Source organism: Prevotella sp. DNF00663, assembly GCF_001553265.1.
Lineage (GTDB): Bacteria > Bacteroidota > Bacteroidia > Bacteroidales > Bacteroidaceae > Prevotella.
Genome location: NZ_KQ960645.1, coordinates 27,866 through 85,536, shown reverse-complemented (window position 1 = coordinate 85,536; position 57,671 = coordinate 27,866). Strand labels below are relative to the sequence as shown.

Annotated in this window: 40 protein-coding genes and 1 riboswitch (1 of these 41 cut by a window edge); of the genes, 16 read left to right on the top strand and 24 right to left on the bottom strand. The window is 44.5% G+C overall.

Annotated elements, in window-relative coordinates:
- Together HMPREF3034_RS08925 and HMPREF3034_RS08920 are read left to right on the top strand one after the other, a co-directional pair.
- On the top strand, positions 1–773 hold the end of the coding sequence (locus tag HMPREF3034_RS08925) for a fumarate hydratase (RefSeq protein WP_036899299.1). It extends 883 nt beyond the left edge of the window; the window shows 773 of its 1,656 coding nt (coding positions 884–1,656); the start codon falls outside the window, past its left edge; its stop codon occupies positions 771–773.
- Positions 774–922: 149 nt separating this feature from the next.
- Positions 923–2,092, top strand: a complete 1,170-nt coding sequence (locus HMPREF3034_RS08920) for an acyltransferase family protein (protein WP_062434952.1) — start codon at positions 923–925, stop codon at positions 2,090–2,092.
- Positions 2,093–2,218: 126 nt separating this feature from the next.
- Here HMPREF3034_RS08920 and HMPREF3034_RS08915 read toward each other — a convergent pair whose 3' ends face one another.
- The 8 genes from HMPREF3034_RS08915 to HMPREF3034_RS08880 form a co-directional block, all read right to left on the bottom strand.
- On the bottom strand, positions 2,219–3,187 hold the full coding sequence (locus tag HMPREF3034_RS08915; protein ID WP_062434949.1) for a FecR family protein: 969 nt from the start codon (positions 3,185–3,187) through the stop codon (positions 2,219–2,221).
- A 67-nt stretch (positions 3,188–3,254) separates the two neighbouring features.
- Positions 3,255–3,833, bottom strand: a complete 579-nt coding sequence (locus HMPREF3034_RS08910; RefSeq protein ID WP_231725655.1) for a sigma-70 family RNA polymerase sigma factor — start codon at positions 3,831–3,833, stop codon at positions 3,255–3,257.
- A 235-nt stretch (positions 3,834–4,068) separates the two neighbouring features.
- Positions 4,069–6,210 (bottom strand): alpha-N-acetylglucosaminidase, encoded by a 2,142-nt coding sequence (locus HMPREF3034_RS08905; protein WP_062434943.1) that lies wholly within the window; start codon positions 6,208–6,210, stop codon positions 4,069–4,071.
- Positions 6,211–6,241: 31 nt separating this feature from the next.
- Entirely contained in the window at positions 6,242–7,576 is a 1,335-nt protein-coding gene (locus HMPREF3034_RS08900) for an endo-1,4-beta-xylanase (protein WP_082721748.1), read from the bottom strand.
- A gap of 12 nt (positions 7,577–7,588) precedes the next feature.
- Positions 7,589–8,524 (bottom strand): Tat pathway signal protein, encoded by a 936-nt coding sequence (locus HMPREF3034_RS08895; protein ID WP_036899310.1) that lies wholly within the window; start codon positions 8,522–8,524, stop codon positions 7,589–7,591.
- The gene (locus tag HMPREF3034_RS08890) at positions 8,521–9,555 is read right to left on the bottom strand and encodes a hypothetical protein (RefSeq protein ID WP_036899312.1); all 1,035 of its coding nucleotides are present in this window, start codon (positions 9,553–9,555) and stop codon (positions 8,521–8,523) included. Before HMPREF3034_RS08890 ends, HMPREF3034_RS08895 begins: the two co-directional genes overlap by 4 nt.
- 105 nt (positions 9,556–9,660) lie before the next feature.
- On the bottom strand, positions 9,661–11,232 hold the full coding sequence (locus tag HMPREF3034_RS08885; protein WP_062434936.1) for a RagB/SusD family nutrient uptake outer membrane protein: 1,572 nt from the start codon (positions 11,230–11,232) through the stop codon (positions 9,661–9,663).
- Positions 11,233–11,252: 20 nt separating this feature from the next.
- Positions 11,253–14,672, bottom strand: a complete 3,420-nt coding sequence (locus HMPREF3034_RS08880) for a TonB-dependent receptor (protein ID WP_231725654.1) — start codon at positions 14,670–14,672, stop codon at positions 11,253–11,255.
- Between the two features lie 802 nt (positions 14,673–15,474).
- Between HMPREF3034_RS08880 and HMPREF3034_RS08875 the strand changes: the two genes are divergently transcribed.
- The 4 genes from HMPREF3034_RS08875 to HMPREF3034_RS08860 all read left to right on the top strand — a co-directional run bounded on the left by HMPREF3034_RS08875 (position 15,475) and on the right by HMPREF3034_RS08860 (position 19,487).
- A complete protein-coding gene (locus HMPREF3034_RS08875; protein WP_369796373.1) occupies positions 15,475–15,717 on the top strand; it encodes a transcriptional regulator in 243 nt (80 codons plus the stop codon).
- A 70-nt stretch (positions 15,718–15,787) separates the two neighbouring features.
- A riboswitch (TPP riboswitch) is annotated at positions 15,788–15,884 on the top strand.
- Between the two features lie 33 nt (positions 15,885–15,917).
- A complete protein-coding gene (locus HMPREF3034_RS08870; protein ID WP_062434930.1) occupies positions 15,918–18,239 on the top strand; it encodes a TonB-dependent receptor in 2,322 nt (773 codons plus the stop codon).
- Between the two features lie 11 nt (positions 18,240–18,250).
- Positions 18,251–18,871, top strand: coding sequence for a nicotinamide riboside transporter PnuC (pnuC, locus tag HMPREF3034_RS08865; RefSeq protein ID WP_062434927.1), 621 nt, complete (start codon positions 18,251–18,253; stop codon positions 18,869–18,871).
- Entirely contained in the window at positions 18,846–19,487 is a 642-nt protein-coding gene (locus HMPREF3034_RS08860) for a thiamine diphosphokinase (RefSeq protein WP_036899127.1), read from the top strand. Before pnuC ends, HMPREF3034_RS08860 begins: the two co-directional genes overlap by 26 nt.
- A 348-nt stretch (positions 19,488–19,835) precedes the next feature.
- On the opposite strand, the gene dnaA is transcribed toward HMPREF3034_RS08860, so the two are convergent.
- From dnaA to HMPREF3034_RS08825, 7 genes are all read right to left on the bottom strand, one after another.
- Positions 19,836–21,242 (bottom strand): chromosomal replication initiator protein DnaA, encoded by a 1,407-nt coding sequence (gene dnaA / locus HMPREF3034_RS08855; protein ID WP_036899130.1) that lies wholly within the window; start codon positions 21,240–21,242, stop codon positions 19,836–19,838.
- A gap of 386 nt (positions 21,243–21,628) precedes the next feature.
- Positions 21,629–22,534: an MlaD family protein gene (locus tag HMPREF3034_RS08850; protein WP_062434924.1), complete on the bottom strand. Its 906-nt coding sequence runs from the start codon at positions 22,532–22,534 to the stop codon at positions 21,629–21,631.
- A gap of 12 nt (positions 22,535–22,546) precedes the next feature.
- Positions 22,547–23,731 carry an N-acetylmuramoyl-L-alanine amidase family protein gene (locus HMPREF3034_RS08845; protein WP_062434922.1) on the bottom strand — a complete coding sequence of 395 codons (1,185 nt, stop codon included), beginning with the start codon at positions 23,729–23,731 and terminating at the stop codon, positions 22,547–22,549.
- Between the two features lie 54 nt (positions 23,732–23,785).
- Positions 23,786–24,163 (bottom strand): dihydroneopterin aldolase, encoded by a 378-nt coding sequence (gene folB / locus HMPREF3034_RS08840; RefSeq protein ID WP_036899175.1) that lies wholly within the window; start codon positions 24,161–24,163, stop codon positions 23,786–23,788.
- Positions 24,164–24,243: 80 nt separating this feature from the next.
- Entirely contained in the window at positions 24,244–26,823 is a 2,580-nt protein-coding gene (locus HMPREF3034_RS08835; protein WP_062434919.1) for an adenosylcobalamin-dependent ribonucleoside-diphosphate reductase, read from the bottom strand.
- Positions 26,824–27,257: 434 nt separating this feature from the next.
- A complete protein-coding gene (locus HMPREF3034_RS08830; RefSeq protein ID WP_062434916.1) occupies positions 27,258–28,082 on the bottom strand; it encodes a nucleotidyl transferase AbiEii/AbiGii toxin family protein in 825 nt (274 codons plus the stop codon).
- Positions 28,079–28,711, bottom strand: a complete 633-nt coding sequence (locus HMPREF3034_RS08825) for a type IV toxin-antitoxin system AbiEi family antitoxin domain-containing protein (protein WP_062434912.1) — start codon at positions 28,709–28,711, stop codon at positions 28,079–28,081. The genes HMPREF3034_RS08830 and HMPREF3034_RS08825 overlap by 4 nt, the downstream gene beginning before the upstream one ends.
- Before the next feature lie 171 nt (positions 28,712–28,882).
- Here HMPREF3034_RS08825 and HMPREF3034_RS08820 point away from each other — a divergent pair, with 171 nt between their 5' ends.
- Positions 28,883–29,620: a nitroreductase family protein gene (locus tag HMPREF3034_RS08820; protein WP_062434908.1), complete on the top strand. Its 738-nt coding sequence runs from the start codon at positions 28,883–28,885 to the stop codon at positions 29,618–29,620.
- Between the two features lie 186 nt (positions 29,621–29,806).
- Here the strand turns inward: HMPREF3034_RS08820 and HMPREF3034_RS08815 are convergent, their stop codons facing one another.
- Positions 29,807–30,775 carry a FecR family protein gene (locus HMPREF3034_RS08815; RefSeq protein WP_036899145.1) on the bottom strand — a complete coding sequence of 323 codons (969 nt, stop codon included), beginning with the start codon at positions 30,773–30,775 and terminating at the stop codon, positions 29,807–29,809.
- 97 nt (positions 30,776–30,872) lie between these two features.
- Positions 30,873–31,403 carry an RNA polymerase sigma-70 factor gene (locus tag HMPREF3034_RS08810; RefSeq protein ID WP_036899148.1) on the bottom strand — a complete coding sequence of 177 codons (531 nt, stop codon included), beginning with the start codon at positions 31,401–31,403 and terminating at the stop codon, positions 30,873–30,875.
- Positions 31,404–31,681: 278 nt separating this feature from the next.
- On the opposite strand from HMPREF3034_RS08810, the gene HMPREF3034_RS08805 reads away from it, so the two are divergent.
- The 5 genes from HMPREF3034_RS08805 to HMPREF3034_RS08785 are packed head-to-tail and all read left to right on the top strand — an operon-like array spanning position 31,682 to position 40,180.
- Entirely contained in the window at positions 31,682–34,987 is a 3,306-nt protein-coding gene (locus HMPREF3034_RS08805; RefSeq protein ID WP_062434905.1) for a SusC/RagA family TonB-linked outer membrane protein, read from the top strand.
- 31 nt (positions 34,988–35,018) lie between these two features.
- A complete protein-coding gene (locus tag HMPREF3034_RS08800) occupies positions 35,019–36,596 on the top strand; it encodes a SusD/RagB family nutrient-binding outer membrane lipoprotein (protein ID WP_062434902.1) in 1,578 nt (525 codons plus the stop codon).
- A 40-nt stretch (positions 36,597–36,636) separates the two neighbouring features.
- Complete coding sequence (locus HMPREF3034_RS08795) at positions 36,637–37,872, top strand: glycoside hydrolase family 18 (RefSeq protein WP_062434899.1); 1,236 nt, start codon at positions 36,637–36,639, stop codon at positions 37,870–37,872.
- Between the two features lie 26 nt (positions 37,873–37,898).
- Complete coding sequence (locus tag HMPREF3034_RS08790; RefSeq protein ID WP_082721747.1) at positions 37,899–39,101, top strand: DUF1735 and LamG domain-containing protein; 1,203 nt, start codon at positions 37,899–37,901, stop codon at positions 39,099–39,101.
- 26 nt (positions 39,102–39,127) lie between these two features.
- Positions 39,128–40,180 carry a DUF1735 domain-containing protein gene (locus HMPREF3034_RS08785; RefSeq protein WP_036899162.1) on the top strand — a complete coding sequence of 351 codons (1,053 nt, stop codon included), beginning with the start codon at positions 39,128–39,130 and terminating at the stop codon, positions 40,178–40,180.
- Between the two features lie 128 nt (positions 40,181–40,308).
- On the opposite strand, the gene HMPREF3034_RS08780 is transcribed toward HMPREF3034_RS08785, so the two are convergent.
- The 4 genes from HMPREF3034_RS08780 to HMPREF3034_RS08765 form a co-directional block, all read right to left on the bottom strand.
- Positions 40,309–41,757: an MFS transporter gene (locus HMPREF3034_RS08780; RefSeq protein WP_036899165.1), complete on the bottom strand. Its 1,449-nt coding sequence runs from the start codon at positions 41,755–41,757 to the stop codon at positions 40,309–40,311.
- Between the two features lie 62 nt (positions 41,758–41,819).
- The gene (locus HMPREF3034_RS08775; protein ID WP_036899169.1) at positions 41,820–44,297 is read right to left on the bottom strand and encodes a bifunctional UDP-N-acetylmuramoyl-tripeptide:D-alanyl-D-alanine ligase/alanine racemase; all 2,478 of its coding nucleotides are present in this window, start codon (positions 44,295–44,297) and stop codon (positions 41,820–41,822) included.
- Between the two features lie 413 nt (positions 44,298–44,710).
- Positions 44,711–46,192, bottom strand: coding sequence for a M56 family metallopeptidase (locus HMPREF3034_RS08770; protein ID WP_082721746.1), 1,482 nt, complete (start codon positions 46,190–46,192; stop codon positions 44,711–44,713).
- Positions 46,173–46,574, bottom strand: a complete 402-nt coding sequence (locus HMPREF3034_RS08765; RefSeq protein WP_036899189.1) for a BlaI/MecI/CopY family transcriptional regulator — start codon at positions 46,572–46,574, stop codon at positions 46,173–46,175. The genes HMPREF3034_RS08770 and HMPREF3034_RS08765 overlap by 20 nt, the downstream gene beginning before the upstream one ends.
- Positions 46,575–47,154: 580 nt before the next feature.
- Here HMPREF3034_RS08765 and HMPREF3034_RS08760 point away from each other — a divergent pair.
- Both HMPREF3034_RS08760 and nrdG read left to right on the top strand, forming a co-directional pair.
- Positions 47,155–49,377: an anaerobic ribonucleoside triphosphate reductase gene (locus tag HMPREF3034_RS08760; protein ID WP_062434887.1), complete on the top strand. Its 2,223-nt coding sequence runs from the start codon at positions 47,155–47,157 to the stop codon at positions 49,375–49,377.
- On the top strand, positions 49,374–49,883 hold the full coding sequence (gene nrdG, locus HMPREF3034_RS08755; protein ID WP_062434884.1) for an anaerobic ribonucleoside-triphosphate reductase activating protein: 510 nt from the start codon (positions 49,374–49,376) through the stop codon (positions 49,881–49,883). The genes HMPREF3034_RS08760 and nrdG overlap by 4 nt, the downstream gene beginning before the upstream one ends.
- A gap of 302 nt (positions 49,884–50,185) precedes the next feature.
- Here nrdG and HMPREF3034_RS08750 read toward each other — a convergent pair whose 3' ends face one another.
- The 3 genes from HMPREF3034_RS08750 to HMPREF3034_RS08740 form a co-directional block, all read right to left on the bottom strand.
- On the bottom strand, positions 50,186–50,983 hold the full coding sequence (locus tag HMPREF3034_RS08750; protein WP_062434881.1) for a GSCFA domain-containing protein: 798 nt from the start codon (positions 50,981–50,983) through the stop codon (positions 50,186–50,188).
- A gap of 5 nt (positions 50,984–50,988) precedes the next feature.
- A complete protein-coding gene (locus tag HMPREF3034_RS08745) occupies positions 50,989–53,736 on the bottom strand; it encodes a bifunctional fucokinase/fucose-1-phosphate guanylyltransferase (protein ID WP_062434878.1) in 2,748 nt (915 codons plus the stop codon).
- A gap of 98 nt (positions 53,737–53,834) precedes the next feature.
- Complete coding sequence (locus HMPREF3034_RS08740; protein ID WP_062434875.1) at positions 53,835–55,019, bottom strand: AGE family epimerase/isomerase; 1,185 nt, start codon at positions 55,017–55,019, stop codon at positions 53,835–53,837.
- A 314-nt stretch (positions 55,020–55,333) separates the two neighbouring features.
- Between HMPREF3034_RS08740 and HMPREF3034_RS08735 the strand changes: the two genes are divergently transcribed.
- Positions 55,334–56,434 carry an SGNH/GDSL hydrolase family protein gene (locus HMPREF3034_RS08735; RefSeq protein WP_062434973.1) on the top strand — a complete coding sequence of 367 codons (1,101 nt, stop codon included), beginning with the start codon at positions 55,334–55,336 and terminating at the stop codon, positions 56,432–56,434.
- Complete coding sequence (locus HMPREF3034_RS08730; RefSeq protein WP_036899205.1) at positions 56,431–57,627, top strand: ROK family transcriptional regulator; 1,197 nt, start codon at positions 56,431–56,433, stop codon at positions 57,625–57,627. Before HMPREF3034_RS08735 ends, HMPREF3034_RS08730 begins: the two co-directional genes overlap by 4 nt.
- Positions 57,628–57,671 lie beyond the last annotated feature (44 nt).

The window sequence follows — 57,671 nt, the reverse complement described above, 5'->3', positions numbered from 1 at the left end:
CTTTGGCTCATGACATCCGCATTATCCGCCTTCCACGCCACGGAGCAAGCTGTCCTATCGGTATGGGTGTAAGTTGTTCAGCCGACCGAAATATCAAAGCTAAAATCAACGCCGATGGTATCTGGTTGGAAAAAATGGACGACAACCCCTCAGAACTGATTCCTGAAGAGTATCGTAAACCCGGAGAGGGCGCACAGGGTATTACCATCGACCTTGATAAGGGTATCGATGCTGTACGTGCAGAACTCACTAAATACCCTGTATCTACTCGTGTGAACCTCAAAGGTACCATCATCGTGGCTCGCGACATAGCCCATGCTAAGCTCAAAGCTCGCTTGGATGCTGGCGAAGATATGCCACAATACTTCAAAGACTATCCTATCCTCTATGCTGGACCGGCCAAGACTCCGGAGGGATATGCCTGTGGTTCGATGGGGCCAACCACTGCCAACCGCATGGATCCATACGTAGATGAATTCCAAGACCATGGTGCCAGTCTCGTGATGATAGCCAAAGGCAATCGTACACAAGCTGTTACCGATGCATGCCAAAAGCATGGTGGCTTCTATTTGGGGACCATCGGAGGCGTAGCCGCAGTCCTCTCACAGAGTTCAATCAAGAGCATCGAGTGTGTGGAATATCCCGAACTCGGCATGGAAGCCATTTGGAAGATTGATGTAGAAGACTTCCCTGCTTTCATCTTGGTAGACGATAAGGGCAATGATTTCTTCAAACAACTGAAGCCTTGGAGCCCCAGCTGTCCTATGAAGTAAACACTTCGAGTTTCAATATAAAAATCCCTGCACCATTAAGGTTGCAGGGATTTTTTGTTTAACATTCTCATGTTAGGGGGCAGAAGATACCAAAAGAAATCGCTACCTTTGCCCCCATCACTACTAATACAAATTTTTCAAAACATCAAATGGATAAGAATAACATCTATCTAGCCTCTAAACCGCGCTACGAAATACTCGACGGACTGCGTGGATTGGCGGCATTAATCGTCGTGGCTTTCCATCTTTTTGAAACCTACTCAGCCGGTCCTAAGTTCCAAATCCTCAACCATGGCTATCTAGCTGTGGACTTCTTTTTCGTCTTATCGGGCTTCGTGATAGGCTACGCATACGATGATCGTTGGGACAAGATGTCTACTTGGAATTTTATCAAGCGTCGTTTAGTACGCCTTCACCCCATGGTTATCTTCGGTTCTTTCTTCGGTATGTGCATGTTTTACTTTGGTGCCAGCGAGGTATTCCCGATGATTTCAAACACTCCTTGGTGGATGGTTATCGTCGTATTCCTCTTCACCTGCACCATGATACCGTTGCCCAAGTCGATGGATATACGCGGATGGACAGAGACCAATCCACTCAACGGACCAGCATGGTCGTTACAATGGGAGTATTTGGCCAACTTGCTTTATGCTCTTATCATTCGCCGTTTCTCCAAGAAAATGCTCATGGTGTGTGTCGCTCTCTTTGCTTTGCTCACTGTCAACCTATGTTTAAACATTGACCTCGGCGGCATTTTGAAGCCTCGCGAATATGCCATTTATACCGTGATAGGTGGTTGGAGCCTTACTCCCGACCAACTCTTAATAGGCAGCACACGCCTGCTCTACCCCTTCTTCATGGGATTGCTCATCTCTCGTATGGGACGACTGATAACCATTCGTGCTGGATTCTGGTGGTGTTCACTGCTTGTTGCCGTCTTACTCGTGATGCCTTATGCCGGCGCCGAAGGCTCTCCTTGGCTCAATGGCGTTTACGAACTCATTGTCATCTTGGCTTGTTTCCCACTCATTGTTGCTATAGGCGCAGGCAGTAAAGTCACCGACAAGCACTCGGCAGCTGTATGTAAATTCTTCGGAGAGATTTCCTACCCGCTCTATATCACCCATTATCCACTGGTATATGCACAGATGGCATGGAAAGAAACACATCCCGACGCTCCCCTATATGCCCACATCATGTTGTCGGTAGGCCTCTTCTTCATCGCTATCATGCTAGCCTACGCTTCTTACAAACTCTACGATATGCCAGTAAGAGAGTGGCTCAAAGGCAAACTATTTGCTAAGAAAGCAGTTGCATAATAGCCTTTTGAATTTCTTTCAAAAGGTAATAAGATACAAAAAGGGCTATCTTCCGAATAAGGAGACAGCCCTTTTATCTTATATATTAATCACTATATTTCTGTCATTCAGAGAATTTGGTTCTGCTTAGCGACTCAATATTACTGACTTGTCAGTACGACTCACCTTGCAACGATAGAGATCTGATATAACAACCATGCACTTACCAAAATCCGACGAAGGCAGTGTGCCGGTGAAATAATCGTCGGTATTGACATTCTTCAGTTCTATTTCAACACCATAGACAACACTCAACTTCTGCACCCCCTGCCGTAACGGCACACTATGGAACACCAATTCATGGCGTTGCCAAGCTGTATAATAAGCCTCATCTTCATCAAATGGCTCCACCGAAAAGTGTCCGGTGTGACGGTTAAGCACACATCGTTCGTGAGGTTTCACTGTAATTTGCTCCTGTGTTTTCATAGAACGGAGAGACACAGAACCCTCGAAAAGGCACAACGTCACCGTAGCCGACTGTGGATAATTAGTGAGATTAAATTTCGTTCCAGTCACTGTGACACTCATATCGGGCGTGTGAATGATGAACGGATGACGACTATCACGATGCACTTCAAAGTAACCTTCGCCTTGAAAATCTATCTCTCGTTTGTTAGGTGTGAAGACCTGAGGCCGATACGATACTGTAGATTGCTCGTTTACCTGCACATGTGTACTATCGGGAAAAGTAATACTTGTCTGCTCACCATGGCGCGTAGAGATGGTTAGAAGATTATCGGTGGATCGCAAACGTTCGTAGCTTAAATAGCCTAACCCTATCAAACAGATAGGCAATAGCACCACAGCCACTCGCTCTAAGATGTGCCACAGCCGACGATGCAATGTCTGTGAACCACTGATTTGCTCATCCAAACGCTCTTGAATGGCATCTATCTCAGCCTCATTGACGTGTGATGTATCAATATCCTCCTGCCAATGAGCTTCCATGGCAGCGCCCTGTTCAGCATCAGTCGACTGGTTTACAAATTCACGGAACTGCAATAATTCCTCCTTTGTCAACCTTCCGGTCCTATATTTTTCCTCTATATTGGTCATAACCTTATCTTTATTATTATTGGAATAGACATGAAATCATGTAAGATATACCGATTTTTATGCTTTATTAACAAATCATCAGCCATAACGTAAACGCTCCATAGCCCGCTCGATTGATGAAAGCCATCAGCTGCTTAAGCCCTAATGACAATTGGTTCCTCACCGTTTGTTCTTTCAGATTCATGAGTTCGGCAATCTCTTTGATACTTTTCTGCTCGAATCGCGACAACTCTATGACTCGCCGCTGTGTGGGTGGAATCTGCTCAAGTCCATTCCTGATGATGCGTACAAAGTCGTCATAATCCATCTGTGCGCCGTTGCTCTCTGTACCAAGACTGTCTACATAGTCCACGTAGTCTTCAAAACGAGGACTGTTAAGAGTAGCCCTGTAAGCATTGATAAGCAGATGGCGTGCTTTGATAAAGAGCAGTTTGAACAGTGTTTTCTCCTGTTTTATCTCGTGACGATGAGTCCATATCCAGATAAAGGTATCTTCCACTATCTCACCCGCAGTCTCGTTATGATGACAATATTCCATGGCAAAGGCCATAAGTCTATGTGCATACATGCGATAAAGATTGTCAAAAGCCCATTGAGAGTCGTGTTTGAGCAGCCAAATCAGCATATCTTCTTTTGTTGATGTCATGTTCATGTGATGCCACTTATTTTATTAGGTTCTTTCAAAAGGTCATATCGTTAAAAGACTAACTGTTTTTCAGAACTCAAAAGTAGGCAAAACCAAACAGAAAACCAAACTTTATGCCTAGAAACATACTCTTATCTATCACTTCAACTCTTATCTATCGTATTTGCCAACCGCCGTTCGGAAGATTCAATCAACTCGTCCGAAGGAGGTTGGCAATTGACACTTATTTCACCATTTAGCGAAGGATGTCGGCCACAAGAGCCTCCATCTGTACCTCATTGAGCTTCACCGGCGTGTAGTTCACCGGCTTTTTGCTCCATGCAATTTGGTATCCATAGTAGTCGGGCTCTATCATCTCGATACCCCGAACACGCTGACGCCATACGTCGACAAACATTTTCCACTCTTCATAATAGAGAGTTTTGAGCATACCACTCCACTCTTTAGCTGCATAGTCGTGCACGGTAGTATTGGGATTCCAGTCAGGTCCCCAGAAGGTTAACTGCATTTTAGCATTCTTCAGAGCCAAAGCGCGGTCGCCCTCCGTCTTCCCGAAACACGCTGCTTTACCCAACCACCGGTCTAAGGTGAATCCCTTGCTTTGGGCAAGGAGGGTATCCTGACGCAACAAAAGGTGGAGGAAACGGTCGGAAGTACGCTCAAATCGAGCCACATCCTTAGCCTCAATAGCTGCTATCATGTCATCATAAGCGCGGTTTCCCTTATCCGATTGCACCTGACGCAGCAAATCAAACATATCGTAGGAGTAAGTTTCTGAATTGGAAAAGGCCGCACGTGCTTTCATAAAGCGTTTCACACCTTCCTTAAAGAAGTCCATATCATAGTATCGGGCACGTACTCCCCACGATGAGGTATTGACTACTTTAGTACCCGGACGAGCGCAGAACACGCTCTCAGGAAGACCATATTTCTCAGGCACACTGGCATAGATGGTCTGCAAGAAAATGAGCCAAGCAGCATAAATATCCTCATTGAAAGCTCCATAACGATAGGTAATGTAAGACCGAAGCCATTCTTCTACATTGATTTTGCCGTCGGTCATGGGGGCATGGAGCACCAAATCGTAGACCACCGGATTGTTGTTGATGCCCTCAGGCATGATACCTACACCTTTCAAACAGTTTTTATAAGGGCTATGGCGTACCTTATCTATCTGCAGGGCAATGCGCTGTAACTTACCATACATGCCACATTGTTCGCCAAAATTAGACACAACACACCATATAAAAGGAGTACCGCCATAGGCCTGTGTCTGCTCCCACACTTCAGAATTCTCACCGAAAAGATCGACCACCAACACTTTTTCGCGATTAAGTTTAGCTAATAATGCCGGCTTAGGATTGCCACTCCACCCCTGTAATACCCATGTACTTCCGGGGAAATGACGCTCCATGGCGCTTTGCACTGCCAAACCGCAGTCTGAAACATTCAGCGTTCCAGTGAGTCCACCTTCGTGGAAGAGGTCGCCTCCAAAGTATTTCAGGTTAGTACCATAGAGCTTTTTCATCTCATGATAATACACGTCGGCCATATCTCCAAAGAGTTTACCGGTAGGCTTGAGGATGTCTGGGCGCTCGAAGAATCCCCACATACCTTGTGGAATCACGGCATCGGCATGTCGATCGCGAATACTTCTAGATACCATACCATAGAAACCTTGCATCACCGGTCGTATGCCCAATGCCTCCATGCGCCCCAACAATCGACGAGCCATCTGTGCCTGACCGTCTATAAAAGTCTGTGACACAGGACCACCCCAACCTTCCAAATTGCCCATAAGCCACCAAGCGGTATAACCGGGACCGGGAATAAAATTGCGAATTTGCAGTTCGGTGACGCCAAACTTGCGGAGTGTGTTCTGCCAAACCTTTTCCATACCGATGGGCATGAGCATCAAATTGACACCATGAAGAGCCATCCAATCTAATTCATGCTCCCAGTCTTCCCATTGGTAGAACGACATGGTATAGTTGAAAGTGCAATAATTAAGGGCATAACGCAATGGCATGTCAACTCGACGAGTTACAGGTGAGGTTATTTCGGGCAAACGATTGACCGGTCCAAGGTTATCTCCCATGTGCGACATGGAACGGTGACAGTAGTCTTCCAAATAATGGTTGAGCCCCATACAAGCCACATTCTCGCCTGTAGCTTTGATAATGAGTTTACCATCATGCGTAGCCAAGGTGAAAGTTTCAACCTTATCGGTCTGTGGCAGCAACTCAAACATCACCTTATCTTTAAGCCATGGTACGCGACGGTCTACCAATGACTGTACACCGGCGAAGCGATTATCGGCCATGCCCATGACGGTAGTCAACCAAAATGATAACAACAACAGTATATGCTTCTTCATTCTGAATATCTTCTAAAAGATGATTATATCACTATTTCACTTCTATTTCTTTTTTACATTCCTTGCCTCGGCGGTCTTTCCACGTCAGTAGATACTTCCCACGGAAGCCACGGAAACGCAAGGTACGGTCTTTTGCCAAACGAGTTTCAAACTTTGTCTTCCACTCTTGATTGATAAGATTATCTAAAACGGTATAGGCAGGCTTCTCAACCATGTGCTTATCGTAAATACCTGAGTAGGAAGGCTCGCCCGAAGCACCACCACCATCAACCACATTCCACCACGTAATGGCTTCTACCGTGGGATAACTGAACCACAACCGATACAAATTGCGAGCTATCACAGCCTGAATCAGCTTGCCATGCTCAGTGGTATCGGGTGCGCAAACTGTTACTTCACTGATGTGAATTGGCAAATCTGTAGCCTTCAGACAATCGAGTTTTGCTTGCAAAAGTGCTGGTGAGATGTAGGGGTCTTTGCCTTTTGCGATGTCGGCAGCTTCCAAAGGATCGAAAATGTGCATTTCTATACCGATGTGATCTATCTTCGAACCACGACACAAAAGATTGCGGGTCAGCTCGGCATAGCGACGATGCAAATCCACCGGGCCATGAAGGTCTACGTCGTTGATATTCAGTTGTACCGAAGATGGAAAATACCGGCGTGCCCATTGAAAGCATTTGAAGGTGTAATCATCGGGCATAAGTCCTCTGTTAGCTTGATCAATGGGTTCATTGACCACATCCCACAACTTCACCCGGTCGCCATATCGCTGTGCCAACCGATGAATATGGGCCTGAAAAAGACTGTCCATCACATGGCGGTCTTCGGGCATCCACGTGGGATGACCATGCAGCCGCAAGCCATAAATGATGGCATGTCCCTTGGTCAATATACCTTTCTGATTGCAAAAATCAACCATCGGATCGGTTGGAGGTCTACGATAAACATACGAACTACCGCCCTCGAAGCGTGGTTTCCCTTGCTCCAGTTCAAGCATTTTCCAATAAAATGGAATGGTTGCGGCATTGAACAGCGAACCGAAAGTGTTTTCGTATTTCCGATTCATAGCCTCAGTAGCCAACTGTCCGTAAACAAAAAGGTTACCACCGAAGATAAACGAATGAGTCAGTTGTTCCACACGGATTGTCGTACCCGGCTTTACCTCCGGCAATTCGATGGTAGCCGTACCCTTCCTATACAGCTCAATATCATGGTCGATGGCAGCTTGTAGAGAATCGTTCCACATCTTCCAGTAGTCTGGCGCCATCACATGACATACGTCTTCGGCCGCTCGATGAGGCACTTGAGCGGAAGAAAAGGAACAGATAAAGCTGAAAAGAAAAATAAAGAATAGGTATTTCATAAATATATCGTTTTAAGTATGTCGTTCTTCATAAGCTTTACGAGCTTCGCCCAATAGTGTAATGCCTTTTAGAATGCGCTCTCTGTTTTCCTCTATCGTAGGCTTCCACCACGTCTGCAAGAAACCTTTAAGGTGTTGCCGACTGATATATTTCTCTGCGAAAGCCACGGTGTTGGCTATACTTTTAGGATTTTCAAAATGATAACTACCAGTCGGAATTTGGTCGTAACCATGTTTTTCTAAATCAATATACTGCCTCACCATGTCCCATTCGGGATTAAACTCTTCATCATAATACCAATTACTCTGCATCACGCTCTTAGGCATCTTACTGAAAAACTGGTCGGGATGGTGCCACAACATGTAGTCGGGCCAGAGCCAAGCCTGCGCATGCCGGCGCTCACATTCCTTCACCAGAAACATGAAATCGTGCCACCAAGCATCATTTTTGCGCACCACCACATGCTTGTAGGTACTCTGCATATTGTAGCCTTCTTCATCCATTCCGATGTGGAACAGGCGAGGCTGGCCGAAAATACTACACACTTCGGCTATCATATCCGAACAGAAACGATAGTATTCATCGGTAGAAACCATCTTGGAGTATTCTTTCATCCAGGTATCATGCCCTGCGGAGAAGTTTAATTTAGGTATCGGCTCTATACCCAACGACCGCATACGTCGCAACTCCTGCTTCAAACGGGCAACCGTCCAGGCTCCATTGACGGCTATTTCGGGATGCCGCTGGTATCTTATGGCATCACCCAGATCAATAACAACCATGTTTACACCGCTCTTGCCCATCAGTTCGATGGCGTCATTCCATAGCGGTTCGCTCAGTTCCAAGTCGGGTCGATAGCCTCGGAAGGGGCGTCCCGGCCATATATACTCCTCCCACATGTTGAAACTAAGATGGATTAAACATCCCCATATCAATCTGTCTTTCATACCTTCGCTCTCCTTTTATTTTCATATTCCGAACGTGCGGCTCCTATCAAGTCAATCCCTTGTAGGATAGGCGCACGATAAGTTTCTATCGTCGGCTTCCAGAATGTCTGCATAAAGCCCAACAGATGATTGCCGTCAATATGCTCGCTACAGAACTTCACCGTATTTCCAATGCTCTTGGGGTTCTCTTGATCAAAACTACCGGTGGCCATTACGTCATAGCCTTCACGGGCCAAATCAAGATAAGAACGGATAGCCACATCGTTGATAGAGAACTTCTCGGTGTACCACCAATTACATTGTACCACCGACTTGGGCATCATCTTGAAGAAATCATCCGGATGGTGCCACACGTAATCAGCCCATACGCAAGGGCGAACGCCCCGTTTCATAGCTTCGCCGATGTAGAAATACAAGTCGGCCCACCATGTTTCCTGCTGCCGTATCACTATATAATCGGACAGTTGGTAGTCGATTCGTTCTTCGTCCATGCCGAAATGAATAAAGCGAGGCGTATCGAAGAGCGCGATGGCTTCGGCTATCAAGTCGGCGCAAACTTCATAATACTTGGCCGATGACACCATTTTTGAATACTTACCCAGCCACGCATCATGTGTCGTAGAAAAGTTAAACATCGGAATAGGCTCTATTCCTGCCTTCCTAATCTTGATCAACTGTGCCCGCAACTGTTCGTGTGTCCACGAATGAGCCAAGGAAATCTCGGGATGACTGTGCCAAGCCAACGAATCATCCAGATTGATAAAAAGCATGTTTACATGGTTTTTAGCCATGCGTTCGATGGCCGCGTTCCACACAGCCATATCGGGTTCAAATTCTGTTCGTAGTCCTCCATACAGTTTTATTTGGCCTGCAAAATTAAAGGAAAGATGCATCAGACAAGCCCAAAACTTCTCTCCTGAAGACTGGGACTCCGCAACTTGCTCTACCAGAGAAGTACCCAACAGCACCTTGGGCAAGGTTGCAGCCATGCCAAATGCTGTCGCACGCTTCAAAAAACTACGTCGATCCATAAATATTTATTCTATAATATTGCCGTTGTTCGGTAAAATTAAAGTCGATATACCTTATCTTTTGATGGATTACCAGCGTGTGGTAATCCATCGTTTGTGTATTTTTTAATCGTAACCTGCGTTCTGAATGACCACGCCTTTACCATCTAGGATAACGCTCTTGGGTAAAGGATAAACTTCCTTCGCCTTTTCGGCATAAGGAGAACCGTTGATGGTCTTGGCATATTCTATGAATTTATCCAGTCGAATAAGGTCGGCACGATACTGTCCGTTCTCGCACCAGAACTCATGACAACGCTCCTTGAGCAACACTTCGACAAACTTTTCATCCGTGTCAATGGCCGAATAATCTATACTTGCTATACCCGCCCGCTCACGAATAACGTTGATATACTTCAAAGCCTCCTGCTTATCGACAGCCGAAGCTCCAGGCTTGCGATACAAAGCCTCTGCCAAGGACAGATAAACATCGGCATAACGATAGAGAATGGGGTCTATCTTGCTACGTCCGCTGTTACCAAACAGGTCGGTATCGTAGCCATATTTCATGGGGATGGGGCCGAGGTCAAGATTAGGATAATCGCCTCGCTTTACGAGTTTTCCGGTCTTGTTGCTCGTGTATTCGGCCAAAAGATAGGTGCGGCGCACGTCGTTTGCTTCAAAACCGTCGTAGAAATGCCAAGTACTCGTCAAACTATGGTAGCCGCCTTTCATGCCATTGCTTCCAAAATCAGACGGCAATACAAACATGTGCCAGTCATTCCAGCTTACCATTTCGGTATTAACGGGCAAGGCAAAGATGATTTCCTTATTAGTTTTTCCCTGTCCGCCAACCTCAAACATCCGTGTATAAGTCGGCTGCAACTGATAACCAAAGGAAGGTTGCATCAGTTCACGGGCTAACGTTTCCACCTTTGCATAATAACTCTTGTCGTCCTTTGTCTCATGCAAATACAGACGAATAAGCAGCATCTTGGCCAGTCCGGTGCTGAACCTACCATATTCAACCGCATTGGGAGACGGCAGGTTTTCAGCCGCATAAAGCAAGTCCGCCTCTATGAATTTCACCATTTCTTCACGAGACATGCGTGGCAAAGGCTCATTTTCACGTGGAGTTTCCAATAGTTTCTGTGGCGCAATGATCAAGGGGCCAAACATATCATAAAGCGTATAAGAGATAAAAGCACGGGCACACCGCACTTCGGCTGTCATCTTTTTCTTTTGTGCCTCATTCAAAGAAGTAGCATTTTCGATATAAGCTAAATCCGACGTGCAACGACTAATATCATTGGCAAAGCCATCACGAAAGCCACCACCCGATGGATCCTTCTCCGTATAATAGAATCCGACCAAGTAATCGTCGGTAGAATTCCAGTCCAGATCGTGTTGTTTCTTAAAAATATGACTACGGGCAGTCAGTATTTCGGTAGTCGCGTCATTAAGGGCGACACATCCTCGGTCGTCTGTGGCGAACAAGCCATCGAACCAACTGGAGCGAATAGAGCGATAGCATTCGTTCACAAGTGTGGTATAATCGCTCTCAACCTTGGGAAATAGTTCGCTATTCATCTCGGAATAATCCACCGGATTCAGGTCGGCACATCCTGTAAACATGGTGGTAGCCAAACTTAAAGCCACCATACAGGATACATATTTGAATTGTTTGAAAGGTTTCATAATATAATGCTGTTGAAATATTAAAATGTGATGTTCACGCCAAAGCTATAGGTCTTGGCGTTGGGATAGGCAGCCTCATAGGCATCAGTCTCTGGATCAAGCCCATCATAAGGCGTAATCACAAAAAGGTTATTGGCCGAAAGATGCACGCGTAGACTATTGATAAATCCAACCTTACTCAACAATTTCTTAGGCAAATTGTAGCTCAACGACACGTTTTGCAGACGGATGAACCATGCGTTCTGATAGAAAAAGTCACCACTCGTATAGTATTTGCCACGTCCCATGTTGTAGAATGCGCTTGGATATCGGGAAGAAGGATTGGTCGGTGTCCAGCGTTCAAGATTGGTTTTCAAACCATTTATTCCTGAGCCTGCCACACCATAGCTGTTAATACCGTAAAAGGCCATCGTGGGATCTTCTATCTTTCGATCGAACATACCATTGAACATGAACGAAAATTCAAAGTCTTTGTAGCGGAATACATTGTTGAGACCAGCCAACCATCCAGGGTCTCTTGAACCAATAAGTTTGGTATCGGCATCATCTATCTTGCCATCGGGAGCTCCGGTAAGTATAAAGTGCCCGTTTTCATCGGTCATTGGATTGCCCGAAGCATCGCGCTTATAACCGTCAAGGTCTTTGATGACAACCTGACCCGGCAGCAAATCGGGCTGAGCAGCAGGAGCTTTTTCGCCTATTTGTAAGATATGGTCGGCTCTACGTGCGTAGATGGGACGAATAGGATCATTGGCCCGCTCATAGACAGCAGGCTTCCAATCGGGTGTACGCTCCTTCCATTTATCGCGATACATGGTAAATGTAAAGTTGGTAGTCCAACCAAAGTCTTTCGTTTCAATATTACGAGTATTAAGCATTACTTCGATTCCTCGTCCCTGTGTTTTACCGATATTCGACATTACCTTGGGAAGTTCTTGGTAAGAGTTGAGCAGACGATAGTTGAGCAAGTCGGAAATAGTGCGTTGGTAAATATCTATCGAACCACTGATACGTCCCTTTAAGAAACCAAAGTCAAGACCTAAGTTCCATTCCTCGGTGGTTTCCCACTTCAAGTCGGGATTATCAAACTTACCTTTCTTTACACCGATAACGGTCTTATGGTCACCGTTGACATAGGAATTCTCGGCTGCGAAACTTGCAAAGGCACTGGTTCCGATGTCGGCATTACCCGTCTGTCCCCAACTGAGACGCAGTTTTAGATTCGAAAGCCATTTTGTCTGCTTCAAGAAACTTTCTTCATTGATAAGCCAACCTAAAGCAACAGAGGGGAAATAGCCCCACTTATTGTTCTTGGCAAACACGCTGGCACCATCGGCACGCATGGTTCCCGTAAAGAGATAGCGATCCATGAGTACGTAGGAAGCACGCATAAAATAAGATTCCATCTTGTTTTTCGTAGCGTTGGACTTGGTTATCTTGGTTCCCGTTCCGGCGTCAATATTGTTATAAAGAAAAGCGTCAGTCAGGAAGTTGTTGTTTCCCAACTCGGATATATCATTGTTAAATTCTTCGTAGGAGGCACCCACCATGAAATTAACATTGTGGATATCGGCCAAAGTCTTGTGATAAGTGGCCGTAGCTTCTGCCAGATACTGATCGTTGTTTGTATTATAAATATAGGCTACTCCACCGTTGGCATTACCATTTACGGTTGTGCGAGGTTGGTAAGTCTTACGATCTATCTGCGCATGATCTATACCCAAGGCACCACGCAACAGCAAATCTTCTAACGGACGAGCCTCTATATAGACGTTACCGATTAATCGATTAGTGCGTCCTTGGTCGGTATTCGTCAGCAACGAGTACGGGTTAGGCTGTTTGGCCAACAGGGGATTGACAGGATAAGTACCCGTTTCGACATCGTAGGCTTTCACCTCCGGACTCATCTGAATGGCCGAGCGGATAATACCGGAGTTCTCATAACGTGCAGCCCCCAATTGTGTATTATCATTATTGATACGTGTCATCGTCAGGTTCAAACCAGCTTTGAATATCTTGAGAAAGCTCTGGTCGATGTTGGTTTTCAGCGTGTATCGAGTCAAACCGGAGTTCTTCACGATACCTTTTTGGTCGAAGTAGTTGAACGACAGCATATACTGTGTTTTGTCACTACCGCCCTGCAGGTTGACGTTGTGCTCATTGATACGGCCGTTACGCGTAATCAGTCCGAGCCAGTCGGTACCCTCTCCGGCTGCCGCAATCTGCGCATCGGTATAAGGATAACTCAATTGTATCCCGTTATAGGGATTAGCAGCTACCTCTTTCATTGTCTTTGTGCCGTATGGAGCTACTCGGTTGTTCCACATATAGTTTTCTAAGGCCATATCGTTACGCACCTGCATCCACTCTTTCAACGACAGCAGATTATAGATATCGGAATATTTCTGATAAGAAAAGTCATACGAATAAGACACTTTAGCACTACCGGTCTTACCACGCTTGGTCGTGATGAGAACTACACCGTTGGCCGCACGTGCACCATAGATGGAAGTGGCGGAGGCGTCTTTCAATACTTCTATCGACTCAATGTCATTCGGATTTAGGAAGTTGAGTATGCTTTGTGTTCCCGGACTCATCTTTTTATCACCACCATCCGGCTGGTCAAGTTTTGCAATAGGAAAACCATCAACAATATACAAAGGGTCGTTGCCGGCGTTGACACTGCCCGCGCCACGTATAAGAATGTCGATACCTCCACCGGGTTGAGCACTGTTCTGACGTACATAAAGGCCGGCAGCCTTACCACCAAGTGCCTGCCCTACCGACGAAATTCCGTCGAATTTCATGTCATCGGCTTTCAACATGGCGATAGAACCGGTAAGATCGCGCTTACGTTGAGTGCCATAACCTACGACCACAACCTCGTCGAGCGACTCCATATTCTCTTGCATGACCACGCTTAGATTATCTTTCGGGCGCACACGAACCGTTTGGAAACCCACATAACTGACTTCCAACACATCTCCTTCTTCTGTATCGAGGACAAACTTCCCATCTAAATTGGTAGATGCCCTGCGATTCTTGCCCACCACCTGTACTATGGCGCCAATAACAGGTTCACCCTGTGCGTCGGTCACCATACCACTAGCCTTACTTGCTTTCTTGTTGCGAGACTTCGCATCTACCTTAGGCGAGATGATAATAGTTGAGGGTTGAACCCATCTGTATTCCAATCCACGTTCCTCAAGGATTTCTTTTAACACAGCCTCTACAGTGACATTCTGCTTCTGAAGACTCACGGGGGCACAGCCATCTAGCGTCACATCGCGATAGCTAAACTTGTACTGAGTTCGTTTTTCAATTTCGCTTAATGCCTTCTTCAAACTCACTTGGTTGAGTTTGAGCGATACCTTCTGTTGTTGTGCTACTATTTGGAGGGGATTCCCCATTAACAGTGCAGCCAAAACATAGGCAAACATTCTCGATTTTATTAATCCACACATAAGCTTTAGGTTAAATTATTACATAGGTTAGTATATTTATGATGGTATTCATGACAATGCTGCTTTCATCTCATCACATCTAGATGGTTCGTGTTTTCTTGGTAGCCGGCGGAACACTTTTGCTCACGTCGTGTCTCGTCATTATATTAAGATTAGACACAGCTAACCTCATTTTATAACTAAAAATATGAATTTATTTTTTCTTTTACTGAAAACTTATCTCGAAAAAGAGCCTCACATCCGTATTTAAATAGAAGATTATCCAACAAAAAACTTGACCATCAATGCAAGAAAAGGCTAATTTACACATTTATATAGAAACTAACAAACATGGAATGAAATATGCAAGAATAACACTCTAACTTTCAGTTACACTAAGAAGATAGACAGGGTGCAGTCGTACACCACTCGCCCAATACTGCTCATCGTAGTCGACTATCAATACAAATCGATTTCAATGAAGACACAAGGGCGCCTGTCTTAGAATCCTAGAAGAATAAATTAAACTCAAGTCTGAGCCTCTGTCACTTTGGTGCAGAGGCTCTTCACTTTTGCCGCCTCGCCTTTGCAGCGATGCTGAACAAGCCATGCAACAAACCTGCGAAACCGTTGCAGCAATTTAAGTTTATAAGTCTTCAAGTTGATGAGTTATTGAATTGTGGGTAAAAGAGAGTATTACTATGAAGCGAATCAAGAAGAATAAGCGATGGTTGAAATATTATGATTCTCTTGATAGATACATTTTTAATTCTGTATTTTTGTAAAAAAGAAAAATTATATGATGGAAATTGGAGACAAAGTATTGGTTTCACCCGATCTAACCCATCTTGCCGACTGGATAGAAGGAGAAGTTATCAAGGTAGAAAACAATCCATATGCAGGAATTGTTATTTCTGCACAGACCGCAGATGGGAATATATTCTTTGGCTATCAAGACTGGTTTAAGAAATCTGTTCGAGATATTAGAGGATTTAAAGTAGAAAGTTGGTCTGATTTTACAGATTTAGTGAAAAAATCATAGTTTCCATCTTTTTTTGCTCCAACAGCACGGATTTCACTGAAAAAGCAATACCTTTGCAGCGGTTTACAGACTGTAGGCTAAGGGGTGCCACGACATTTCGTGGCTGAGAATAGACCCTCTGACCTGATCCGGGCAATGCCGGCGTAGGGATAAGGACATGAAAAGTGCCCCTTTTTGTGTATTTTTATTTTAATGTTTTCATGAAAAAAAGTGTATTGTTCGTGTCTGTGCTCGCCTGCACAGCAACAGTTCATGCAATTAATCCCAAACAAGAAAAGATTGATACGTTGCGTACTTACGAGCTACAAGACGTACAAGTGACATCTACACGCGCCAACAAAAAGACGCCGGTGGCTTATCACGACCTCAATCAAAAGCAAATCAAAGCCGTAAACTTCGGCCAAGACGTGCCTTTCCTGTTATCACTCACCCCATCGGTCACCATGACTTCAGATGCCGGAAACGGTATCGGTTACACGTCGTTGCGTGTACGTGGTACCGACCCTTCGCGTATTAACATCACTTCAAACGGCATCCCTATGAACGACGCAGAGAGTGCTCAAGTGTTCTGGGTGAACATGGGCGACTTTGCTTCGAGCGTTCAGAGCATGCAGATACAGCGCGGTGTGGGTACATCAACTAATGGTTCGGGAGCCTTCGGAGCCACGCTGAATATGCAAACAGAGAATATCGGACTGAAACCCTATATCGGATTGGATCTTTCGGGTGGATCGTACTATTCGCATAAGGAGACATTGCGCTTCGGAACCGGACTGCTGGGTGGCCACTGGGGAATCCAAGGTAGACTGTCGAACATCGGTAGTAAGGGTTATTTGGACCGTGCTTTCACCAAACTAAATTCTTATTTCGTACAGGCAGGATACTTCGGCGACAACACGATGGTGAAGTTTATCACCTTCAACGGTATGGAACAGACCTATCATGCTTGGAATTATGCGTCGAAATACGAGCAAAGTCTGTATGGACGTAGATATAATTCGTGTGGCGAATACTGCGATCGTGACGGCAATGTACATTATTATGACGGACAGACCGACAACTATCACCAACAACACTATCAGTTAATATGGAACCAAGTTATCAATCGTAACTGGAACCTCAACGCAGCTTTACATTATACCAAAGGCCAAGGCTATTACGAAGAGTATAAAAGCAAGCGCTCGTGGGCACAATTCCACTTGACTGAAGATTGGAACATGCTGGGCGATTTAGTACGCCAAAAGAAGATGGATAATGATTTCTACGGAGCTATTGCGAGCCTGAACTATAACAATCTGAGCGGATTAACGGCTACAATAGGCGGTGGTTGGAACAAATACGAGGGCGATCACTTCGGCCGGGTGAAATGGGCAGGAAGTCCATATTACGTAGTAAAGGACGCAAATGACAAGGAGACAAATCAGTATATCGTTTCGCCTGCACTCTCCCCCGATACGGAATATTATCGCAACTCATCGGAAAAGGTTGACGGAAACGTATATGGTAAGGTAAATTGGGAGTTCTACAAGGGACTGAGTGCATTCATCGATCTACAGTATCGCCACATAAGTTATAAGCTAAATGGGCCTACCGACAAGTGGGATGGAACGAAACAAGTGGTTTATGGTATGAAAGACAACTATGATTTCTTCAATCCCAAATTCGGATTGAACTACGATATTACAGCCAATCACAAGGTGTATGCATCGTATGCCATCGCACATAAAGAGCCAACTCGCAACGACTATGAGGATAACATAGGCACTCGTTTGAAAGCAGAGCAATTGAACGACTTGGAAGTGGGCTATAAATACCAGAGCAAAAAGTTCTCGGCAGGTGCCAACTTCTACTATATGAGCTATCGTAACCAATTTGTACTGACGGGAGAATTGAACGAAATAGGCGAAATGAAAGCCAGCAACGACAACTCAGGACATAGTTATCGCATGGGATTGGAGTTGGAAGCTTCATGGAAACCGGTCGATTGGTTCCGCTGGGATGCCAACACTACATGGAGTAAAAACCGTGCAAAAGACTGGACAGTGACCGACTCGAAGACAGAAAAGCCATTGAATTTGGGTGATACTCCATTGAGTTTCTCGCCCGATCTCATCTTCAACAACATCTTCTCGTTCGACTATAAAGGCTTCACAGCTAGTCTTCAGAGCCAGTATATCAGCGACCAATACCTCACTAATACAGGTTTTAAGGAGTATGTTTCGTATGGTAAAAACGGAGAGGAGACCAAGGTTAGCATGCTGATAGATGGACATTTCAACACCAATCTGAACTTGGCTTACCACTTTGGACTCAAAAAACTGGGCTTGAAAGATGCCACTATCGGTGTAACATTATACAATCTGTTCAGCGCCAAATATGATAATAACGGATGGGCAGCGCCCAACTACAAGGCCGATGGTAACGGAAAGGTCATCGCATATACCAAAGACAAACTCAACAAAGCAGGTTTTGCGCCCTCGGCCCCATTCAACTGGATGGCTCATCTATCCATCAACTTCTAAACAAACATACGATGCAAGAATTTCTAAACAGTCCCGACTTCCTGCTAACGCTGGATGTAACGGCCACCATCTTAGGCCTCATCTACATCTGGCAGGAGTATAATGCCAGCATCTATCTATGGCTTACAGGTATTATCATGCCTCTAGTAGACATCTTTCTCTACTATGAAGCAGGACTGTATGCCGATTTTGGTATGGCCATCTACTACACATCGGCAGCTATCTATGGGTATCTGGTTTGGAAATTCGGCAAGAAACGCAATCAACACGAGGGCGAAGAGATGCCCATCACTAGAATGAAAAAAAAGCTATGGTTACCTGTAACCATAGCTTTTCTCGTGACATGGGCCATTATTTACCGGATTTTAATTACCTTTACCAACAGCAATGTTCCTATTACAGACAGTTTTGCCAACGCCTTAAGTTTCGTAGGCCTGTGGGCATTGGCACGTAAATATGTGGAACAATGGCTTGTTTGGATTGTTGTAGATGCTGTGCTGGCCGTGCTATATTTATATAAAGGTATACCATTTAAGGCTGGACTATATGCCTTGTACGTCGTGATTGCCATCATGGGATACTACAAATGGAAAAGAATGATGAACGATGGACTATCCACTCATAACGCCTGATACAGAGTTCGACGCCGTTGTATTGGCGGCAGGCGACTTCCCTACCCACTCATTACCATTAGCTATATTGGCTAAAGCAACATATCTATGCTGTTGCGATGGTGCTGCGGCCGAGTGTATTGATAGAGGCTACACGCCCGATGCCATCATTGGAGACGGCGATTCACTCTCTCCTGACTTAAAACAGCAGTATGCCGACATCTTCCACGAAGTGCACGAGCAGGACGACAACGACTTGTCCAAAGCTACACGGCACTGTATGAGGCTAGGAATGCGTCACATTGCCTACCTTGGAGCAACGGGGAAGCGAGAAGACCATGCCTTGGGAAACATCTCGTTAATGGTGCGCTACCTGAAAAATATGGCCATACAACCAACCATGATAACCGATCATGGCCTGTTTACTCCTGCATATAAAGACTCTACCTTTGAGAGTTGGCCGGGGCAACAGATTAGTATTTTCAACTTCGGATGCTCACAAATCAAGAGCAAAGGACTGAAATGGCAAAGCTATGCGTATGAACAATGGTGGCAAGGTACACTGAATGAATCGCTTGGAGAAAAGATAGAATTTCATGCCAATGCCTACTATATGGTCTTCAGAGACTTTAAGTGATTCCTATATACATCCATTTCAAAATTCAAATATAATTTCATATTCTTTCCAAAAAAGATGAGGAAGATGTATGCTACATTCATTTTTTTATTTATCTTTGCAACTATAACGTGGTTTTTGGTTTGATACAGTGACCATGTATGACTTTTGAAAATTTTCGCATATATATAAATCTCACCTTTGTGAGAGGTTGTTTCTAAGCTCGTGAGAGTGCGGAAAGACTTGAGTTAATTTATTTTAGTAAATACCTAGCGCTGAGATCGTGAGATTATGGCGCTATTTTTTTGCCCTTATATTTGGGATTAAAAGGCACAAAAAAGCCTTGAATTTCTTCAAGGCTATATCATTTTACTTCTTTAGTTTAAAGGTATTCTCTATTGATACCAACTCATCGCTGAAAGAATGGTCGGTCTTTCTCCGTATTTCCACTTGCGAACAACTGTGAATAACGGTCGAGTGATCACGATTACCTACTAATTTCCCGATGCGAGAAGCAGGCATCTTGGTATATTTCTGAGCCAAATACATCGACACTTGGCGCGCTTCTACCAAGTCGCGTTTGCGACTTCTACTATTTACAGCGGTCGGTGTAACATTGAAATGATTGCATACAGCCTCCACAATCTCATCTATCGTCAAAGGTTTATCGTCTATCTTGACAGCCCGTTTGATAACTCGTTCGGCTAGTCGCATGTCTATATCGCAGTTGTAAACCACGCTATAAGCCAATAAAGAGTTGATAACTCCCTGCAAATCGCGGACACTTCCATTTGCTGTCGAAGCAATAAACATCACCACATCTTCAGGGATATGCAAGCCATCTCGATGAATCTTATTCTTCAAGATATCCACACAAAGCTCCACATTTGGCTTCTCCAACTCCGCTATCAAGCCACAAGAGAAACGGGTAAGCAATCGCTCGTTCATGCCTTTAAGGTCGACCGGAGGTCTATCACTAGCCAAAATGATACGCTTTCCGTTACGGAATAGGTGGTTAAAGATATGGAAGAAGGTGTCTTGTGTCTTAGTTGCGGTGGCCCACTCTTGTATATCATCAACTATCAACATATCTATGGTCTGATAGAAGTTGATGAAATCGTTGGTCGTATTCTGTAAAACAGCATTCGTATATTGCACCTGAAAGAGTCGGGCACTGATATATAGTACTCTCTTTTCCGGATACAACTGATGCGTTCTCAACCCTATAGCATTAATAAGGTGGGTTTTTCCACAGCCTGAAGGACCATAAATAAACATCGGGTTGAACTGGTTATTACCCGGATGTTCGGCTATTGAGAGTCCCACACTGCGTGGAAGCTTGTTGCTATTGCCCTCCACATAGTTCTTAAAAGTAAGATGTGGGTTCAGTTGAGAGTCGATTTGTTGCGGTTGAGCGGCATCAAGTGTCGTCGGAGATTGATTTGCATTCTTCTTTGGAGTGCGCTCCACAGCATCTGCCGGATCAGCCATTAAGTCCTGAGAAAGCTTATGTTCCTTATCAGTAACGACACGGTAACGCAATTGCACACCCTCTCCGAAGGTACGACAAAGCACTTTACTCAGCAGGTCTATGTAGTTTTCTTCCAGATATTCATATACAAATAAGCTGGGAACCTGCAAAAGAAGCGTTTTCGTCTCCGCATCGAATGATTCGTAGGCAATCGACTTGAACCATGTCGCAAATTGCTGTTGGCTCACATTTTCAGCTATGAGCGTAAGGGCTTTGCCCCAACAAGCATCAGGACTCATCTTCATTTGAAACTTATTCTTATTTAGTATGTCTTTCGACTCTCAGTCTATTAACGTGAATGCAAATTTAGCAAAGAATTATGAATAAAACAAATGAGCCCAGTTTAGCGTTTTTTAAGAAATATGCTCTAACCCCTTTATACTGTGATATTTAGCCTTTTTGAGAATTCAAAGTTGTATAAATAGGCTTTCATAATTACAACCTCTTGATATTACGGACATTACACGGCTTCCACAACTTTACAGTCCTTGTACGCAAGCATGGTATAAACATTGCCTGAATCGCCTACTATAAAACGTGTTTCGAGCCATTCAAGAAGCCGTGAAACATTCAAACGAATTATTTAGACCATTTTTAAATAATTACAATTTTAATCCTTTTATCGAATTAACTATTTATCCTTGCGTCCGAAGAGTGAGAAATGAACATAGCGTTTGGGATGTTCACGCAAGTTATTAAGCAGAGAGTCGGCACTCAACATGGTTGCATTCAGATTGTTATAAAGACTTGCATCGTTCATCAACAAGCCCAAACTCCCCTCATTGTTGTTCAGTTTAGCTGTCACAGACTGCACATTAGCTATCGTAGCATCGACTTTAGCCATTGTCCCGGCAACATCCACAGCAGCCAAATTAGCTGTCAACCGATTTGTATTATCAAGCACCGTATTTGCCTTTGTCATCATTCCGGGCACGTTCTTATTCAGCCCTGCCATCAGCGTATTAAGCTGTTGCGTGGTCGTAGTCAAGTTTGCCGATACCTGTTGTGCATTCTCTTGAATCTGCGCTATGGCCGGATTAGCCAGCAATTGATTCACACGCGTTAAGATACTATCCAATTTGGGTAACATATTCTGTACCGTCGGCATCATCGAAGCAGCCTGTGCTAGTGCGCCACCATTGATAACTCCTATGATGGTATCGCCCAAAGCCATACGTTCACGTGGGTTATTAGCCATGAGAATATTCATCTTCACGTTGCCCATGAAGTCGCTTACAATCTCTGCCGAACTACCTTTTGGGATTCGAAGATTATTATCTACATCGATTTTTACCAAAATATTCTCAGCCTGATTATAATTGTATTCTATCGCTTTCACCACTCCCACCTGATAGCCATCAGCATAGATAGGATTGGAAGAAGACAGTCCGCTGATATCCGTAAACTTCACATAGTATGTATATTTATTAGAGAATATCGACATTCCTTTGAGATAATTCAACCCAAAATACAAGACTGTCACGCCCATTATGGCTACAATGGCTATCTTAACCTCCCTTGTGAACATTTTCTTCATTTCGCTTATTGATTATTTGTTTTGCTTGAACTCCTTGATAGCTTCCCTCACATCCATCTTCATATCGCCCTTAAAGGCTATAACAAAAGCCTCCGGGAATTTATCACGCAACTGAATACGCAATCTATTTATTTCATTATAGTCGTTCGAAGCACCATATGTATATTTATATGTATTATTCTCTTGATAGAAATCGGCATCTTCCAAGCCTCGAGAAGTCTTTTCCTTGGTACTGAGTTTATGACCGGAAGTCAACACTTGCACCTTAAATACGGGTCGATTATCTGTCTCTTGCACCGGCTCCACTGCGGGTACCGGAGTTTCAGACTCCTTATATTGATCGGGCACTATATTCGGAATGGTCGACTTTACCGGTTCAGTTACCTTGTAAGGCACAACAATATCACCACCATAGTATTTCGACTTATAAGCCACGAAAGCATTGAATATACCCTTCGCATAGCGGTCTACAGCATCGGCAGTATTCAAAAACTGCTCCTCATCGGGCGTGGAGATAAATCCTAATTCCAACAGACAACTAGGCATAGACGACAATCTCAATACAGCTAGATTATCTTGATGCGCCCCCATATCGGCACGACCGGTAGCCGAACAAACATTGCGTTGCATCAGTTTTGCCAAAGCCACACTCTGTTCCATATTCTTATCTTGTATAAACTCATACATGATATTGCTCTCAGACGAGTTTGGATCAAAGCCCTGATAGGTCTGCCGATAGTCTTTCTCTAGATAAATAACAGCATTCTCGCGCTTTGCCACTTCCAGATTTTGTACGATGCCACGCTTGCTACCACTCGCTCTTCCACTACCAAGCGTATAAGTTTGGAATCCACGAGCGATGTGTCCACCCGGCAGTGCATTCGTATGAACCGACACAAACAAGTCGGCCTTGTTGCGATTGGCTATATCTGCACGGTCTTTCAGAGGGATAAATACATCCGAACGGCGTGTATATACTACCTTCACATCAGGACAACTACGCTCCACCAACTTACCAAAAGCCAGTGCAATCGTCAAATTTATATCTTTTTCTTTGGAAAATGCCCCCATAGCTCCCGTATCATGACCACCATGTCCCGGGTCGATAACAAGGGTAAAACGTCGGTTGGCAGCGTTAGAAGTGATTGCAACCAACAGCAATGTTATCAATGAGAACAATATTTTCTTATTTATCATAGAGGTATAATTGACAAAGGTAATGATTTAATATTACAAAACCACTATCTACATCTAGGTTTTATCATTTATTAAAAGTAGTTTCACGCTTGCGTTCCCCGCATCCGTTCCCATTGGAGGGTTTTCTTTCACTACCTCCACTTCGACCGATTGCATATCCGGGAATTGTGTCAATAGGCGCTGACCTATATTTCCGGCCACACGTTCCAGCAGATTGCAAGGTTCCAACATGGAAGTGGATACCACGAGATATATGTCGGCATAGTTCAACGTGTCGTCCACATGGTCCGACCGAATGGCTCTTGATACGTCATAACCTATTTTCAGATTCACCACATAGTCATTGCCCGTAAGGCGTTCCTGCGGCAGCACACCGTGGAAAGCATGATACCGCAAACCATTCAAACAAATGAAACTTTCTTTCAATTTCATATGGGTCGTATTATATCCGAAATTCCACGATACAGCATTTGCCGTCCCGCGGAACATCTCTATTAACTTTATCTACGGCTTTATCCGCAGCGACTGGCACCGCAGTTGGTACAAATCAAGCATCCCTCTTGATATACCAAACTCTCGTTACCACAAACCGGGCACTTCTGCCCCTTTGCCTGAGTGCCGTCGGTGATATACTTCTTCAGCGCACGCTCTACACCGTTCTTCCATGTATTGATACTTTCATCCTTCAACTGGAGCGAACTTACCAACTTCATCACATGGTCAATAGGCATACGATAACGCAAAACACCAGAAATCAACTTGGCATAATTCCAATATTCGGGGTTGAACTTCTCGCTCAAACCCTCCACTGTCGTCTTATAACCACGCTTGTTTTCAAACTGGAAATCGTAACGACTACTGCCGTCTTCACTCTTTTTCTTAATAATCTTACCTTTGGTAACGGTCTTTGGCAACACGATACCTTCCTCATCATCTTGCAATCCGGTGAAGATTTCATAAGGATAACCATTGAGCAGACCTACGAAAGCCACCCACTTTTCCTTATTGTTTTGGAATCTCACGACATCACATTCCAACTCTGCCGGGCGCACTTCGGTCACCTCTGTATGATGGCATGGAGGTGCCGGAGCAGTCAATGGTTCCGGTGTTTCTTTATTTTCTTCCTTCTTCTTATCTTTCTTCGACACAGAAATCATCACACCCGAACGACTTCCATCGCGGTAAATGGTGCATCCTTTACATCCACTCTTCCATGCCTCTACGTACAGACGGTTCACGAGTTCTTCGTCTACGTTGCTCGGCAGGTTCACTGTTACGCTGATAGAATGGTCTACCCATTTCTGAATAGCGCCTTGCATCTTCACCTTCATCAGCCAGTCTACATCGTTAGCCGTAGCCTTATAATAAGGCGACTTAGCCACCAATGCCTCTATCTCTTCTGCCGTATAGCGCTTGTTGGGGTCGTAACCGTTGATCTGCATCCATGTTAAGAACTTGCGATGGTACACGATATACTCTTCAAACGAGTCGCCCACCTCATCGACAAAGTCCACATGTACGTCGGCATCATTGGGATTCACCTTGCGACGACGCTTATAGAACGGCATGAATACAGGCTCAATACCACTAGTCGTCTGTGTCATCAGCGAGATAGTACCCGTAGGAGCGATGGTCAAACAAGCAATGTTACGACGACCATATTTCTCCATATCGGCATACAACTCTGGTTCTGCCTCTTTGATACGCAGCACGAAAGGATTGGCAGCTTCACGCTTCGCATCGTAAATCTCAAATGCTCCACGCTCTTCAGCCATCGTTACCGAACTACGATAAGCATTCAATGCCAAAGTCTTATGCACATTTACGCTGAAGTCGGTAGCCTCTTGGGTGCCGTAACGCAGATTCATAGCAGCCAGCATATCGCCTTCGGCAGTGATACCTACCCCTGTACGACGTCCCATACCACTCTTACGCTGAATCTTTTCCCATAGATGATATTCTGCTCCTTTCACCTCGTTGCTCTGAGGGTCGACCTCTATCTTCTTCATGATGAGGTCTATCTTCTCCATCTCCAAGTCTATGATATCGTCCATGATGCGCTGTGCCAACTGCACATGCTTCTTGAATTTCTCGAAATTGAAGATAGCTTTATCCGTGAATGGATTCTCTACATAACTATAAAGATTGATACTCAACAGACGGCAAGAGTCGTAAGGACACAATGGAATCTCACCACAAGGGTTGGTACTTACCGTGCGGAAGCCTAAATCGGCATAGCAATCGGGAATGCTCTCACGAAGAATCGTATCCCAAAATAATACACCCGGCTCAGCACTCTTCCAAGCATTATGCACTATTTTCTCCCATAAAGCCTTGGCAGAGATTTCCTTCGACACCTTAGGATTGTTGCCATCTATGGGATATTGCTGTACATAAGGCTTACCATCGACGGCAGCCTGCATGAACCTATCGTCCAACTTCACCGATACATTGGCACCTGTAACCTTGCCCTCTGTCATCTTTGCGTCGATAAAAGCCTCACTATCGGGATGCTTAATACTCACGCTGAGCATCAACGCACCGCGACGACCATCTTGCGCTACCTCACGCGTAGAGTTGCTATAACGCTCCATGAAAGGCACAAGACCAGTACTTGTCAATGCCGAATTATTCACCGGTGAGCCTTTCGGACGGATATGACTCAGATCATGCCCTACTCCACCGCGACGCTTCATCAGCTGTACTTGCTCCTCGTCGATACGCATGATAGCGCCATAACTGTCGGCATCGCCATCCAAACCAATTACAAAACAGTTGCTCAAGCTAGCCACTTGGTGATCGTTTCCGATACCGGTCATCGGACTACCGGCCGGAACGATATAGCGAAAGTGATCCATCAAGTCGAACACTTCTTGTGCCGACATCGGATTCGGGTATTTCTTTTCAATACGTGCGATTTCATTTGCGATACGCCAATGCATATCTTCGGGACTCTGTTCGAAAATATTTCCGAAGCTGTCTTTCATCGCATACTTATTAACCCACACTCTAGCAGCCAGCTCATCACCGTCAAAGTACTTCAAAGAAGCCTGAAAAGCTTCTTCATAAGAGTAAATCTTATTCTTTTCCATGTTTGTTTTGATCAGTAGGATTTATGTTGCAAATGTACATAATATATTTCACTTAATCTCCTCTTTTCGGTAGATTAATTTCATAATTAACACGCCCAAGTTTTCTAAAACAGAGAACATTTTCTCGAAGAGAATAGCTGAAAGTTTCCCATTTTGAGTAACTTGCAAACTCTTTACTATGAATTTGTTCTCACAAAACGTTTCATTTTGAAAATAAATAACACTAAATACTCTATATAAAAAGTCAAAAACAAATGAAAACAAGCTCCATAATACACCCCTCTTCTCTCTTCTCTAACCCCTTATTTCCTCCTCTCTCTCCTTGAGAAAGAACTGAAAAGAGATTACTGCAACTGCTTACCAGCATCGCTGCCTAGGCTAAACAGCATTGCTGAATAAGCTTGGCAGCATTGCTGCTAAGCCTTTGCAGACTGCTATAAAATACGCAGATGGTCGGCTAATTGTACGAAATAGTCGTTCGACCATATATCTATGGCAGTAGCATCAAGAATAAATGGACGAACATCTGTCTTCACTTGATCTAGGTTTACAGTCAACAATCGTTCTCGCAGCAGCATCAGAAACTGCTCGACACTCATATCTACTCCGTTAAATTCACGTATGCGCTCTCGCAAATGGCGATAGTCGAGCGGTATACCATGCCGTATATACCATTCAAAATCGTACCAATCGCGACCTTTTACACGGTTTTTCCAATTCCGAAATACTAGCGCATGGAGTTTTCCAGCAAAGAGGTCGGGCAAGGCAAAACATCTAACCATAAAAGAAAAAGGCTGAAGTATAAGCTTTTGTTCTGTCTGAAAATCAAGCGGAGGAGCGGTATCTACTTCTATTTTCACCGTAATGCTCTTCTCTGTTTGGAATGTTAGGTCGTAAACTTCAGTAGTATCTTTCAAGAAAGCCGACTCACCCTTTCCAAAATTCTTTTTGTCTTTCTTGGTAATTACAAGCTCACGTCCCAACGCTTTAAACTCGGTGACAATCGCATCAAAATAATTCTCAATCTTAAAGTCATTATCTTTTTGCAACAACGAGAAGTCCATATCTTCAGAATAGCGATTCAATCCATGTACGATTCTCAAACATGTACCTCCATAGAAAGCTGCCTTTTCAAAAAAACCACCTCTATAAAGCCCTGCCAAAGCTATCTGTTGAGTCACTTCATACATCGCATTGCGATTGTCACTGTCTGTGGTTCGCCGATGGGCAGCAAGCATATTATCAAAAATATCATTCATGAGCGCAGTATATTAGCTATATTTTGAATCAAAACAGACTTTTTCCCGACAGTAGCACAAGCTTCAAATACAGAGGCATCCATCGCACGGAATTCGTCCATGTCCAATCGCAAATCTTCTTCTAAATAACGGAGTAATTCTTGGCGATACCTCATATTCAAATATGGTGTCGTCACTATCAAATCACATAAAGCCTTTTCAGGCGATGCCATCAGGTACGAAAGATTATCTTCATTGACTATCTTAACGCCTATAGGATAATAGTCTACATCGACATGAAGGTATTCAAAGCGCCCTACAGAGTTATCAAATTGATTTGAACGCTTCGTTGTGATAGACTGGATGGAGTAGACTTGTTCGGGAATCATGCCCCAATGGCGTAACGCTGTAAGGCACGATACATAAGAAGGCCCATAGAGATGGTTGGCAACTAAGGATGTTGAAATATGTACACGACTTACCTCCGGGGACACAATATACAGCCCTCGCTTTAAACGAATAATATCTTCCTGCCTTTCCATATACGAAAGTTTCTTATCGGGAGCTTTTATATCACGCATCATAGACTTTAAAACGTCTGCACTAAAAGGCACACTACCAAGCTTTTCAAGTTGTCGTCTAATATCCATTACCACCTTTTTAGAATGTTTACAAGGCAAATATAGTAAAAACATACATAGTAAAAGAGAATTTTTCTCGTTTTCTCGACATTTTTTTACCAATACTATTTCTTCTTAGAGTGACAAATAACTTCAGGTTAAATATTTTCTGTTATCTTCGTTTTTATTATCTTTGCAAACATGAAAGAAACGATATTAAGACGAAGAACAATTCGTAAATATAGCCAAAAGGAAGTGAGCGAAGAACTGTTAAACGACTTGTTGGAGGCAGCCGGACGAACTCCCACGATGGGAAACCTGCAACTCTACAGTGTTGTCGTGACACGCGATGAGCAGCGAAAATCCGCCTTGGCACCGGCACACTTCAATCAACCGATGGTAACAGGAGCTCCCGTGGTACTCACTATCTGCGCCGATTTTCGCCGAACAAGCGTCTGGGCAGAGAATAGAAAGGCCGTTCCGGGATACGACAACTTCCTCTCGTTCATGAATGCAGCGACAGATGCCCTGCTCTACACGCAGACTTTTACGTGTTTGGCAGAAGAAGTCGGATTGGGAACCTGCTTCCTTGGCACTACCATCTATATGCCGCAACTCATCATTGATACACTAAAACTGCCTCAACTCGTGATGCCGGTGGCCACACTGACCGTAGGTTGGCCCGACGAGGAGCCGGCACTCAGTGACCGTTTGCCGTTGAAAGCTTTCATTCATCAAGAAATCTACACCGACTATACGCCACAGAGTATTGATGAATACTACACACCAAAGGAGCAATTGGAAGAAAATAAGCACTTCGTAGAAATCAATGACAAAGAGACTTTGGCTCAGATCTTCACGGATATTCGCTATACCAAGAAAGATAATGAGGCTTTGTCGGAAGGCTTCATGAAAGCATTAAAATCTCAAGGTTTTTAATGTTGTTATACGAGAATAAACTTAGCTATCGAACAGGCGCATACTAAAAGATACAAGACAAAAGAATACCGCCCCAACGAGAACTGAAGAAGAGACTACGAAGAGACTCGTTTTCAGTAGCCGTTGGGGCGGTATGAAATATAAAAACAAGGTAGACAGAGGAATCATTTACTGTCTCCGAGAGTTTTATTTGCGTTCCAGTGTGATATGCTTACCGCTGGTATGATAGCGGAAAGGAATGGTATAGGTCAACGCATTCAATACAGAGTCGATGGTTTCATTGCGACGTATATAGCCCGAATAAGTCTGTCGGCGGTCCATATTGTCGGCCAAAGTAATATCTACACCATAAAAACGCGACAACACAAGCGCAATATCGGCAATCGACATATTCTCAAACGGAATCATGCCATCGTGCCATACAGCCTCTAGCTGTGCATAGACGTTCTTCACCTCCATGGTGTGCAAATTCTTATTAATGATAGCTTTCTGGTTTGGTTTGATGATAACCTTGCCTTCTCCATCAAGACCTGATACTTCAAGACGCCCCTCCAGCAATGTCACCTCTTCCTGTCCATTGCCCGCTTCAGTCTTAAAGTCGAAAACGGTACCTAAAACACGCGTCTCCACTCCCTTACTATTGACGATAAAAGGCTTTGTCGGATTCTTGGTAACTTCAAACAAGGCCTCGCCCGTAAGTTCTACCCTACGCTCGTCTCCATCGAAATTGCGGGGGTAACTAATCGTACCATTCTTATTAAGCCACACCTTTGTACTGTCGGGCAACGTCACTGCCAGCACCCTACCGTTGGCCGTAACAGTTGTCATTTGCGGATTCTTCAGCATAGACCATAAAGCAACAGCACCTCCCACCACTACAATGGTGAGGGCAGCAGCATAGCGTGTCCATACAAGTCGACGCACTTTGGCACGTCGATTTTCCAACCGGTGAATCTCGTCGAATAGTGATGCTTCCACCTTATTAATATCAGGTATAGCGTCTTGAGGCCTGCGTAGTCCTTCACGATAAGCCAACTCGGCACTGAAGAGCATGCGCTCATTGTCCTTAGACTGGCGCAACCAATCAAGGAGTTGCGTATCATCGGCGTGCGAGTCCTTACCCAATATGTAGTTTTTTATTAGTTTAAAATTCATGCTGTCGTAATATCCTGATTTTAATTTCTTATTTACCTTTTATATATAGAAACACCTTTAAAGAAAAAATAGCGTATTGCGAAAAAGCAAAAAAATGTTATTTCTTCTTGAGAAAAGCCAGCCGATCGCGCAGATAGCACAGTGCTTTATAGACATGTACATCGACTGTACGAACGGAAACTTCCATCACATCGGCAATCTCTTTATTTTTCATACCGTGAACATAGCTCATCACGAATGCCTGTCGCCTCTTGTCGGGTAGTTCATCAATAGCCGTATGAATCTGTTGGTGGAGTTCCCGACTCTCCATATAGCGTATGACATCATTGTGTTCCGGATGAAAGAAGTCCATACGACTTGCCTCTATCTGTGTACGGGCATCTTGATAATCTTTCACCACAGCCTTATGTTTCATTATATTGATAGCCCTACTATACACTGCTCGGTAGAGAAAAGCCTTCATGTGCTCACGGTCGGTCATACTTTCTCGATATTTCCAGAGTTCCACAAAGGCCTCTTGGACAAGATCTTTCACCTCATCCTCGTCCACCAAATGCGATGCATAATAGGCCAAGGGCGAATATAACTCCCTGAAAATCAGCCTAAAATCATCTTCTGTAATATTCATCTATCACGCGCTTCTTTAGATATTAGTCATGTAAAATTACGTATTTCACGCGAGAAAGCAACACTACCTTGCGCTTTTTAATTATTTTAACTCACAGCTAAAAGACCTAACAGAACTACTATTTGGCAGACTAATTAGAAAAATAATAAAAAAAATAGTTTTAGGATACGCAATTCTCTGCAAAGGATTGTTATCATTATAAAAGCTATCATATATTGCGGGGTTCCGCAACTTAAACCATTTTTTAATAACTTAAAACAATAAATTCATTTCCAGCTATGGACAATAAACACTATGAACATGGTTTGACGTTATGTAAGACCATCTTGGTGCTCTTCCTACTCTGCGTTCCCATGCAAGGCATGAAGGCACAAGTGAACTTCGTAACTCCACGCGCCAAGCTCGAAGCTGTAGTTAAACAATTGAAAACCAAATCCAAGTATCGTTTCTTCTACAACGATGTATTGGCAAAGGTAGAGGTCAATGCCGTTACCGCCAAGGATGAGCCATTGCCTAATGTGCTCAACAAGCTCTTCGCAGGAACAGACATCACCTATAAGATTGTCGATGATGTAGTTTATCTCTCCAAGGGTAAAGCTACCGAACAGCAAAAGAAACAACAAGCTCAACAGCGTACCAGCGAAAGCCACAAGATTGAGGGAACCGTCACCGATGCCAATGGCGAGCCACTGATAGGTGTCAGCGTGCAGGTGAAAGGTTCTACGCTTGGAGCCGTAACCGACCTTGACGGCCATTACGTCTTCACCACAGATGTGGCCAATCCCGTACTGGTTTATTCTTATATTGGTTATGCAACCCAAGAAGTGGAATTGCAAGGACGCAACAAAATGGATCTCGTGATGCGCGAAGAAGCCCATACGTTGAGTGACGTTGTCGTAACAGCGCTTGGCATCAAACGCTCTGAGAAAGCCTTGAGTTATAATGTACAGAAGGTAGGAGGTGAGGATGTGAACACCGTAAAGAGTGCTAACTTCATGAATTCTTTGGCCGGTAAGGTGGCCGGTGTCAACATCAACTCTTCAGCTTCGGGTGCCGGTGGTGCAGCTCGTGTAGTGATGCGTGGTCCTAAATCGATTACCCAGAGTAACGGAGCACTCTATGTGGTAGACGGAGTACCCATGACCAACACCAGCCAAGGCGAAGTAGCCAACGGAAGATATGGCTCACAGCCCGGTTCAGAAGGCATCGCCGATATCAATCCAGAAGACATTGAGAGCATCTCTGTGCTCAGTGGTCCTGCCGCAGCAGCTCTTTATGGTTCGGCAGCAGCCCAAGGTGTCATCATGATTACCACCAAGAAGGGCAAAGAAGGCCGTATCCAAGTGAGCGTTTCCAACAGTTCACAGTTCAACCGCCCATTCATCATGCCTCAATTTCAAAACTCTTATGTCAACAGGCAGAATGAAGTGGCATCTTGGGGAGCCAAAGCTGAGTCGCAGTTTGGAAACTATGAACCCAAAAACTTCTTTGGTACAGGTAGCAATATACAGAACAATGTGTCTTTGACCGTAGGTTCTGACAAGAATCAGACTTATCTCTCGGTAGGTACGACAAATGCCAAGGGTATCATGCCTAACAATAGCTACAATCGCTATAACTTCACTTTCCGCAACACAACACATTTTTTGGATGATAAACTGACTTTTGATTTCGGTTTCAACTACATCCTTGAAAACGACAAGAACCTCACTGCACAAGGTGAATATTTCAATCCTATCCCTGCCGCATACCTCTTCCCACGTGGCGAGAGTTTCGATGCTATCCGCACATACGAAATTTGGGATCCTACACGCCTTATCTATATGCAGAACTGGAACTTTGGTGATGCTCTGAGTATGCAAAACCCTTACTGGATAGCCAACCGTATGGTACGCACCAATAAGAAGGGACGCTACATGGTCAACGGCTCTTTGAAATACCAAATCACCAAGTGGCTAGACGTAACCGGTCGTCTGCGTTGGGACGATGCGGCCACTAAGCAAGAAGATAAACGCTATGCCTCTACCATCAACCTGTTCTCTCACTCCAACTACGGTTTCTATGGATACGACAAAATCAACGACCAGAGTCTCTATGGAGACCTCATGGCTAATATCAACAAGTCGTGGGATACATTCAGCGTAGGTGCCAATATCGGTGGTTCGTTCTCACGTACGAAGTACGATGTGACCGGTTTTCAAGGCGGACTCAAAGCTCCTTCCAATCTATTTACACCTAATGCCATCGATTATAGCCAAGTAACGAATGACAACCGCCCCATATTCAACTTGAACAAACATTACATCAATTCATTGTTTGCCAACGTAGAATTGGGTTGGAAGAGCATGCTCTACTTGACATTAACCGGCCGTAACGACTGGGATTCTGCCCTCGATGGTACGGCAAAGAGTTCATTCTTCTATCCATCAGTAGGTATGTCGGCCGTTATTTCAGAAATGGCCAAGCTCCCTCGTTTCATCAATTACATGAAGGTACGTGCTTCTTGGGCCAGCGTAGGTTCGGCTATCAAGCCTAATATTTCTTCTTTGTGGCGATACGGGTACAATCCTGCATCTGCAACATATAGCACTGTGACCTATAAATTCCCCGAAACATTCTATCCGGAACGTACTGATTCGTGGGAGGCCGGCCTTACCGCACGCTTCTTCAACAATGCCTTGACAATGGATTTGACGGTTTATCAGAGCAACACTCGCAAGCAGACATTTCTTCGTTCAATCTCTGCCGGAGGTGGTTATAACCAAGAATACATTCAAACAGGTAATGTCCGCAACCGCGGTTTGGAGCTTTCGCTCGGCTATAACAAGACATGGGGTAATTTCGGATGGAACACCAATCTGACCTACAGTATGAATCGCAATAAGATTATCAACCTGCTCGACGATCCCAACGAGGTGCTCAACATGGGTGGACTCAATGGTATCAACATCATTTTGAAGAAAGGTGGTACCATGGGCGATGTCTATACCAGCACTGATTTCAAGCGCGATGCCGATGGAAACATTGCTTTGGATGCTAGTGGCAACGTGATGCAAGAAAATCTAAGCAACCCTGTTTATCGTGGTTCTGTGCTCCCCAAAGGTAACGTAGGTTTCTCTAACGAATTCTCTTATAAGGGAATGAACTTCGGTTTTCTCGTTACAGCACGCTTTGGTGGTATCGTAATGAGCCAGACACAAGCCATCCTCGACCAATATGGAGTATCCAAGGCATCGGCTGATGCTCGTGATAACGGAGGCATCAACGTCAATAGTGGCAAGGTGGGAGCCGAAGGTTACTTTGCAGTAGTAGGTGGTAACAACCCCATTTGGTCGGAATACATTTATAGTGCCACCAATGCTCGTCTACAAGAAGCCCACATTAGCTACACGCTTCCCAAAACATGGCTCAAGCATATACAACTAACGCTTGGACTGACAGCGCACAATCTCTTCATGATCTACAACAAAGCCCCGTTTGATCCAGAATCAACTGCCTCAACCGGTACATACTATCAAGGCTTTGACTACTTCATGCAGCCAAGTCTGCGCTCACTAGGTTTCAATGTAAACCTGAAATTCTAAGTTCCCGTCCTAATTAAATTAAAACATCACAATGAAAAATAAATATATTTCAAGAGTAGCCATGATGGGAATGGCAGCTGCTTTTACCATGAGCAGTCTTTCCTCATGTACGGCAGGTTTTGAAGAAGCCAACCGCCCGGGAAATAATGCTTCTGCAGAGGAACTGGGTCGTGACAACTATACCATAGGCTCATTCCTTGTACAAATGCAGAATGCTGTCTTCCCAGAACAAGAAAACGACTTCCAAATGGACGAAGACCTAATAGGCAATTATTTAGCTCGTTACATGACATACGTTAATCATGGATGGAATAACGCCAACTTTGCAACGATGAACGCCCCTGCCAATTGGGTGCGCTATCCACAGAAAACGGTGGCTCCCAAGTTTACTTCAGCTTTCAACGAAGTAAAGCGTTTGAGCAACGGAAAGAAAGATGTAAACTATGCTTGGGCTCTTATTCTGCGCTCACAAGGTATCCTTTGCATGACCGACAAGTATGGCCCATTCACCATCGGAGCCGGCAAAGATGGCAAAGAGTATAGTTCACAGAAAGATATCTACACACAAGTAGTGGCCGATTTGGATGAAGCTATCTCTATTCTGAAGCCTTTAACAAGCAACGCATCGTTTACCGCCAATGCCAGTTTCGACAAAGTGTACGGCGGAAAGTTTATCAAATGGATGAAATTTGCCAATTCCTTGAAACTGCGTATTGCTATACGAATCAGCGGTATAGAACCTGAGATGGCTAAGAAGATAGGCGTGGAAGCAGTCAAAGCCGGTGTCATAGAGAAGAATGATGAAAACCTTGCTATTGAATATACACCTCATGGACTTTATAAAACTTCTGTGGAATGGGGTGACAGTCGGGCCTGTGCCGACATCGAAAGCTACATGACCGGTTTTAACGACCCTCGATTGGCAAAATATTTTAAGCCCGTAGGCGAACGTAAGGCTGGTTCACGCGAGATTATCGGTTGTCGCGCCGGTGCCAAGATTGGTAACAAGTCGGTGGCAGGTCCGCTCTATTCGGCTGCCAATGTAACCAATTCTACCAAAGGTATTTGGCTCACAGCCGCAGAAATGTGGTTCTGCCGTGCCGAAGGAGCTTTAATGAATTGGGACGGAATGGGCGGTTCGGCCAAGACATTGTACGAAAAAGCCATTACAATATCTTTCCAACAATGGGAAGCCGGTGATGCAACTAATTATCTCAACAACAACTATGATAAGCAAGCTACCTATGAAGATGCTGACGGAGGCTTTGGTCATAATGTGGGTAGAGTAAGTACTATCACTGTCATGTGGGATGATCATGAATCTATGGAACGCAAGATGGAGCGCCTCATCACACAGAAATGGATTGCTCTCTTCCCTTATGGACAAGAAGGATGGAACGAAATCAGACGTACAGGTTATCCTAAAGTGTTCCCAGTAGACCAAAATACAGGTTCCTACACGATCAAGGTGCCAAACAGAATTCCATTCTCTGACACAGAAATCACAGAGAATCCAGAAAACTTGGCCAAGGCTAAAGAACTGTTACAAGGACCAGATACTTATGCAACACCAATGTGGTGGCAGAAGAAATGGTGGAGAAACTATTGATAACTGTAACCGAATTTCCTAACCAAACATAGAAAAGAAAATGAAAAATATATTCAAAACGATTCTTTACGCTCTTGCTGTCGGATGCTCATTGACGGCTTGTAGCGACTGGACCGATACTGAAACACAAAACCCGACCGACCTTACCAAGAATATTAGGACGGAAGCTTATTATACACAACTGCGCGACTTCAAAAAGAGCGACCATCCTTTATCAATGGGATGGTTTGGTGGTTGGGCTGGTAGAAACGCCTCTTTGAAAACCTCACTAAGCGGCTTACCCGACAGTCTTGACTTCGTTTCACTGTGGGGAAATTGGAAAAACCTATCACAGGAACAAAAAGACGATTTGAAATACGTACAAGAAACCAAGGGTACCAAGGTGCTTATATGCTGGCAGGTGCATGATATTGGAGACCAGCTGACACCTGATGCGCCCGAAGGTTGGGCAGAAAAGAATCCCGGTAAGATTTACCGCCATGAATATTGGCACTGGGGTAACAACAAAGAAGAGAACCTAAAGGCCGTAGAGGCGTATGCCAAAGCCATTCTCGATACTATTCGCACCTACAATTATGACGGTTTTGATCTCGACGCGGAGCCATTTATCAAACAAATAGGTTTTGAAGCTAACGAAGAATTGTGGCATGATTTGGACTACATCCATAAATTTGTAGAAGTATTGGCTACCGAGTTGGGTCCCCAGTCGGGCACAGACAAACTGTTGGTTATCGATGGTATGCCCGAAGGATTGAAGAAACCGGAAATGGAAAAGTATTTTAACTATTTCATTCTGCAGGCCTATCACAACAAAAATTCTGGTTATCGCCGTGTAAACGACATCCAAACTCGCTTCGATGCGCAGTATGATCATTTCAAAGATGTGCTTTCTCCTGAGGCACTATGCAAGAAAATCATCATTACAGAAAACTTTGAAGATGGCCAAAACATCACTGCCTACCGCTATATTATGGCTGAAGGTATTGAGCATCAGCACGATTATGAGGGTTTGGTACCAAACTCTATGATGACTTGGCAGACCACCAGTCAAGATCGTTGGGGACGGACTTACACCTTGAGCGATACAGAAAAGCGTTGGGTATCACGCAGTATCATCACCTACGCTATGTGGAATCCCACCATCAACGGTAAGGTTTGTCCTAAAGGTGGTATCGGAACTTTCCATATGGAGTACGAATATGACAAGGACGGCACTATCAATACCTATCCAAACCTACGTACTGCCATCCAGCTACAAAACCCCAACAAAAAATAAACAACAGATTAAAAGGAATACATAATATGCAACGATATAAAAGTACTATCGCAATGGCGCTGACCGGAATAGCCTTGATGGGCTTCAGCGCATGCAACGATGCAGAATATTCTCCGTTGGAACGTCAGGCTTTCTTTGCCGAGACAAAGACCAATGCGAATATAGCACAGAAGATTACCGTGGAGGATGACGGCACTCCTGTAACCTTCCATGTACAGCTTTCATCTCCTGCTGAGGGAGACACCCATTTTGGCGTGGAGTTCGACGAAGCTGCCTTGAAGAAGTATAATGAAGATAATTTCACCAATTATGAACTCTTACCAGCATCAGGCTATGATATGCCGATAAAGGAAGTCACTCTGAAAGAAGGCGAAAGTTTATCGGGCGACATTGGCATTCATGTCAATCCTTTCACAGAAGAGCAGAAAGCCAAGGCTAAGAAGTTTGCTTTGCCCCTGAAACTGGTAAGCAAAGACGGCAAGCAAGCGGTGCTTAATTCCGGAGGATCCATGATACTATTATTCGATAAGGTCGTACGTCAGGATGTACCTACATACAATGCGCATGTTCCTTTCCAGTTTAAGATGAAGGAAGACTTCAACTCTACCCAATGGACAGTGGAATTCTGTGTGAACATCGACCGCTTAGGTGAGAAGGTTGGCGAAATGAACAATCAACAGTTACTTTGTGGTTGGGGTAACAGCAGTGAAGACGGAGAAATCTTCTCACGCTTCGGTGATGCGCCTATCGAGGGTAATCGAATGAATATTAAGGCACAGGGTGGCCAGCTCAATAGCAATACACAGTTTGCTGCAGGCAAATGGTATCATGTGGCTATCGTAAGCAATGGCAGCTCTCTGAAGCTTTATGTCAATGGTGTTCTTGACAAATCGGAGGCTGTTTCCGGCAAACCTGTACACATCAAAGCCGATAACTGGTGGTTTGGTAACCACGACGGCGAACGCTTCCAGTATCTAAAGGCTAATGTGAAAGTGAGCGAATTGCGCATTTGGTCAAAAGCACTTTCTCAGCCACAGATTGCCAATAACATGTATGGTACCGACTTAACAGCTGAAGGTCTCTATGCTTACTTCAAGCTCAACGAGGGTGTTGGCAACGATTTCAAGGACGCTCGCGAAGGCAATGAGAACAAGGGAGCCAAATCAGCTTCTAGCGATGGCGACGTAGAATGGACTAAAAATGTTCGTATCGATGGTAAAGAAAAGTAGACAATAATCTCTAACGACAATCTAAAATGAAAAAGAATATATTTAAATCCGCTCTTCTGGCTGTGTCGACAGTATTATTGTTGACAGCCTGCGAGAGCGATCCGGAAGTGGGAAGCACGCTCTATCCTTCAATGACAGACGCATCTACCCCCGTAGCCTATATTGACAATCACTCTTATGTGCCAAAAAATATTCAAGCAAACATCTTCGTGCAAAAGGGTACATCGACGGAACTTGACACCGATGGTTGCGAACTGAAGTTTAAAATACACCTTACTATAGCTAGCAACAAAGACTTGGTCTTCAATCTGAAACAAGATAATGCAAAGATTCCACAGGCTTATGCCGAGAGTCATGAGGCACTGAAGGAAGATGCTTTCACTGTAGCAAAAGGCACTGTGACGATCAAAGCCGGCAAACTAGAGTCGGAAGATGAATTTGATATCAAGTTGGACGCAGCCTCTAAAAGCCTGATTGGAGTAGAAGATGGCAAAAAGATGATGGCAGCCTTCACTGTAGAAGCGCCTACCGAGGTGACTCTCAGTGAGAAATACAATGCTTATTGCTGGGAAGTAAGCAAGAAAATATTCTGGGTAAATCCCAAGGGATCGACCAAGGGTATGGAACAACTCGACGTTAACACCTATGATGTGAATGCCGCTAGCTACGGTAATATCGGCCCAAATTTAAGCGATGGTAAAGATGATTCCTATCAACAATATATGGTAAGCAATTCATCTACATCTTATTTAAAAATAGATTTGAAGAAAGAAACCGATATCAAGGCCTTGCAACTGACCCCTTGCGGTTCCTCATTCTTCGGTGATCTCAACGAATTATTTGTTCGCGAGATAGAGATTTTCGGTTCTACTGCTGACAAAGGCTTATTCCAAATGACTGATGCCGACATGGTACAACTAGGTGTAGCCACATGTCCCGCCATGCCCAAAGGACCAAATGATAAATGGGATATTGTATTCTATGGTCCACAGAAAGTTCGCCATATATGGGTAAGAATGGTATCGGCTTTTTCAGATAGCAGTTCCGCTTTTATCAACGAATTGAGAATCTTTAAATAAAAAGTTTGAAAGACAAAAAGGTAATTATGATTATTATAAATAAAGATTGTTGATTTCGGGTAATCATCTCTGGTTTTAAGGTAGAGGGCATATCTATATGATATGCCCTCCTTTTATTTTTTTACTATTCAGACTATTGGTTTATACTTGGGAACCAATAGTTTTATCATTGTCCAACCTATCAGATAGGCCACGGCGCAGATACAAAAGACTATCATATAGCCGCCCGGCTTACCTTCAAAACCCATAAAACGGAAAGCCGAACCTTGCTCCGCTGCATAGGTAAAGAGCAAGCCGGAACCCTTATTCAACATAAAGCTGCTCACGCCACCAGCCATCGAGCCAATACCGGTAATCGTCGCTATAGTCGATTTAGGGAACATATCGCCAATTGTAGAATATAGATTGGCCGACCAAGCTTGATGCCCTGCTCCTAGCAATCCTATGATGATAGCAGCCCACCAAGCACTCATCGTACCCATAGGTTGCGCCAATAATCCCAAAACAGGGAAACAAGCAAATATCAGCATGGCCCGCATGCGACCGGCATAAGGATTCATCCCCTTCTTATCTACAAAGTAAGTAGGCAGATAACCACCCCCGATACTGAGCACGGTACAGATGGCATAGAGTGTAAAAACGAGCGCAATACCCATCGATGAGTCCGAAGTATAACCATATTGGTCGGAGAAATAGGCCGGCGCCCAAAACAGAAAGAACCACCAGACACCATCAGTTGAGAATTTACCAACAAAGAATGCCCACGTTTGACGATAGGTAAAGCACTTCCAAAAGCCAATAGGTTTCTCGCTTGTCTGCACACTTTGTGTTGCGCTAGGGAGCGTCTCATCATCTTGTTCTATATAAGTCAGCTCGGCTTTATTCACATATTGATTGCTTCGGGGCTTATCATAAAGCCATATCCACAGCCCCATCCACACGAACCCAAGCATACCGATGATGACAAAAGCCATCTCCCACCCCCACGCACGAGCCAGCAATGGGATGGTAGCCGGAGCTGCCAACGCCCCTACAGAGGCTCCACTATTGAAGATGGAAGTAGCAAAAGCCCGGTCTTTCTTAGGAAAATACTCTGCCGTCACCTTGATAGCAGCCGGAAAATTCCCCCCTTCGCCGACAGCAAGAACGAGTCTACAGGCTAGAAACAACCACACACTGACAGTAGCCAAAGCCACCGCCGCATCGCTTCCATACTGTATAAGAGCCAACTCTTCCATGCTATTATACCCTTCAATGTGCATGGCCAGCCAACCACAACCGGCATGAAGGATAGCTCCGGTAGACCAAACAAGAATAGCAATGAGATACCCTCTCTTCGTTCCCAACCAGTCTATGAGCTTTCCGGCAAATAGGTTTGCAATGGCATAAAAGATAGAAAAACAACCGGTAATGGTACCGTAGTCATTATCGGTCCAATGAAATTCGGGAGCAATAAAGTCTTTCCAAGTGAGCGATAACACTTGGCGATCTAAATAATTTACTGTTGTTGCCAAGAACAGCAAGGCACAGATGACCCAACGAAAGTTAGACATCCGGCCTGTTTTCTGTTGCTTCATATTATTAAGGTTTTAATTATATCGTGTTTAACAAGTAGCTATTATCTTTCAAAAAAGCCCTATCAGTCTTGGAAGTAGATACGCTTCACTCGTAGACTGATACCGGTAAGCACCTCATAGGGGATAGTATCAAGCACATCGCTCAGCACCGTTACCGGCAGATGATCACCGAATATCTCGACAGTATCGCCTTCCTTGCAGTCTATTCCCGTCACATCTATCATCGCTACATCCATACAAATGTTGCCGACATAGTATGCTTTCTGCCCGTTGACAAGGCAATAACCATGTCGATTGCCCAAGTGACGATTCAAACCATCAGCATATCCGATAGGGATAGCAGCTATCACACTGTCTTTCTCTAACGTTCCCTTACGGCTATAGCCCACCGTTTCATCGGCCGGAACATGGCGTAGCTGTAGTATTGTGGTCCTCAGTGTGCTCACATTGTTAATGGTTGCGTTGTCACGAGAGTTGATTCCGTAGAGCCCTAGTCCCAATCTACACATGTCGAGTTGACGGTTCGGGAAGTGAATAATGCCTGCCGAATTATCTATATGTCGCAAAATCTTATGCTCAAAAGCATCTTGCAACTGCTTGCTACCTTCTTCAAAGAGAGCAAATTGAGCAGCAGAGAAACTATCAAAGTCATCACTATCCGACCCAACGAAGTGCGAAAACACCGACCGAGGGATAATAGCATTTTGGTGTTTTAGGCGATCTATGAGACGCGGCATGTCTTCACGAGGATTAAACCCCAGCCGATGCATACCGGTATCGAGTTTGATATGTACGGGATAACCGGTGATACCTTCTTTCTCAGCAGCCTTGATGAGTGCTTCCAACAGGCGAAAACTATAGACTTCGGGCTCTAAATCATAATCAAACATGGTCTTGAACGCCGACATCTCCGGGTTCATGATCATGATATTGCTCGTGATTCCATTCTTGCGGAGCGTCACTCCCTCATCGGCAACAGCCACGGCCAGATAGTCCACACGATGGTCTTGCAATGTCTTAGCTATCTCCACACTCCCCGCTCCATACGCATCGGCCTTAATCATGCACACAAGTTTGGTCTCCGGACGCATGAATGAACGATACCAATTCAAGTTGTTCACCACCGCATTCAGGTTTACTTCCAAGATAGTCTCATGCACTTTCTGCACCAAGAGTTCCGTCAATTGGTCGAAACCAAATTGGCGTGCACCTTTCAACAGAATCACTTCGTCGCGCAAACCATGGAACACATCACTGTGAATAAATTCTTCGACATTCTCAAAGAAATACTTTTCGCCCACAGCTATCACATCCGCCTGCTGCAACAACTGCGGACCAATACCGATAAACTTCTGTACACCACGCTCCACAGCCATGTTCGACACCTCTTGATAAAGCAACTTGGGCTGTTCACCACTTTGGAATATATCGCTCAGAATCAAAGTTCGGCGACGCCCTTGATGGTCTGGTCGACGATTCATAAAGTCGAGTGCTATGTCGAGTGAGTTTATATCCGAGTTGTAGCTATCATTAATAAGCGTGCAACCATGCTGTCCTTGTTTCACTTCCAAGCGCATAGCCACCGGTTCGAGAGCCGCCATCCGCAGATTCAAATCCTCCTTTGACACACCAAGCAGTAAAGCCACAGCTGCCGAAGTGACACTGTTAGCCACCGAAGCGTCGTCGATGAAAGGCAGTTCATACTCTCCTTGCTCCGTGCCATGGAACACATACGATACACGAGTAGTAGTCTCTCCTTTCTCCACCTTATTTATATAGAGGGCAGCCTGCGGATTCTTCATGCTCCAATCAGTCTTCTCACCCTTATATTCTGATTCCGCCAAGCAACGCACAACGATGTCGTCGTCTGAACAATAAACCACATTCTGCGCATCATGGAACAACTTCAACTTCTCCATGCACTTCTCTTCCATCGACGAGAAATTCTCTTGATGAGCCAATCCTAAACTGGTGAGCACCCCGATAGTAGGCTGAATAATATCGCCCAAAGCCAACATCTCGCCCGGCAAACTAATACCTGCTTCAAAGATACCTACTTGTGTCTGTTCATTCATCAACCATACCGAGAGTGGGACACCTATCTGCGAGTTGTAACTACGGGGACTACGTGTCGTCATTAGTTGTGGAGATACCAGTTGGTAGAGCCACTCCTTCACCATCGTTTTACCATTGCTACCAGTAATTCCGACGATAGGAATATTAAATTCATCGCGATGACGCTCGGCCAAACGCTGCAAAGCTTCCAATGAGTTGACCACTTTCAAGAAGTTAGCATCAGCATATTGCTGTGCAAAATCATGCGGTACATGTTCTACAACAAAGTTGCGAACACCGCGACGATATAATTCCGGGATATAATGATGTCCGTCGTTACGCACGGACTTCAATGCAAAAAACAAGGTTTCTTCAGGGAAACAGAGTGAACGACTATCGGTTAAAACGAATCCGATGTTTGCTTCATGTTCTCCAAAACGACGCGCACCTATCAGTGTGGTTACTTTTTCAATAGTATATGTCATCGTATGATGTGTTGAATGTCTTGTATACAGCTACCATTAAAGGCAACTTAGCTTTTGCAAAGATAATGCAAATGAGCGCAATGAGAATTTATTCTCAAATTGCCGAGTGCAGCTTATCTTATGCAAAGATAATGCTATTCAAAGACAAATGAAAATTTATCATTGATTTGTTGACACCAAGTTTATTCCTCAACATTGGTCAGTCGGTTAGCAATAACCTACATGGTTGTCACACTTCCTTTGCCAAAAGGGCAAAAAAAAAATTGATTATCATCACGACAACCAATCTTTTATTAACCTTAATAATCTAATACCATGAAAAACACGATGCAAAGATATATGGTTTTTGTATACGTTCCAAATATTTCATGGTATTTTCTTCTATATATAACATCTTTTTGATTTAAATCAATTTATTTCAATCTAAATCGGCACATATACTGCTCTGAAGAGCTAACCTGCTTACCATCTTTTCGGGCGGGTGTCCACTTAGGCATCAGACTCACTACCCTTATCGCTTCATTTACAAGCGCTTTGCGAGCCTGAGCAAGTTGTTCTTCATTTGCACCGGCCGTACCATTCTCACCGGCATCAGCTTTTTTATACCCTGTTATAATCATATCGTTCTGCAAAATTGCTTTTTGTGTTGGGACATAAACTCCCTTCACATCTACAAGACTACCATCATCCCCTACCGTAAAAGTAACCTGCACATTACCTTCTACGCCATTATCTCTAGCAACAATAGGATATTTGAGATGCATGGCCAAAAACTTCATCATTTCATCATGGCCTCCCATATATTCCGCCTTGGATTTCTGTTCATCAGAAACAACACACTGAACCACATCTTCCACCTTTTTTGCTTTCACCAGTTTGCGCATTTTTGTTTTCTTCTGTCCATCGGTAAAGTCCGATAACGTAGTTTTTCCACCCCTCTCCATATTCTGGAAGTCATTTGAAACCATTCCTTTACTCATACTTTGTGACTCACCAACAAGCTTATCTACTTGTTGATTCAATTCTGGAGTGGCAAAAGCACTGAGTGCAATCGATGCCACCAACACTACGTACAAACCTTTTGTACGCATCCATGGGTTAGATTTCTTACGTAACATCATTGTAATTCTTTTTGTTAATAGACTGTGATTAAAACTATTTGCAAAGGCATAAGGACTTGTCCCCACTGCCTTACGAATCAATAAATACTGGTATCGGGAACCCTCTATACCACCGGCAAGCACCGCATCATCGGCCTCATACTCGTGTACATCGCGTAAAGAAGTACCCATAATCCACGCCAAGGGATTAAACCATTGTACCGTTTGCACCAAATTCAACAGCAGTATGTCCCATGAATGGTACGCACGCACGTGTTCGCGCTCATGGCATAAAATCGCATCGGCATCATTCTCATAATCAGCCTGACTGATAACGATACTGTTAAACCAACTGAAAGGAGACACATCATCGGCATGGCAGAACAGTCGGATACCGTCTTTCACTTCGGTCCAAAGTACACCTTGATGTATTTTTCGATAGAGCATGCCCAACTGGAACATCTTAATAAGCAGAGTTATCGCAACACCGATTATATATAGATAGCCAATTATACCCCACCAATTGACAGACACCGATGTGGGCAATCCTACCGTATTTCCAGCATCAGTAGACTCTACCACCACTCCACTCCCCGACTCCAGATACACACTGACGGCATAATCGCCCCACGAGATAGCCGGGATATTAACCCAAGGAAGCACCAAGGAGAGTAACATCACAAGGATAAGCATCAATCGATTGAATCGAAAGAACGACTCCTTCTTCAAGAGCAACATGTACGGAATGTACATCAAGCTCAAATAAACCACAGATTTAATGACGTAGCTCAGCATCTTTAATCATCTGAAGTAATTTCTCTATCTCACTAACACTAATCTTTTCTTCGCGTACGAAGAAGTTGACCAAAGAACCAACCGACCCACCAAAGAAGTCGGTCGTCACTTCATCCATCACTCGCGAGGTGTACTCTTCTTGACTAAGCAGCGGCTTGTAATACAAAGCTTTGCCCATATCGAGACGCTTCGACTCTGATAAATACCCCTTGGCTGTCAATATTTTCAAGAATGTAGCAACCGTTGTGTATGCCGGTTTAGGCTCTGTATACCTCGCCAATATATCTTTCACGGTAGCTTCATCCCTTATTTGCCAAAGTATCTTCATCACATCCATCTCGCTTTTCGTCAAGACCGGATATTCTTTTTTACTTCTATTCATATCTACGAAAGTTTTAGTAATCACATCGCAAATATATACTAAACTTTTCGTAATTACTCTTTTACACTCTCAAAAACTGCCAAACATTAACTTCTATATTTAGTAATGCACCGCCATATTTTTAGTAATTAACAAGTATATGAATGTTATAAACTCTATAACGCTTCACTTGAAGCTAGCTGCAAAGGTTCGACAATATCGCTGCATCGCCTCTTCAGCAGTGCTGCCTAGCCTACTCAGCAACGTTGCCAAGCCACTGCAATGAATTCATTAACTGGCAAATAGGACGACAAATAAGCAATCTAATGACCCATACACAGCTACATGGCGAGGCTATTAAAATGTACAACAAATAGTAAACAAAACAACATAACAGTTTACCTTTATGGAAAACCAAACTCATACAATTTAAAACAAAGTTTTCCATTTTATTTTTCAACTAACTGAATATCAAAGACTTGACATATTTTAACACGACAAAAGTTTCCCAAAACGAATTTCATATTAATAAATAAGCTATCTTTGCAAAAGCAATCAACTAACAACATAAGAACATTTAAAATACACTATTTACCCTATCATGATACAAACGGTTGTAAAGAGAGATGGTCGCATCGTTGGATTCAACGAGCAGAAGATTAGTGCGGCGATTCGTAAGGCCATGCTTCACACAGAAAAAGGAGAAGACGAAGCACTCATTGTCAAAATCACCGACCATGTAAACTTCAAAGGCAAGGCACAGATGACCGTAGAGGATATTCAAGATGCCGTAGAAAAAGAGCTGATGAAGAGTTCTCGTAAAGACGTTGCGCAGAAATACATCCAGTATCGTAACCAGCGTTCGATAGCTCGCAAGGCTAAGACACGCGACATATTCTTGGACATCGTCAACATCAAAAGCAACGACGTGACGCGCGAAAATGCCAACATGAACGCCGATACACCGGCTGGAATGATGATGAAGTTTGCTTCAGAAACAACAAAACCGTTTGTCGACGATTACTTGTTATCAGAAGAAGTACGCGAGGCCGTACAGCATAACTATATCCATATTCATGATAAGGACTATTACCCTACCAAGTCGCTGACCTGTGTACAACACCCGCTCGACATCATTTTGAAGCACGGATTCACCGCAGGGCATGGCAGCTCGCGCCCGGCTAAGCGCATCGAGACGGCTGCCGTATTGGCTTGTATCTCACTGGAGACATGCCAAAACGAGATGCACGGTGGGCAAGCTATCCCAGCCTTCGACTTCTATCTCGCTCCCTATGTACGTTTATCGTACCAGCAAGAAGTGAAGAATTTGGAGAAATTGTATGGCGAAGACTTCTCCGCGCTTTACGATGCAGAGATAGACGACTACATCAATCGACCTCTCGACGGCCTACAAGGAGCAGAGCGCGTAAAGCAACATGCCATCAACTCTACTGCCGGACGTGTACATCAGGCCATGGAAGCATTCATCCATAATATGAATACCATCCATAGCCGTGGAGGAAATCAGGTGGTATTCTCGTCTATCAACTACGGCACCGACACTTCGGCCGAAGGTCGTTGCGTGATGCGCGAGCTACTCATCTCCACCTACGAAGGCGTGGGTAATGGTGAGACTGCTATCTTCCCCATCCAAATATGGAAGAAGAAACGTGGCGTAAACTATCTGCCCGAAGACCGTAACTATGATCTTTACCAACTGGCATGCAAAGTAACGGCTCGTCGTTTCTTCCCGAACTTCCTGAATTTGGATGCTACTTTCAATCAAAATGAAAAATGGAGAGCCAACGACCCCGAACGTTATAATTGGGAAATTGCAACCATGGGATGCCGCACTCGTGTGTTTGAAAACAGATATGGAGACAAGACATCGGTGGGACGAGGCAACCTTAGTTTCACCACTATTAATATAGTAAAGCTCGCCATCGAATGTATGGGTATCGAAGACAAGGCAGAACGTATCAATAAGTTCTTTGCCAAGCTCGACGGTATGCTTGAGTTGACGGCCAAACAACTAGACGAACGATTCCAATTCCAAAAGACAGCTTACGCCAAGCAATTCCCATTACTCATGCGTTATCTATGGACCGGTGCCGATCATCTCAATGCCAACGACACCATAGAGAGCGTCATCAACCAAGGTACATTGGGTATTGGATTCATCGGATTGGCCGAATGTTTGAAGGCATTGACAGGCCAACACCATGGCGAAAGCGAAGAGTCGCAGCAGTTGGGTGTAAAGATTGTCACCTATATGCGCGACCGTGTGAAAGATTTCTCAGAACAATACGGCCACAACTACAGCGTATTGGCCACACCGGCTGAGGGACTTTCGGGTAAATTCACGAAGAAAGACCGCAAGGAATTTGGCAACATTGAAGGCGTGACCGACCGCGACTACTACACCAACTCCAACCATGTACCGGTATATTATAAATGTTCGGCTCTGCATAAGGCTCAAGTAGAGGCTCCTTATCACGACTTAACACGTGGCGGCCACATCTTCTACGTAGAGATAGATGGCGACGCGACGCACAACCCACAGGTGATTATGAACGTGGTAGACATGATGGACAAGCTGAATATGGGCTATGGCTCGGTGAATCACAACCGTAATCGTTGTATGGACTGTGGTCATGAGAACGCCGATGCCAATTTGGATGCATGTCCAAAATGCGGTAGTCATCACATCGACAAGCTGCAACGCATCACCGGTTACCTCGTTGGTACAACCGATAGATGGAATCAAGGGAAATTGGCCGAGCTAAACGACCGCGTTACCCATATTGATACTCCAAAAGAATGATAAGTGTTTTAGACATCATACACGACACCACAGTAGACGGACCGGGCTTTCGTACCTCCGTCTACTGTGCCGGTTGTCCGAACGAATGTCCCGGTTGTCACAACCCACAATCGTGGGACATTAACCGCGGAACGCCCATGACGACCCAGCAAATCATGCATGAAATCACGCAAGACCCATTTGCCAACGTCACATTCTCAGGTGGTGACCCTATGTTTCAAGCCGAAGGATTCTTGGAATTGGCACTGGCTATTCGACGCGAAACGAATAAAACAATTTGGTGTTTTTCGGGTTTTACTTTTGAAACCCTACAAAAAAAAGAGCACACTCGTGCGCTCTTAGAACAAATAGATGTATTGGTGGACGGCCCATTCGTGCAATCGCTACGCGATACCGACCTATTATTCCGCGGCTCATCCAATCAACGACTCATTGATGTACGCCGCTCTCTGACGGCCGGCAGTCCGATATTATTCGTCTACCAACCATATCCCATAGCTATTTAATCATAAAAGAACGTCGCTTCAACCAATATCCGAAGAAACGATGAAGCAAGGTATTCAGTGCCGTCTTCACACTACTGACAGCCTTTAGTTTATAACCATTCACAAACAAATGGCTGAATGGCAAGGCCACACACCCTTCCGCAGCTATCGCTTCCAGTAAAGCTGCCTGCCCAGAACATACTATGTATAAGCGTTACGTAAATTACGTTGCGTAACGTACGCAATTTATTTGAAACCGCAAAATTTAAGGATTGATTCTGTTTAAAAGGCTATTAAACAGAATAAAATATTGGAATGAACTACTATAAATCATACTTTTGACGGAATGCCTGTTCTCGTTCTTGCGCCTGTTTCAAGAACGATTGGTATTCAGGAGCATCACTATTGAATGGACGATGAGCCAAAGCTTGCCCTATCGGTCGCCATTCTTCAATAAACTGAAAGGTTTGTTTGGAGAAGAAAGTCTCTCCAAAGCGCTGCCAAATATACGATACAGCTTGCTCACTGGGATGCAACATATCTTCACTATAGAAACGATAATCGCGCAATTCATCGTTCATCAACTCGTAAGCCTCAAAATACGTGACGCATTCGGGCATGGTCTGAACGAGTTGATGGGCTGCCAACAAGAGCGTAGATTTAGATAGTTGACTGCCATGATAACCATATTTGCGGTAGCGAATAGGACTGACGGTCACAATAACATGTACCTGTGGATTCTTCTTCGTAAGCAGTTGAACAGCTTTCCGCAAATAATCCGTACACTGTTCTACACTCAATTCCTGCTCATCGAAAAGTATTTGTGGCCGCTTCTGACAGTTATCGACTATCTCACCGGTCTCTTTCAACACATACACATGATTGGTACCGAGCGTAAATACAGCCACATCGGGCACATCACCCTCATATCGCTGCACAGTATGAAGGATGCTCGCGGGATTGTACATCACGCCAAACGGATTGACGACCACACGGAATTGCGAATCGGCAAAACGTCGACCGATGTTCTCGGCAAAGCATGAGCCAACGAAAAAGAGACGATGGCGTGGCTCAATGGTCCACGCCGAACGTGCTATATCGACTTTCGTTTGAAGTTCCATACATTCTAACTACGACTCACCTGCAGACCTGTAGTACTGAGACTCATATCCACGAAGCGGGCATTAGAGTTCAGACGATGGTCGTTGAGTATCTTCTTGATACGCGCAGCTGCCTCCGGATCTTTCGCAACCATATAGAGATAACCGCCTCCACCGGCTCCCGGCAACTTATAACCTAGACACAAATCGTCTATCAAAGCTGTTAGTTGAGCCATCTCGGCAGGATTTGTTCCGGCATCGAGTAGCTGATTCTGCTGCCAAGTATGGCGAACCAACATCCCCATCGTGTTGAATTCCTGTCTTAGCAACGCCTCGTACATTTCCTTGGTGTGTTCCTTCATGCGACGCAACAGTTCTATCTCATCGTGCTGATTGAGGAACATACGACGTACAATCTCACCCAATATGGTCTTTGCCGTACGCGTAATACCCGTATAATATAATAGGTGACAAGCCTTGTATTCGGGTTGTACGAAGAGGTCGTTGGGTAAATAGCGTACATCAGGCGTCTGTTCAAAGCCTCTATCGGTTTGCAATAACTTCACTCCTTGAAGCAAACCACCAAACTGATCTTGCCATCCGCCACCCGTAGTAAGCAACTGTTCGAGCACCAATGTGCGTCTACCAATCTCGCTCTTATCCCACAACAGACCGCAGAAATCATTCAATGCACCCAAAACAGTAGCTGCAAGGATGCTACTTGTACCCAATCCACTGCCCGCAGGAATAGCAGACAGCATCGTAAGCTCGATACCGCTACCAAACGCACCAAGCTGTTGTTCGAGCGAAGCAAAACTTTCTTCACCATAAGAAGGATGGAAACCGGCCAAAGCCAAAGCAGCTTTCGGGATGGAGAACGGACTTCCCACGTGGTTGAAATCGCCCAATTGCTCGTACGTAGTAATCTCCTCGGCCGCACCAAGGTCGATACTTCGCAAGATGATATGGCGCTCCTTGCAAGGCTTTACATAGGTTTGCAAAGGCGGTTGACCGTTCAACTCTATGGCAAGATTTATAACTCGACCGCCTTCCATCAAACAATAAGGAGGCGTATCGGTCCATCCGCCGGCAATATCTATACGCACCGGACTACGTGCCCAGACGATTTGATCTTGATAAATGGTGGGATGTGGGCGCTGACCAGCCGCAGCTACCTGATCCATTAAACCTTGGCGTAACAATGAAAAAGCCTTTTCACCTTGTTCACTGTAACCCTGTTCTCCCTTCAAACGATGCAACTCGCTGCGGAACATCGCGTCATGAATACGCGTCATCAGCGGTTCTTCACCCGTCAATGCAGACGGTTCAGGCAGATTAGCATCCGCATATTCCTTAGCAGCATCCTCTAAATCCACTTGATAAAAAACACTATGTTCATGATTACGGGCCAATGCCGGCCAGTTATCATTACGGAATGAGCGGCGTTGCGCAAAGAGTCGACGCAGATTAGCAACCGCAGAAATATCCTCGGCACTCATCTTTCGACATCCATCAAAGAGTTGTTGAGCCTCTCGACTCGCATCCAAGCCAAGCATATAGCGCAATACCACTCCTATATCCTCTACCGAATCAACCACCGGGAACATCGGTGTTTGCTGTAATTCTCCATCAAAACGGTCTTGGAAACCATAGGTACGAACCACGTATTGCGACTCTCCAACAGGCACAACGTCTACACATTGTCCGGCTTTCAACGTTAGTTCAAAATCATTTTCGGGCACACCGGTGATAATATGTTCGTGAGACAGCGTCCAATGCGAGCCCACACAGCTATTCTCTACCCACAGATTCTGGTTTTCAGCGGTCAGTTTTACACGCAACAGACAGTTCTGTACGAACATTGAAGGATGCGGTTTGCGTGAGTGATGCATGATTTTACGCTGGTCGTTCTCCAAATTTTGAACGGCCAAAGTAGAAGAAAGAAGTTCGTGAGATGTCCCAAAATGGTAGAATTCTCCACCCGGTAACGGCAAAACAGCGACTTTCAATTGCGCTATTTCTTCGTCAAGCATCGTCGGATGGGTACCCAAACAGCAACCGAAATCGCTATACATGTCATAGTTGACAAGCTTTCCATCCTTCATCGAACGCTTCATCATCAACTCGATAGCACGGTCGCTGAAAAGCCAAATACCAATATCCGTGAGATAAAAATGATCCTTCAACAAGCTATTCAACGTCTCCACTGACGGCTTTTGCAGCATACATTTCATCACACCGGGTGTCTGTCGAGACGAAACAAAGACTCCGTGGTCTTTCGCAATGCTTAAATCAAGCCACAGTCCATAACAAACGACGTCAGCATCAGGTATTTCCTGCAATGGCTTCGTGGCACGAATATACACGTCACCACTTACTATCATGGTGTGAAGATGCTCCGGAGCAGCCTCCATGATACGTTCATAGAGAGGTATTTGCAGTGACAACAGGTCTTGAGAAAGACGCTGTCCACGTTCCCAACGGAATACAGGAATAGGCGTAAGAATCTTTCCGGAAGGCGCATACGAAGGCAATCGACGGCTTTGTCCGCCGGCATGGAGCAGCAATCTACGCTCACTGCCGAGCCATTCGTGCATATCTTGGCCTTGCGCCCACGCTTCATGGCAAGTTTGTAACAACCACGTGGAACCACCGCCGGAGCCTAACTTATGCCCAACAGGGTCGTTGGTACAAAACCATTCATCACGAGAATAACCGGTAAGCTCATGGAAACAACCTACCAAGTTAGGAGGGAGCGAAAGGAGTTTCTTCATTTTTGTAGATTTTATCTCTTGCAAAAATAAGAAAAAAAACTCACATTCGCCCCCTTGGAGAATCAGAAAATAAGGATTTCCTGTGTACTATCGTACTCTTATAATGTCTTCAAAATCTCATCACAGAGTTCATACGACTTCACCATCATGCGTGGGATATGGAACGGTCCTTTGTAAAGATTACCCTTAGCAGGCTGTGCTACCGTTCCATCGCGATGCAAATAACCATACCATTCACCGAATTGTGCATCGGGGAAGTGAGCGTATGTCCACTCACTTATCTGACGATGACGGTACAAATATTCGTCATCACCGGTAGCCAAGTAAGCATAAAGCGAAGAGATAATGGTCTCACACTGCGGCCACCAGAACTTCATATCCTGCGAATAATCTTGTGGAGGCAAGTTCTTACAGTCTACAAAGTTGATAATACCACCGTATTGTTTATCCCATCCCCAGTCCCACGACCAGTTAAAGATGGTAAGAGCCATATCAGTAAGCTTCTTATCCCAACCACGATGGCGCGACTCTTCCAACAGGAACCAAGACGTTTCGATACAGTGACCGGGGTTGACAGCACGCGTCATATTGGTATCTACAAACTCACCATTAGGACCTACAGTCTCCAACAAAGCCTTAAACTCCGGATGTATGAAATATCTTTGCAATTTATCTATGGACTCATCAATCTGCTGAGTGAGCTTCGGATCGTCACAAACCTTTCGCAAACACGAGGCTACATTGATTAAAATCATCACAATGGAATGACTCTGGAGATTCACTTCCGGCTCAAATTTTGCTGGCAAAAAGCCCGGAGTATTGAGGAATCGAACAGCATCGGAGAATATATCCATTGCTCTTTGAGCATACTTCTTATCTCCTGTAGCCAAAGAATATTCCGACATAGCGATAGCGGCAAATGTCTCCGAGAATACATAACGACGCTTACGGAGTGGCGTTCCCTCTGCTGTAACAGAGAAATACATATGTCCCTGCTCATCGAAACAATGCTTCTCGATAAATTCCAAGGTGCTGGCGGCAGCATCCAACCACTGCTGATTCTTCTCTATATGATTGTATGCGTATGCACAAACAAAGGCAAAACGCCCTTGAAACCATACCGATTTCGTCGTATCCATCAGTGTTCCATCACGGTCTACACACGTATAAACGCCACCATTCTGCCGATCCCAACCATGTTCCATCCAAAATGGCATGATGATTTTTGTCAAATCATTCTTGTAAGAATTCGCCCAAAAGCTCAAATATTCCTTTTTGTCCATAGCTATATATTTTGCCTGCAAATCATTTTTTATGCGACATGATGCAAAATTAGTTCTTTTTGATCAAGATTCCAAAAGATTCTAGTATTTTATTTTATATTTAATCAAAATATTTATAAATTAACCCTTATTTCCAAACAAATACTCATTAAGTCGTTTTAACGAATCATATAAAGCGTTCTTATCATATAGTTTTCCACCGTAAAACACACCAATATCAGCAATTTTTCTTATTTTTGCATTGAGCAAACAATATAAAGATGTACCTTTTTATATATGGGAAGTACATCATAGGAATTTCAAAGCGTCAAGAAATGAGAAGAACAGCCTGCATCATAGCGCTATGCTGTGCTTGCTTCACAACCACACTTGCCAAGAGCGGTAACCAAAAATTAATCAAGGCTACCGACTCCAACATCCTCTATACAGGTAGAACAGCCCAACAAGCAGACGGTAGCGTCTCTTACGATTGGGTAGGTACCTACGTACAGACGCGCTTTACTGGTAATTCTATCGCCGTCAATATATCCGAAATCGACACCAGTTATCATAACATATTTATCGATAATCGCCTTATAGACAAGATAAAAGTATCGGGACGGGAGCCTCACAAGGTTGTGTTGGCAGAGAATTTAGGTAAAGGCACACACACCTTGAGATTGCAAAAGTGTACCGAAGGCGAGTACGGGTGTACTACTATCCACGGCTTTTACGTAGACAAGGGTGCTCAATTAAGTCCCGTAGCTCGCAAAAGCAGGATGATAGAAATCATCGGCGACTCCTACACTTGTGGCTATGGAACAGAGGGTAAGAAAGCCACTGAGCGTTTCAAGCTATCCACCGAGAACTGCAACAAAGCCTATGGTTGCATCATTGCTCGTTATTTCGATGCCGACTATGCCCTCGTAGCTCACTCCGGCCGAGGCATGGTGCGTAACTATGGCGACAGCGTACGAGTTTCAAAAGCTAACATGAGCGACCGTTATGGGCTTTTGTTCGACGCCCATGGCACACAGGCTTACGACTTCAAAGCCTATCATCCCGACTTGGTCATCATCAATCTTGGCACCAACGACTTCTCACCCATTGCCATTCCGAGTAGCGCACAATACGTCGGTGCCTACGTCAAGCTCATCAAACGCGTCAAAACCAACTATGGAGACGTACCTGTACTTTGCATTCTCCCTCACTCGGCCAACATATATCTACAGGCCAATTTCAGAGAATTAAAGACCGCCATAGCCAATTTGCAGAAAGTATATCTCGCAGCTCCGATGCTCAACATCGTCAGTGAGGAGTTTGATACAGGCTCTGATTGGCATCCAAATTATCAAGGACAACAAAAAATCGCCATGACACTCATTCCTCAGATTTCAATGATAATGGGTTGGCAACTTAATACCGACATACAATGATTAATATCTTCCAAGACGAGAAAGACTCTAAAAACATGCTTATCAAGAACAAGATAGTAGAGTTTTTCATTCACAACGGCAACTCTACCAATACAGATTTGTCGAAAGAGTTGAATCTGAGCATCCCCACAGTCTCTAAACTCATCAATGATATGAGCGACGAGGGATTTGTACTAGAATATGGCAAGCAGGAAACTAGCGAAGGCCGAAAACCCATCTTATACGGCTTGAACCCCGATTCCGGCTACTTCGTCGGAGTTGACATGGGACAAGACTGTATCCATATGGGACTGATGAATTTCCGCGGGGAACTCATCAACCTGCTCATGGATATTCCTTTCCAATACGCCAATACGATGGAATCGCTCAACGACTTGTGTCAACACATCAACAAATTCATCGATTCCCTCGAAATTTCGCGCAAAAAGATTCTCAACGTCAACCTCAACATTCCCGGTCGTGTGAACTCTGGAACCGGCTATAGCTACAGTTTCTACAACGTATCTGAGGAACCTTTGACAGCCATATTGACTGAGAAGATTGGTATTCATACCAACATTGACAACGATACGCGTGCCATGGCCTACGGTGAATACATGCAAGGATGTGTGAAAGGAGAAAAAGATATCATTTTCATCAACATGAGTTGGGGACTTGGTATGGGCATCATCCTCGAAGGTCATCTCTATAAAGGCAAGTCGGGATATGCCGGTGAGATTGGTCACATGCCTTATTTCGACAACGAAATCATCTGCCATTGCGGTAAAAAGGGATGTTTGGAGACCGAAGCATCAGGCCGTGCGTTCTATCGCAAAGTGAAAGAGCACATCGAAGCCGGCGAAACCTCCATCCTATCACAAGACGGACAGACCGACTTCACCATGGAAGAGCTCATCAATGCCACTAATCGTGAAGACCCTTTGTGTCTGGAAGTGCTGGAGCAGATAGGTCTTAACCTAGGCAAAGCCTTAGCCGGTATCATCAACATATTCAATCCCGACTTGGTTGTTATTGGCGGAACGATGTCACAGACTGGCAACTTTTTGATGCACTCCATTGAGACCAGTGTGCTCAAATACTCACTCAATCTCGTCAATAAAGACTCTCACATCGTACAATCCAAGCTAAAAGAGCGTGCCGGTGTCATCGGAGCGTGTATGCTCGCCCGTAAGGTTGTGATTGAAGAGCAGTAAAAATAAAAGTCAGAAAGACTCCCCCTTGCCGTGTTATAATCTAT

Bases quoted from the DNA above. Each gene is read 5' to 3' on its own strand.
- HMPREF3034_RS08920 (WP_062434952.1), top strand. From the start codon at position 923: ATGGATAAGAATAACATCTATCTAGCCTCTAAACCGCGCTACGAAATA.
- HMPREF3034_RS08915 (WP_062434949.1), bottom strand. From the start codon at position 3,187: ATGACCAATATAGAGGAAAAATATAGGACCGGAAGGTTGACAAAGGAG.
- HMPREF3034_RS08910 (WP_231725655.1), bottom strand. From the start codon at position 3,833: ATGACATCAACAAAAGAAGATATGCTGATTTGGCTGCTCAAACACGAC.
- HMPREF3034_RS08905 (WP_062434943.1), bottom strand. From the start codon at position 6,210: ATGAAGAAGCATATACTGTTGTTGTTATCATTTTGGTTGACTACCGTC.
- HMPREF3034_RS08900 (WP_082721748.1), bottom strand. From the start codon at position 7,576: ATGAAATACCTATTCTTTATTTTTCTTTTCAGCTTTATCTGTTCCTTT.
- HMPREF3034_RS08895 (WP_036899310.1), bottom strand. From the start codon at position 8,524: ATGAAAGACAGATTGATATGGGGATGTTTAATCCATCTTAGTTTCAAC.
- HMPREF3034_RS08890 (WP_036899312.1), bottom strand. From the start codon at position 9,555: ATGGATCGACGTAGTTTTTTGAAGCGTGCGACAGCATTTGGCATGGCT.
- HMPREF3034_RS08885 (WP_062434936.1), bottom strand. From the start codon at position 11,232: ATGAAACCTTTCAAACAATTCAAATATGTATCCTGTATGGTGGCTTTA.
- HMPREF3034_RS08880 (WP_231725654.1), bottom strand. From the start codon at position 14,672: ATGTTTGCCTATGTTTTGGCTGCACTGTTAATGGGGAATCCCCTCCAA.
- HMPREF3034_RS08875 (WP_369796373.1), top strand. From the start codon at position 15,475: ATGATGGAAATTGGAGACAAAGTATTGGTTTCACCCGATCTAACCCAT.
- HMPREF3034_RS08870 (WP_062434930.1), top strand. From the start codon at position 15,918: ATGAAAAAAAGTGTATTGTTCGTGTCTGTGCTCGCCTGCACAGCAACA.
- pnuC (WP_062434927.1), top strand. From the start codon at position 18,251: ATGCAAGAATTTCTAAACAGTCCCGACTTCCTGCTAACGCTGGATGTA.
- HMPREF3034_RS08860 (WP_036899127.1), top strand. From the start codon at position 18,846: ATGGACTATCCACTCATAACGCCTGATACAGAGTTCGACGCCGTTGTA.
- dnaA (WP_036899130.1), bottom strand. From the start codon at position 21,242: ATGAAGATGAGTCCTGATGCTTGTTGGGGCAAAGCCCTTACGCTCATA.
- HMPREF3034_RS08850 (WP_062434924.1), bottom strand. From the start codon at position 22,534: ATGAAGAAAATGTTCACAAGGGAGGTTAAGATAGCCATTGTAGCCATA.
- HMPREF3034_RS08845 (WP_062434922.1), bottom strand. From the start codon at position 23,731: ATGATAAATAAGAAAATATTGTTCTCATTGATAACATTGCTGTTGGTT.
- folB (WP_036899175.1), bottom strand. From the start codon at position 24,163: ATGAAATTGAAAGAAAGTTTCATTTGTTTGAATGGTTTGCGGTATCAT.
- HMPREF3034_RS08835 (WP_062434919.1), bottom strand. From the start codon at position 26,823: ATGGAAAAGAATAAGATTTACTCTTATGAAGAAGCTTTTCAGGCTTCT.
- HMPREF3034_RS08830 (WP_062434916.1), bottom strand. From the start codon at position 28,082: ATGAATGATATTTTTGATAATATGCTTGCTGCCCATCGGCGAACCACA.
- HMPREF3034_RS08825 (WP_062434912.1), bottom strand. From the start codon at position 28,711: ATGGATATTAGACGACAACTTGAAAAGCTTGGTAGTGTGCCTTTTAGT.
- HMPREF3034_RS08820 (WP_062434908.1), top strand. From the start codon at position 28,883: ATGAAAGAAACGATATTAAGACGAAGAACAATTCGTAAATATAGCCAA.
- HMPREF3034_RS08815 (WP_036899145.1), bottom strand. From the start codon at position 30,775: ATGAATTTTAAACTAATAAAAAACTACATATTGGGTAAGGACTCGCAC.
- HMPREF3034_RS08810 (WP_036899148.1), bottom strand. From the start codon at position 31,403: ATGAATATTACAGAAGATGATTTTAGGCTGATTTTCAGGGAGTTATAT.
- HMPREF3034_RS08805 (WP_062434905.1), top strand. From the start codon at position 31,682: ATGGACAATAAACACTATGAACATGGTTTGACGTTATGTAAGACCATC.
- HMPREF3034_RS08800 (WP_062434902.1), top strand. From the start codon at position 35,019: ATGAAAAATAAATATATTTCAAGAGTAGCCATGATGGGAATGGCAGCT.
- HMPREF3034_RS08795 (WP_062434899.1), top strand. From the start codon at position 36,637: ATGAAAAATATATTCAAAACGATTCTTTACGCTCTTGCTGTCGGATGC.
- HMPREF3034_RS08790 (WP_082721747.1), top strand. From the start codon at position 37,899: ATGCAACGATATAAAAGTACTATCGCAATGGCGCTGACCGGAATAGCC.
- HMPREF3034_RS08785 (WP_036899162.1), top strand. From the start codon at position 39,128: ATGAAAAAGAATATATTTAAATCCGCTCTTCTGGCTGTGTCGACAGTA.
- HMPREF3034_RS08780 (WP_036899165.1), bottom strand. From the start codon at position 41,757: ATGAAGCAACAGAAAACAGGCCGGATGTCTAACTTTCGTTGGGTCATC.
- HMPREF3034_RS08775 (WP_036899169.1), bottom strand. From the start codon at position 44,297: ATGACATATACTATTGAAAAAGTAACCACACTGATAGGTGCGCGTCGT.
- HMPREF3034_RS08770 (WP_082721746.1), bottom strand. From the start codon at position 46,192: ATGCTGAGCTACGTCATTAAATCTGTGGTTTATTTGAGCTTGATGTAC.
- HMPREF3034_RS08765 (WP_036899189.1), bottom strand. From the start codon at position 46,574: ATGAATAGAAGTAAAAAAGAATATCCGGTCTTGACGAAAAGCGAGATG.
- HMPREF3034_RS08760 (WP_062434887.1), top strand. From the start codon at position 47,155: ATGATACAAACGGTTGTAAAGAGAGATGGTCGCATCGTTGGATTCAAC.
- nrdG (WP_062434884.1), top strand. From the start codon at position 49,374: ATGATAAGTGTTTTAGACATCATACACGACACCACAGTAGACGGACCG.
- HMPREF3034_RS08750 (WP_062434881.1), bottom strand. From the start codon at position 50,983: ATGGAACTTCAAACGAAAGTCGATATAGCACGTTCGGCGTGGACCATT.
- HMPREF3034_RS08745 (WP_062434878.1), bottom strand. From the start codon at position 53,736: ATGAAGAAACTCCTTTCGCTCCCTCCTAACTTGGTAGGTTGTTTCCAT.
- HMPREF3034_RS08740 (WP_062434875.1), bottom strand. From the start codon at position 55,019: ATGGACAAAAAGGAATATTTGAGCTTTTGGGCGAATTCTTACAAGAAT.
- HMPREF3034_RS08735 (WP_062434973.1), top strand. From the start codon at position 55,334: ATGAGAAGAACAGCCTGCATCATAGCGCTATGCTGTGCTTGCTTCACA.
- HMPREF3034_RS08730 (WP_036899205.1), top strand. From the start codon at position 56,431: ATGATTAATATCTTCCAAGACGAGAAAGACTCTAAAAACATGCTTATC.